Below are 55,008 nucleotides of genomic sequence, written 5' to 3' on the forward strand. Positions count from 1 at the left end.
GTCTGCGGCGATTTCCAGGCCAGGCGCATGGACGCTCGCTACAAGGACAAGGACGGCAAGGGCAACCGCTTCGTCCATACGCTGAACGGCTCGGGCACCGCTGTCGGGCGCGCACTTATCGCCGTCATCGAAAACTACCAGAACGAGGATGGCAGCGTAACCATTCCTGAAGTGCTGCGGCCTTACATGGGCGGGCTGGAAAAGATCGAATCGAAATAATGCGTATTCTCCTGACCAATGACGACGGCATTCATGCCGAGGGCCTGGCGTCGCTCGAGCGCGTCGCGCGCACATTGTCCGACGATGTCTGGGTGGTGGCGCCGGAGCAGGACCAGTCCGGCTATGCGCACTCGCTGTCGATCTCGGAGCCGCTGCGGCTGAGGAAAATCGGCGAGAAGCACTTTGCCGTGCGCGGCACGCCGACCGACTGCGTCATCATGGGCGTGAAGAAGATCCTGCCCGGCGCGCCCGACCTGATCCTGTCGGGCATCAATTCCGGCGCCAACATCGCTGACGACGTCACCTATTCGGGAACCGTCGCCGGCGCGATGGAGGGCGCGTTGCTCGGCATACGCTCGATCGCGCTCAGCCAGGGCTACAGCACTGTCGGCGAGGACCGCGTCGTTCCCTACGAGACCACCGAGGCGCTGGCGCCGGCGCTGCTCAAGAAACTCGTCGCGACGCCGCTGCCGGACGGCGTGCTGCTCAACGTCAATTTTCCGAACTGCCTGCCTGAAGAGGTCGCCGGCACGGTGGTCACCTCGCAGGGCAAGCTCGTACACAGCCTGTGGGTCGAGGAACGCCGCGACGGGCGCGGGCTGCCGTACTACTGGCTGCGCTTCGGCCGCGAACCCGTCGAGGGCAAGCAGGGCACCGACCTTTTTGCGCTGCGCAATCGCCTGGTGTCGGTGACGCCGTTGCAGCTCGACCTCACAGCGCATGAGATTCGTGACCAGCTGAGCAAGGCCCTTGCATGAACCTGCCGATCGATGACCGAGAAGGATTTGCCGCCTTCCTGCTGCGCCTGCGCGGCAGGGGGACCGTGCCGAAGGCGCTGATCGCGGCCTTCGAGGCGACACCGCGGCGCGGCTTCCTGGCCGCCCAATTCCATTCCATCGCCTGGTCGGACCGCATGCTGCCGATCGAATGCGGCGAAGCGATCGAGGGCGCGGACATGCAGGCGGCGGTGATCGCCGCACTCGCCATCGAAGTCGGGAATCGCGTGCTCGAGATCGGTACCGGCTCCGGTTATACGGCAGCGGTGATGTCGCGCCTGTCAGGCCGGGTTGTCACCATCGACCGCTACAAGACGCTGGTCGAACAGGCGCGGCAGCGCTTCGAGGCGCTCGGCATCGGCAACGTCATCGCGCGCCAGGTGGATGGTTCCTCCGGTTTGGCCGCAGAAGGCCCGTTCGACCGGATCGTCGCCTGGGCCGCCTTCGACAGCCTGCCGCGTTTCCTGCTCGACCAGTTGTCGAGCGGCGGCATCGTGATCGCGCCGATCGGACCGGAGGAGGGCGAGCAGGTGCTGGCCAAGCTCACCAAGGTCGGCAGCCGTTTCGAGCGCGAGGATATCGGCCTCGTGCGCCTGCAGCCGGTATTGCGCAGCCTGGCGGCCGTTATCTAGGGATTGTCCATGTCAGCCGGCCTGCAACGGCGGCTGCGCGTGCCTCTATATGGGCAGTCTGGGCGGCCTCAAATATTTTAAGAAATTTTGCGTCTGATTCTAAGGGGTTAACCGACCAGTAACATTAACGCGCTTTAATCCTGTCCAGTTGGTGCAGAGTTTGTGCGGGTTAGTGCGATGCAACTCAGTGTTTTGAAGGCAAACAATCGCAATTTGGCGCGGGGCTGCGCTGTTCTCATGATCGCGGGTGCCGCGGCTGGGTGCAGCTCGCAAGTGTCGCGGTTCAACGGCGTCGACGACGTCTTCACCTCCTCGACAAACAATCAGCGCGCCATCATCAACAAGCAGGATGCCGTGCAGCAGCCCTATCCGGGGGATGTCGCGGCCGCGCCGCTCGATGGCAGCCACACGCAGTCGGTCAGCCGCTCCAGCCTCGAGCCGGTGTCGACGCGGCCGCTGCCGCCACCGGTCGCCCAGGCGCAGCCCGCTCCCGCGCTGGCACCCGCCGCCAATCCGGTGCGTGTTGCATCGGCGCCCGCTCTGGTGCGCCCGGCACCGCATGTCGACCGGACGGCGACCGGCACGGTTGCTCCCGCGGCCAAGCCCTTCAAGGATGCCCAGCCCGACGCCAAGGCAGCCGGCACGGCGCATGCCACCGAAATCGTCGTCAGGGACGGTGAAACGATCTCCGGGCTGGCGCAGCACTACAAGGTGCCGGCCGACGTGATCATGAAGGTCAACGGGCTGAGCGCGACCAAGGGGCTGAAGACCGGCCAGAAGATCATCATTCCGGCCTACGCCTATTCCAGCAAGGCCGAGCCCAAGATGGCCGATGCCAAGCCCGCTAATGGCAAGCGCGACGTGCCGGCCACCGCGCCGGAAAAGGTTGCCGTGCTGCCGCAGCAGCCGAAGCTCAAGGAGGGCAAGTCAGCCGCGCAGGTCGATGCTTCGGCCGCGGCGAACAAGCCCAAAGACAGCAAGCCCGCGCCGCAAACGGCCGCCGCCGCGCCCAAGGCCGGCGCCGGCGCCTATACGGTGCAGTCGGGCGATACGCTTTCCTCGATCGCCAGGAAGACTGGCGTCGGGGTTGTCGCCATCAAGCAGGCGAACGGCATGCAGGACGGCTTGCTGAAGATCGGCCAGACGCTGAAGGTGCCGGCCGGCGGAACGGCCACGGTGGCCGCCGCAAAGCCGGCGACGGTAGACCCGGTGACGACAGCCACGACGCAGCCGACGGCCAAGACGATGCCGTCGCAAACGCTGGCTTCCTACACGCCGCCGAAGAAAGACGCCAAGGTCATCCAGCAGGCCGAGGATGACGACGCTGTGGCGCCGGACGCCACCGGCATAGGCAAGATGCGCTGGCCGGTGCGCGGCCGCGTCATTTCCGGCTTCGGTTCCGGCAAGGACGGCGTCGACATCGCCGTGCCGGCAGGCACGCCGGTCAAGGCGGCCGAGAATGGCGTCGTCATCTATGCCGGCGACGGCCTCAAGGAATTCGGCAATACGGTGCTGGTGCGGCACGAGAATGGCCTGGTCACCGTCTACGGTCACGCCAGCTCGATCGAGGTCCAGCGCGGCCAGAAGGTCAAGCGCGGCCAGGAGATCGCGCTGTCGGGTATGAGCGGCACGACGGACTCGCCGAAGCTGCACTTCGAAGTGCGCAAGAACTCGGCCCCGGTCGATCCCTCCGGCTATCTCGAATAGTCGGGGCTATTTCGAATAGAATAAAAAAAGCGATTTGCGGGCCGCCTGACCTCCAGTCCGGCCCGCCGGCTCAGCCCGCCCCGCAAGGAGCGGGCTTTTTCAGTTGGTTGCTGGATGCACGTCGTTGTCTCAATGTATGTTGTCGTTCCAAAACCGGGGCCGCAGTCAGAAAAGCGGTTATCTGCATTTTAACTAATGTAGAGGAAAGTCATTCTCGACGCTCTGCAAGGAGAGTGGAATGACTGAATCTGTCGAAGAGGATGAACTTCCGTCCGCCAGCCCAACGCATCGCTGGCAATCGCATGTGCGAGCAACTGCTTTAATTGTTGCGCCGGTCATTTCGATCGCAAGTGCCGCTCTGGCCGGTTATTTCTCCTATGCGGTGATCAATACCAAGCCGCCCACAGACATGTCCCAGCTGGCCATTTCCATCCTGAAATCAGGTGATGCTTCACCAGAAATGCAGGCCTGGGCGACTGACGCACTCGGGATACAAACCGATATTCCGATGGTCCTGGGAAGCATAAAGCCTGTGCGGGAATGAACACGATATAGACAACCCGGCGTCCAGGGTCGGCCACGAAGCTTGTGACCGGCTCCTGCCCACCCGTTGTACCCCGCCTAGTCCTTCAACGGCTTGCCGAGCCGGCCAGCCAGGTCCTGCGTAAACTGCCAGGCGACGCGGCCCGATCGGCTGCCGCGTGTCGTCGCCCATTCCAGCGCCTCGGCGCGCAACTGCCCAGGGTCGATGTCGAGCCCATGATGGCTGGCGTAGCCGTTGACCATTTCGAGATATTCGTCCTGCGAACATTTGTGGAAGCCGAGCCATAAGCCGAAGCGATCGGAGAGCGAAACCTTCTCCTCGACCGCCTCGGACGGATTGATGGCGGTGGAGCGCTCATTGTCGATCATGTCTCGCGGCAGAAGATGGCGGCGGTTCGACGTGGCGTAGAAAATGACATTGGCCGGGCGGCCTTCGACGCCGCCTTCGAGTGCTGCCTTCAACGATTTGTAGGAGGTATCGTCATGGTCGAAGGAGAGGTCGTCGCAAAACAGGATGAAGCGGTAAGGCGCGGCCTTCAGCAGCGTCATCAGCTTCGGCAGCGTATCGATGTCCTCCCGATGGATCTCTATCAGCTTGAGCGGGCGGTCGAGTTTCGGCGAGGCGTTGATTGCGGCATGCACGGCCTTGACCAGCGACGATTTGCCCATGCCGCGCGCCCCCCACAAAAGCACGTTGTTGGCGGCATAGCCGGAGGCGAAGCGCTCCGTGTTGTCGACGAGGATGTCGCGCACACGGTCGACGCCGCGGATCAGGCCGATGTCGACGCGGTTCACCTTGCGCACCGGCTCCAGGCAACCCGGATCCGCCTGCCAGACGAAGCAATCGGCTCCGCCAAAGTCGGTTACGGGCACAGGCGGCGGGGCGAGGCGGCTGACCGCCTCGATCAGGCGGTCGAGTTTCTGGTTCAATGCGTCGATGCTGGTATCGGTCATCTCAGGTCTTTTGCTCTGGTTCCGCGAGGGAAGGTGTGGCCGGGTTCGATCCCGACGGTTTCGAAACTCGCTGCAACCGTTTGTTACAGCGCGATCTTTTGCGAAAACCCGCTCGCGCTTTTCGCGGTCATGCTCTAACACGGGTGAACAGGCCGGAAAAGCAGCCGATTTGCCCGGCCACGCAGTTGCATTGGCAACTTTACCGACTATATTCCGGCCAAATTTCGCGGGGCTGCCAAATCCACTGAACCGTTTGGCGGCTGTTTTCAAAATTCAGGAGTACCTCGATGTTCGTGACACCGGCATATGCCCAAGGCATTGGGGCTTCTCCCGACATGTTCATCAGCATTTTGCCGTTCGTCCTGATCTTCGTGATCATGTATTTTCTCATCATCCGGCCGCAGCGCACGCAGCTGAAGAAGCGCGGCGAGATGCTGGCGGCCGTGCGCCGCGGCGACACGGTCGTCACCGGCGGCGGCTTCGTCGGCAAGGTGACCAAGGTGATCGACGACCATGAGCTCGAGATCGACCTCGGTGGCGGCACGAAGGTGACGGCGTTGCGCTCGACGATCGCCGACGTGCGCGTCAAGGGCGAGCCGGTAGCGAACCAGAACGCCAAGAAATAACCAAATTCCAGGCGGAGCGATCCGCGGACGGGGCCCTGACAAGCGACGGCATATGTCTCATTTTTGGCGCCTGAAGATGATGCTGACGTGGCTTGCCGTAGCCACGATGACCGTCTTGGACGCGTCCAGCCTTTCCGCCGCCAGTCCGCATGCCATGCGGCCCGAACGGCCTGCCGATAGTCCGGCAGTCGTTCGAGCAGGCCAAGACGGTTCGCATCTCCTGCTCCATCTGGTGGTGGCTGATGTGATCGACGGCCGGCTGAAGATTGCGCGTGGCGATGTCCGGGCGCTTCTGATGGAGGCCAGGATCGGCTACACGGGGCTTGCTGTGTCGGGCAGGACCTTGCAGGTGCGCATCACGAATCCGGCTCAGCTTGAGGCGGCAAAGACAGCGCTCAAGAGGGTAACGGATGTTGCCCCGGACAGCCGCGTTCAGGAAATGACGCTGGATTCCGGCAAAGCCAGCTTGCTCAAATTCACGCTGACGGATGCGGGTTTGAAGTATCAGACCTCTAACGCGATTTCTCAGTCGATTAAGGTCATCAAAAATCGTCTCCAAGATCTGCGTGTCGCCGGCACGGTGGCCCAACCAGCGGACCAAGACGGCATACTTGTTCAGACGTCAGACATCGCCGATCGGCAAACGCTGGAAAAAATTCTCACCCGGCCTGGTCGCCTGAGCTTCCATTTGGTTGACCTTTCGATGCCGGTGAACGATGCGATCAGCGGTTCCCCGCCTGTTGGCTCGCTGGTGGTGTATACGCAGGACGATCCGCCGGTTCCTTACCTGGTCGAGAATCGGGTCATCCTCTCGGATAAGGACGTGCTCGACGCCCGCCCAACTTACAGTGGGCAGCAAAATGACGAACCGGTTGTCGTGTTCCGGTTTGGCGCCAAAGGCGCGGCACGGTTCAAACAGGTTACAACGCAAAATGTGGGCAAGCCATTGGCTGTGATCCTGGATGACCACGTGATTTCAGCACCTGTCATTCGCGAGCCCATCGATGGTGGTTACGGTCAAGTCTCGGGCAATTTCACTGTCCGGGAAGCCAACACCATCGCCATGCTGTTGCGAACCGGCCCATTGCCGGCAAGATTGACAATCGCTGAAGAAGCACGATAGGGCCGGCCGTGCTCAGAATGAGAAACGGGCCCGCGAACCGAACCGATGGCGGAATGCTGCCGCTTGTACGCCTGAACGGATAAGAACTGATGCTTTATTTCTCGCGCTTCAAGATGATCCTGATCTGGCTGGCCGTGGCCGCCACAGTGGTCCTCGCCGCGCCCAATCTCATTCCCGCAAGCACGCTGGCGCAGCTTCCGAGCTGGGTGCCCAAGCGGCAGATGACGCTCGGCCTCGACCTGCAGGGCGGCTCGCACATCCTGCTCCAGATGGATCAGAACGATCTGGTGAAGGCGCAGCTGGAGACGACGCGTGACGAGATCCGGACACTGCTGCGCGAGGCCAAGATAGGCTATACCGGCCTGGCGGGCACGGGCAGGACCGTACAGGTCCGCATACAGGACCCGAACCAGCTCGATGCGGCCAAGACGGCACTGAAGCCGCTGACCGATCCGGTCGCCGCCAGCCTGTTCACCGGCGGCTCCGTCCAGGAGATGGCGCTGGATGATTCCGAGCCCGGCCTGCTCAAATTCACCGTCACCGACGCCGGCATAAAATATCGCACGTCGGCTGCGTTGGCACAGTCGATCGAAGTCGTCGAACGCCGCGTCAACGAACTCGGCACCACCGAACCGATCGTGCAGCGGCAGGGCGACGACCGCATTCTGGTGCAGGTGCCCGGTTTGCAGGACCCGCAAAGGCTGAAGGAAATCATCGGCCAGACCGCCAAGCTGACCTTCCAGATGGTGGACCAGTCTATGCCGGTGCAGGATGCGCTGAAGGGCCGTCCGCCGGCCGGTTCATCGATCCTCTATTCGCAGGACGATCCGCCGGTTCCCTACCTGATCGAAAACCGCGTCATCGTTTCCGGCGAAGACCTCTCCAAAGCGACCGCAACCTACAACTCGCAGACCAACGAGCCGGTGGTTTCCTTCACCTTCAACTCGCGCGGCGCGACACGGTTCGGGCAGGCGACATCGCAGAATGTCGGCAAGCTGTTCGCCATCATCCTCGACAACCAGGTGATTTCGGCGCCGCAGATCCGCGAGCCGATCCTGGGCGGCAGCGGCCAGATCTCAGGCAATTTCACGGCCGAGAGCGCCAATGACCTCGCGGTCCTGCTGCGCGCAGGCGCGCTGCCGGCAAAGCTGACCGTGATCGAGGAGCGCACGGTGGGTCCGGGCCTCGGCCAAGATTCGATCCATGCCGGCAAGGTCGCCGGCATCATCGGCTCTATCCTTGTCGTCGCCTTCATGTTCGTCGCCTACGGCTTCCTCGGCTTCCTCGCCAACATCGCGCTGGCGGTGCACGTGGCGATGATCGTCGGACTGCTATCGCTGCTTGGCGCGACACTGACCTTGCCAGGCATTGCCGGTATCGTGCTGACCATCGGCATGGCCGTCGATTCCAACGTGCTGATTTATGAGCGCATCCGCGAGGAGCGGCGCGCCGGACGCTCGGTGATCCAGGCGATCGACACCGGCTTCTCGAAGGCGCTGGCGACGATCGTCGATTCCAACGTCACCTCGCTGATCGCGACCGTGGTGCTGTTCTATCTCGGAACGGGGCCGGTGAAGGGCTTTGCCATCACCTACGCCATCGGCATCCTGACCACGGTGTTCACCGCCTTCACCTTTACCCGGCTGCTGGTGTCCATCTGGCTGCGCCGCGCGCGTCCGAAGGAATTGCCGCGGGCGCCGGTAACCTTCATTCCGCCCGGCACGAAGATCCCGTTCATGGGCATCCGCCGCTGGACCTTCGCGCTGTCGAGCCTGCTGTCGGTCCTGTCGGTGGTGCTGTTCATGACCGTCGACATCAATTACGGCATCGATTTCAAGGGCGGATCGCTGATCGAGGTGAAGTCCAAGAGCGGCAATGCCGATCTTGCCGACATCAGAGCCAGGCTCTCGGAACTGAATATCGGCGAAGTGCAGGTGCAGCAGTTCGGCGAGCCGAATGACGTGCTGATCCGTGTCGGCACGCAGGACGGCGGCGAGAATGCCGAGCAGACCGTCATCGACAAGGTTCGTGGCGAGTTGCAGGACAATTACGATTTCCGCCGCGTCGAGGTGGTGGGACCGACCGTGTCAGGAGAACTGGCCAAGCAAGGCACGATCGCCATGCTGGTCGCGCTGGTGGGTATCCTGATCTATGTCTGGTTCCGCTTCGAATGGCAGTTCGCGGTCGGCGCCATCGTGGCGACGGTCCATGACGTGGTCATGACCATAGGCTTCTTCGTTATAACCGGGCTGGAGTTCAACCAATCGTCGCTGGCGGCGATCCTGACCATCATCGGCTACTCGCTGAACGACACGATCGTGGTCTATGACCGCGTTCGCGAGGATCTCAGGAAATACAAGAAGATGCCGCTGCCGCAGCTCCTCAACAACGCCATCAACGAGACGCTGTCGCGAACGACGCTGACCTCGGTGACGACGATCCTGGCGCTCCTGGCACTGGTGCTGTTCGGCGGCGAGGTGATCCGCTCGTTCACGATGGCAATGCTGTTCGGCGTCATCTTCGGCACCTATTCGTCGATCTTCATCGCCGCGCCGCTGCTGATCCTATTCAAGCTGCGGCCGCAGGCCACGAGTTCGGACGAGGAAAAGCCGGTCGGCGGCGGCAAGGCGGTCGCGACCTGACGCGCGACCCGAAGGGCGGATCGGCAGGGATGGCCAAAGGTATCGTCATCCGCGAGGCGCATTTCCCCGGCCGCGCCCCTATCGAGGCGTATGGCAATGGCGGCTTCCGCTTCGCCGACATGTCGCATCGCGGTTCGCTTCTGTGCCTGCCGTCGGGTATCCATGGCTGGGAGCCGGCGGACCCATCTGCGCTGACGGTGGCGGATTTCGAACGGCTGCTGGCCCAGGCCGAGAAGATCGAAATCCTGCTGGTCGGCACGGGCAAGGATTTACGACCCTTGCCGGCGGGGCTTCGCGCCGCCTTGAAGACCGCGGGCATAGCCGCCGACCCGATGGCGACCGGTGCAGCGGTGCGGACATATAATGTCCTGCTCGCAGAGGATCGCGCGGTAGCCGCCGCGCTGATCGCCGTCGACTGACGTGGACCAAAAGGGCGAAATCGTCATGGGCGCCGTGCGCGCCGCCGACCATGACCGCTATCTCAGCGCGCTCTACGCGCCGACGGACAAGCGCGAAGCGCTGTTTTCGCTCTACGCCTTCAATGCCGAAATCGCGGGCATTCGGGATCGCATCCGCGAGGCCTTGCCGGGCGAGGTGCGGTTGCAATGGTGGCGCGATGTCATCGCAGCCGAAGGGTCCGAGACGGGCCATCCGATCGCGGATGCGCTGAAAGCGACGATTTCCAGGTACGGCCTGCCGAGACAGGCATTCGAGAATATGCTCGAGGCCCGGATATTCGACCTCTATGACGACCCGATGCCGTCGCGAACCGATCTCGAAGGCTATTGCGGCGAAACGGCAGCCGCGCTTATTCAACTGGCGGCAATGGTGCTGGATCCAGGAGTGGCGCCACGTTTCGCCGAACTGGCCGGTAGGGCCGGTTGCGCGCAGGCGATTACGGGACTGTTGCTCCTGCTGCCGCTGCACCGCAGTCGCGGACAGTGTTTTGTTCCGGCCGATATCCTGGCCGCGGCGGGTTCGTCTCCGGAGGAATTCGTCACCGACGATGGTGGACCAGGTGCGCAGCGCGCCGTCGCCGCCATGATCGCGCTGGCGCGGGAGCATCTCTCGGCCTTCGAGAAAGGCGCATCGGATTTGCCGGCTTCGCTGCGCCCGGCCTTTCTGCCACTGGTCCTGTCACGAGCCTACCTGACGAAAATGGAACGCGGTCCGCCGCTCAACGGCACGGTGCGACTCTCGACCATGCGCCGCCACTGGCTCATGCTGCGTCGCGCCATGGTGGGCTGGCCAGCAGTTTGACGTAAACGTCAATTGTGTTAAGGGATCGCTCAACCGGAACTGTTGCCAAGACAACAGGCCGGCTGGAGGAGATGCCTGTCCATGAGCCTGCCCGTGCTGGTCGTGATCGTCGTATTCGGCATCGCGTTGTCGGTCGCCGCCGTTCATTTCACCGGCGGCAGCCGCAAGGCCAGGCTGGCCGATGCAGAGCAGGCGCGAGAGCGTTTTGCCGAGGATTTTCCGGATGAACCGGCGGCCGCCATCCACCTTACATCCGATGGCCGAACCGCGTTCCTGGAACTCGGGCGAGGGCGCCTTGGCATCGTCCATGCCATCGGAGATCGTTTCTTGACGCGGATCGTCACGCCGCGCGATGTATTGGCGCGGAGTGACGATGGTGCCGGGACGATTGCGCTGCGCCTTGCCGATTTCACCTGGAAAGGCGGTCACTTCACCTTCGCTAACGCTGCCGACGCGCACGCTGTGCTAAGAGTTCTTCAGCCGCAGCATCCTAGTTCGACCAAGGAGGCCGCGTGATGGGCGATTACAATTTCCCGCAGGTTACCCAGCTCGCCATCCCGTTCTTCGTTGCCGCCATCCTGATCGAGCTGTGGCTGGTGCGCACCGGCCGGGCCAAGGGCTCGTTCGAGACGCACGACACGCTGACCAGCCTGATGATGGGCACCGGCAATGTCGTCGCCGGGCTGCTGCTCGGCGTCGTCTCCTATTGGGCGCTGCTGTGGCTCTGGCAGTTCCGTTTCTTCAACCTCGGCCTGTCGATCTGGGTGTTCCTGGCGGCCTTCCTGCTCGATGATTTGCGCTACTACATCTACCACCGCATCGCGCATCGGGTGCGCTGGGTGTGGGCCGAGCACGTCAACCACCATTCCAGCCAGCACTACAATCTGTCGACGGCACTCAGGCAGAGCTGGACGGGCCTGTTCACCTTCATGTTCGTGCTGCAGGCGCCGCTGGTGCTGCTCGGCTTCCATCCGGCGGTGATTGCCTTCACCTTCGGCTTCAACCTTATCTGGCAGTTCTGGATCCACACCGAGACGATCGGCAAGATGTGGGGCTGGTTCGAATTCGTCTTCAACACGCCCTCGCACCACCGCGTCCACCACGCCACCAATCCGCGCTACCTTGACGCCAACTACGCCGGCACGTTGATCATCTGGGACCGCATGTTCGGCACCTTCGTCGAGGAGTTGGAAGAGGACCGCCCGCGCTACGGCATCGTGAAAAATCTTGGCACCTTCAATCCGCTGAAAGTGGCTTTCCACGAATGGATCGGCATGTTCAGGGATGCCTTCGCACCTGATCTGACCCTGAGCGACCGCCTGAACTACCTGATCAAGCCGCCCGGCTGGAGCCATGACGGCTCGCGCGAAACCTCCGAGAGCCTGAAAGCAGCCTATGTCAGGCGAAATCCGGGTGAGGCCGGGAAGCCCGGGCTGCGACCGGCGCGTGCCGAGCCGGCCGAGTAGTTATTTCGTAGCCCTTTCTAGGAAAGGCCACTCGATCCGCCATCTCGCATCAATGTCTCGTAGTCGCGGCCACTGTAGAAGATGTTGACGACGCGAATGATGTCGCTCTCGATTATAGGCTATGACGGCGGAGTGCTCGAACGGAACGGTTCGCAGTCCCGGCACGATGTCGTCGCGCAGGCGACCGCCACGAGGTGCGTTGCCGATGTTTTGACAATGGTCTTCAATTCGAAGCACGAATCTCAGCGCCGCGTTGGGGCTTCCGCCCGACTCAACTATGTATCTGAAAATGTTGGTAAGATCGTCTTTGGCACTTTCGCGATACTCGACCTCAAGCCGCCGAATCATCAATGCGGCTCGAATATTGCTCAGCGAATTTCTTAAGCTGGTCGCGAACCTCTTTTCCGGAAAGGTTCGGCCTTGTGTCCTCAATCGAAGATTTTACCCGCGCCCGGATCGACGCCATGCGTTCGGCATGCTCGTCCTCTTCGCGCTGGAAAGCGCGAAGTGCTGCGCGAATGACTTCGCTCGCCGAGCCGAAGGAACCGTCCTCGACTTTTTCGCGGATCATGCGCGCCATGGCGGGCGTGACGGTGACGGACAGTTTCTCGGCTGGTTCCAAGCGATGACTCCAATGATCGAGCGAGTAGGATACTATCCTACTTTCCGCGGCAAGCCAATCTGAAAGGCTATTCCGCCGCTTGAGCTTGCGCCGGCAGCCCCAGCCATTGCCGGCAATCACCCAGCGCACGCGACGTGATCGCGTGCCTTTTGGCGACCGTCTTGTCCTTGCCGCGCAGGCGCTTGCCTTCGATCTTCACCGCCTCGACAGGCGGGAACAGGCCGAAATTGACGTTCATCGGCTGGAAAGAGCGCTTTCCCGGCTCGTCGTCTGAAACAATGTGTCCGCCGGTGATGTGGCTGAGCAGCGCTCCGAACGCCGTGGTGAGTGGCGGCAGCGACGGCGCGTGGCCGAGCCGCTCGGCAGCGGCGAAGCGGCCGGCGAGCAGGCCGATGGCGGCGCTTTCAACATAGCCTTCGCAACCGGTGATCTGGCCGGCGAAACGCAGGCCCGGGCGCGACTTCAGCTGCAGCGAGGCGTCGAGCAAGGTCGGCGAGTTGATGTAGGTGTTGCGATGCAGGCCGCCGAGGCGGGCGAATTCGGCGTTCTCCAGACCAGGAATCGTGCGGAAAATGCGCACCTGCTCGGCGTGCTTCAATTTGGTCTGAAAGCCGACCATGTTGTAGAGTGTGCCCAGCGCATTGTCCTGCCGCAGTTGCACGACGGCGTAGGCCTTGACGGTTGGATTGTGCGCATTGGTCAGGCCCATCGGCTTCATCGGCCCGTAGCGCAGCGTCTCGACGCCACGCTCGGCCATGATCTCGATCGGCAGGCAGCCGTCGAAATAGGGCGTGCCTTCCCATTGCTTGAATTCTGTTTTCTGGCCGTCCACCAGTGCCTGCACGAAGGCAAGATACTGGTCCTTGTCCATGGGGCAGTTGATGTAGTCCTTGCCGGTGCCGCCGGGCCCGACCTTGTCGTAGCGCGACTGGAACCAGCAGGTGTCCATGTCGATCGTGTCGAAATGAATGATCGGCGCGATGGCGTCGAAGAAGGCGAGCGCATCGGCGCCGGTTGCCTCGGCGATCGATTGGGCAAGCGACGGTGCGGTCAGCGGGCCGGTGGCGATGATGGCCTGGTCCCATTCGACCGGCGGCAAGCCGGGAACCTCCTCGCGCTGGATGGAGATCAGCGGATGTGCCTCGATCCTGGCCGTCACCGCGTCGGAAAATCCGTCGCGGTCCACGGCCAGCGCCCCGCCGGCCGGCACCTGGTTGGCGTCGCCGGCGCTCATGATCAGCGAGCCGGCCAGCCGCATTTCGGCATGCAAAAGACCGACGGCGTTGTTCTCGGCGTCGTCGGAGCGGAAGGAATTGGAGCAGACGAGTTCGGCCAGACCGTCGGTCTTGTGCGCCTCTGTGCCGCGAACGGGCCGCATTTCGTGCAGCACAACGGGAACGCCGGCTTGGGCTGCCTGCCATGCGGCTTCGGATCCGGCGAGGCCACCGCCGATGATGTGGATGGGGTTTTTGCTCATGAGCGCCGGAATAATCGCTTGGCGGGACGATTGCAATTGCTGCGCCTGGAACGACATGGCCGCGGCGGCGAAGGCTGCCCTGAAAACAACAACACCCGCCGGGGGAGGAGGTCCGGCGGGTGTCGTTTTGGGGGTCGACCCTCGGGAGGAGGTGAAGGCCGACCGTATTCGTCATCGCCGGGGAGGAGGTCGGCTTTGACGAAATTCCTTTCGCCGTTTGAAAAGGGGCGAAGCCTCTGGAGCAAAATTCGTTTTGCTCCGGGGAAACAACGCCCGCCGCGGGAGGAGGTGCGGCGGGCGCCGTTTGGGTGGCCAACCTTCGGGAGGAGGTGAAGGTCGGGCCTATCCGTCATCGCCGGGGAGGAGGTCGGCTTTGACGAAATTCTTTTCGCCATTTTGAAGAGGGGCGAAGCCTCTGGAGCAAAACTCGTTTTGCTCCGAGAAACAACGCCCGCCGCGGGAGGAGGTGCGGCGGGCGCCGTTTTGGTGGTCAACCCTTGGGAGGAGGTAAGGGGTGACCGTATTCGTCAGGGTCGGGGAGGAGGTCGACCCTGGCGAAATTCCGTTGTTAGATCGCCTGGCGGGCGATGATCTTGATTTCGTCGCGGACGATGCCGAGATCGTGCAGCTGGCGGTTGGAAAGGCGACCCAGCTCGGTAACCGTCTCGCGATAAACGCGCCAGTTACGATAGTTGCGGATCAGGTTCATTGTCATGCTCTTCTCGAAACTGGTTCGGACCATTCGCGGTCCGAAGGATTAGACCGCCTTGCGAGCGACGTAAGGAATGTCGCTGCGGCTGATGCCGAGGTCGGTCAGTTCACGGTTGCTCAGGCGGCTCAGCTCGGAAACTGTGTCCCGGTAGCGGCGCCAGTTGCGGTAGTTGCGGATCAGGTTCATGGTATTTCTCGTTTCGTCTTTTCTTGCGGATCATTCCGTTTGTGTACAAACCATAAATAGGCGGGCCCATATCGATTTAAAAGCGCTATGGCTGCATGGCAGCAATGCAAATTGTGCAATGCAACATTAACAAGCCTTCGCGGACCTGACACAAAGAAGCCAGAATCAGAAAGTGCCGTGACGTCAACGGTTTGGCAGCTCCAGCTGAAAAACCGACCAAGCAGCAGGGGGAAGCATGGCGGGCTACGCGACACGGGTCAGGTCGGACATTGCGCGATGGCTTGAGGCCGGACTGATCGACGCCCCGACGGCCGATGCATTGCGGCGCGACGTCGAGATCAACGCGCGCCAGTCGTTGAGCTTCGGTTCGATCCTGGCGATGATGGCGGCGCTGCTGTTCGGCGCGGCCATCCTGATCTTCGTCGCCGCCAACTGGGAAGCCATCCCGCGGCTGGCGCGCGTTGCCGCGCTCTTTGCCGTGATCCTTGGCGGCTATGTCGGCGGTGCAGTGCTGAAAACCCGCGACCACGCGGCGATCGGCGAGGCGTTGTGGATCGTGGCGGCGGCGGCTTTCGGCGGTTCGATCGCGCTGATCGGCCAGATGTACCATCTGTCGGGCGACGAGGCCTCGGCCTTGATCACCTGGGGCGCCGGCACCGCATTGGCGGCGGTGGCGCTGCGGTCCAACCCGCTGACCGTCGCCGCGGTCGGCATCGCCGACGCCTGGCTGTTCCTGAAAGGGTTCGACTATTTCAATCGCAGCGAATTTCCGCATCTCTTCCTCGTCATGGCGGCTGTGCTGTTTGCCGTCTCGTTCTGGACCCGCAGCCAGGCGGCGCGGCACCTGATCATCCTGTCGCTGCTCTTCTATCTTGTGCTGGTCGCCGTGGATCACGAGACGCTGCCTGTGGCGATCCCGCTGGTCATCGTATCGGTATTGTTGTTCGTGGCTTCCCTCTTCGCGCCGGAACCGGTAGACCGGATCGTGCAGCTTGGCGGCCGCTTGCCGCTGCATGCTCTGCTTGGCTTCCTCACCGGACTGGCCATCATCCAGTTCGAACTGGCCGGCGAAAGCAGCTACGACAGAGGCTTCGCCATTGCTTCCGTCGTCGCGCTGGCCGGCATTGTCGCCGCCATTGTGCTCGCGGGGCGCGAGAGCCGTGGCCTGCGCTGGCTTGCCTATCTCGGCTTCGCCTTCGAACTCGCCATGATCTATGTCGTGACCTTGCAGTCGATGCTCGACACCGCCGGCTTCTTCCTTGCCGCGGCGGTGCTGCTTGGCATCCTGGCGATCGTCATCATCCGCGTGGAGAAACGCATGAAGGATCCGGCCACCGGAGGAGCCACGGCATGATGACCGGAAAGAGGCTCGTCATCTCGGCGCTGGTGCTGGCGCTCGTCCAGATCGGCTTCCTGGGTTGGATCATCGCCGGCCGGGCGGCGATCCTGCGCAGCGGCAAGGAAGTGCTGCTGAAGATCGAGCCTGTCGATCCGCGCGACCTGCTGCGCGGCGACCATATCATCCTCGGCTACGACATCTCGCGCATACCGGTGAAGATGATCGCCAACATCCCGGCCGGAAAACTTTCCAGCGACGACACCTCGATCGTCGTCCGTCTGAAGAAGAACGCCGACGGCTACTGGACGCCGAGCGCCGCGTGGTTCGGCGCGGCGCCGACACCGACCGGTGCCGACGAGGCCGATATTCGCGGTCATGTCGCCGGAGGCTGGGATCTTCGCGGCGAGGGACTGACGATCGCGCCGGATTACGGCATCGAACGGTTCTACCTGCCGGAAGGCGAGGGGATGGCAATCCAGAACGACATGCGGGTACGCCCGTTCGGGATCCGTCTTGCACTGGCCAGCGACGGCACCGCCCAGATCAAGGCGCTGGTGGACGGCGACAAGACGCTGTTTCAGGAGCCTCTATATTAAGGTGTGCAGGGGTGGGCTGCCATCCATAGCTTGAACGGGGAGGGCGGTGCGGCCTCGAAGGCTCAAGCCTTGGAAGCTTACGTCTAATCGACCTCAGGGGCGTCCTTTAGGCGCTAGCGTCTCGCCACTGGATTGTGTTGCGTGGTAGGTATATTCTCGACGCTGGCGGTGGCATTCAGAAAGATGGAAAGCCCATGGCGACCGGGTACTTGGATCACCAGTTGGAGTGTCCTTTTTGCGGCACAATAAGGCTGCGGATTCCTGCCGATGCCGAACCTTCGACGGGCATCCGGTGCGACGACTGCGGTCAGTATCTTGGCACATGGGACGAATTGCAGGATGATTTCCAGCGCCAAGGCGGTAACGATGGCATCTTCCGCCTCGACAAGGGACGTATCAAGAAGCTCGCCTAGGCAGTGTCCTGATTTCCTGCCAGCGCCTGTGCGCTAGTGGACTATCCGATGCCATGCGGCAGTGGTGCGCGTGAAGGGACTCGAACCCCCAAGCCTTGCGGCGGCAGGACCTAAACCTGCTGTGTCTACCAGTTCCACCACACGCGCCTCGGGCGGGCTGTAGCAGAGCCTCGGCGGCCTTGTCGAGGTCTTGGGAGTGAGGTGGAATACCGCATCGTCCTTTGAATATCGCGGCAGCCGCCAGCCGCGACCTGAGGGTCTGGCAATTCCGTCACGCCCGCACGGTCTGGCGATCCCATTAGCCATCATTCTGTCAATGTCAGGGCCGAAATGATGGTTATTCGCCTAAACGCGAAGATGGTTGAAAATTGGCCTCGCCTGTGACAAAAGGCGTGTCGAATGTGACGGGACGCGACGATCCGCTTCTGCAAAATGTGATAAGAAGTAGGAAAAACAAAGACTTATTCACATTTTGGAACGCAGTTTGGAAGAGTTTGAGCCGTATTTCAGGTCAAATCGCCAGGTTCCGTACCAAAAGCCATTCCCGGCAAGATTATACCGGCAGGCTGTGAACGGCAGAGAGCCGTTTGGCAGCCTCATTGGTGAAAACAAAGGTTTTACGATGCAGGTCACCGAAACACTCAATTCCGGTCTCAAGCGCGAGATCAAGATCACCGTGCCGGCTGGTGACATGGAAGCCAAGCTGATGGCGCGGCTGACGGACGCCAGGAACAAGGTTCGCATCAACGGCTTCCGTCCCGGCAAGGTGCCGGTGCAGCACCTGCGCAAGGTCTATGGCAAGTCGTTCATGGCCGAAGTGGTCAACGAGATCCTCAACGATTCGACCCGGTCGATCATTTCGGGCCGCGGCGAAAAAGCCGCCATGCAGCCCGAAGTCATCATGACCGAGGACGAGAAGGAAGCCGAGAAGATCCTGGCCGGCGGCGCCGACTTCGAATTCCGCCTTAACTACGAGATCATCCCGCCCATCGAGATCAAGGATTTTTCCGACATCAAGGTGACGCGCCAGGTGTTCGACGTCCCTGACGCGGAGATTGACGAGCAGGTCAAGCGCGTCGCCGAATCGGCGCGCAGCTACGAGCCGAAGACCGGCAAGGCGGCCGAAGGCGACCGCGTCACGATCGACTATGTCGGCAAGATCGACGGCGAGGCCTTTGCCGGCGGCGCCGGCACGGATCAGCCGCTGGTGCTTGGCTCCAAGGAATTCATTCCGGGCTTCGAGGATCAGCTCATCGGCGCCAAGGCCGGCGATGAAAAGCAGGTCACCGTGACCTTCCCGGAAAACTACCAGGCGGCGCATCTGGCCGGCAAGGAAGCGACTTTCGACGTCACGGTCAAAGAAGTGTCCAAGCCGGGCGAACTCGAAATCAACGATGAGACCGCCAAGAACCTCGGCCTGGAATCGCTGGAGCGCCTGCGCGATGTGGTGCGTGGCCAGATCGAGAGCCAGTTCGGCTCGATGACGCGCCAGAAGGTCAAGCGCCAGCTGCTCGACCAGCTTGACGCGGCTTACTCGTTCGAGGCGCCTTCGAGGCTTGTCGAGGCCGAGTTCAATAACATCTGGGCGCAGGTCAACCGCGATCTGGAAGCGGCCGGCCGCACCTTCGCCGATGAAGAGACGACCGAGGAAGAAGCGCGCGCCGAATATATGCGGCTCGCCGAGCGCCGCGTGCGCCTTGGTCTTGTGCTGGCCGAGATCGGCGAGAAGGCCGGGGTCACCGTGTCGGACGAGGAATTGCAGCGCGGTCTGTTCGAGCAGGTTCGTCGCTTCCCGGCCAACCAGCAGCAGGAAGCCTTCGAGTTCTACCGCAACAATCCCGAGGCGCTGAACGCGCTGCGCGCGCCGATGTTCGAGGAGAAGGTGGTCGATCACCTGCTCGGGCAGATCTCGGTCACCGACGTCAAGGTCAGCAAGGAAGAGCTGATGGCCGACGACGAGGAAGCCGAGACCGCGACCAAGGCGAAGCCGGCGAAGAAGGCCGCGTCGAAGAAGACTGAAGACAAGAAGAGCGATGACGCGGAAGAGCCGAAGAAGAAGGCAGCGCCGAAGAAAAAGGCCGCCAAGGACGCCGAGTAAATCCCGAGTTGATGGAACTGACGAAGGCCGCCCCTCGAGGCGGCCTTTTTCGTTGCGAAACTGCAACAGCCAATCCGTTTCGCGGACGGTGACCATTGTCGATACCAAGCATTGATCACTATCTGCGCTCCTGCTGCAAACCACAGGGTTGTTGGAGGGGCGGTTGAGCCTATTCTTCGAAACGCGACGCGTCGTCGCCTTGGCGATCGTCCTGGCCCTTGCCTGCGATTTCGCCCAGGCCGATGCCGGCACCTGGCGCATCGGCACGGACGATGACGGCCTTGTCACGGCTTCGGTCCATGCCACCAACAAGCTGATCACCGGCGGTGGCGCCCTGAGCTATAGCCCGATCCTGACCATCGCCTGCCGCCCGGACAGCCAACCGCGCTGGACCGAATGGTTGCAATTGAACGACACCGTCTCGGCCAATCGCAAGATCACCATGTCGGTCACCGTCGACGACGACAACAAGTTCGACGAGAGCTGGTTGGTCGGCCCGCGCGGCCGCATGCTGGTGCGCGATGGCGCCGACGGCATAAAGCGCCTTACCGCCGCGAACCGGCTCCAGCTTTCGTGGCGCTTCGGGCTGCTGTCGGGGCGGGGCCACGCCGATTTCGACCTGACCGGATTTGATGAAGCGGTCAGCCAGCTCGCCGGCAGCTGCAACGCTGCTATGCCTTGATCCGCTGCGGACAACCTAAACCTTTGTAGGTCGACCTCTTCTACCTGCCGGCCAGATTCCGTGGTATATAGAGGCCGCAATTTCATATGGGAGAAGCGGACAATCTGTTCTGCCGTACAAGGCGCATCGCTGACGATGCTGGCTTATACCAGATCGTCTCAGGCGCATTTGACGATCAGGGAGGAAAAAGTCATGCGCTTAGCCGCATTTTTCGCCGTCGTGTTTGTTGCAACCTTCGTCGCTAATCCATCGCAGGCTCAGGATACTGCGGCTGGCGAGAAGGTCTTCACCAAATGCAAGGCCTGCCACATTGCGGACGAGGACAAGAACAAGATCGGTCCATCGCTGCACGGCGTCATCGGCCGCACTGCCGGTACGCATCCCGGTTTCAAATATTCCGACGCCATGATTGCGGCCGGCAAATCCGGCGTCAAATGGGACGAACCAACACTGATGACCTATCTTCACGATCCCAAGGCTATGGTCAAAGGCACCAAGATGGCGTTTCCCGGCCTCAAGAACGATGCAGACGTGACCAACGTCATCGCCTATTTGAAAACGTTCTCCAAGTGACTTTCTCCTCCGCCATGCGTCTATCCTCTCGTTCGCCGTGATCTCGTCCGAACCCGAAGGGGCCGCGTAAGCAAAAACCGGGTTTCAATTTCGCTCACGCGTGCCTTCGGTTCGGGATCATGGCCTAGGTTTCTTGCTTCCATCGGTCTGAGATGTCGACTAGGGAAAGCCGCCTCAAGGATATCGTCATCCGCCTTCCGGAAGCGACGGCGGGTGATTTCTTCGCGCTTTTAAAACCGCGGGTCATGGCGCTTGCCGTATTCACTGCTTTCGTGGGCCTAATGACGGCGCCTGGCCCGACGAATCCGGTCATCGCGGTGATCGCCATCAGTGCGATTGCGATGGGAGCAGGCGCGGCCGGGGCGCTCAACATGTGGTACGACGCGGACATAGATGCGTTGATGTCTCGCACGTCCAAGCGGCCAATCCCGTCGGGCCGCGTCGCGCCAGGCGAAGCCCTCGGCTTCGGTCTGGTGCTTTCCGCACTTTCGGTGACGGTGCTCGGCGTGCTGGTGGGGTGGCTTGCCGCATCGCTGCTGGCATTCACCATCTTCTTCTACGTCGTCATCTATACGATCTGGCTGAAACGCTCGACACCGCAGAACATCGTCATAGGTGGCGCGGCAGGCGCTCTTCCTCCGGTGATCGGGTGGGCTGCTGCCACCGGCGCCATCGGCATTGAAAGCATCATTCTGTTCCTGATCATTTTCCTCTGGACACCACCGCATTTCTGGGCGCTAGCCCTGTTCAAGGTCGGACAGTACGCCGCGGCGGGCGTCCCCATGATGCCGAACGTGGCTGGCCAACCCTCGACCAGAAAGCAAATCTTGGCCTATTCGCTGGTTCTGGCGCCAATCGGCGTGCTTCCCTGGGCCTTTGGATTCGCGAGCGGATATTACGGGACTGTCTCGACCGTCTTGGGTGCGGGATTCGTCTGGCGCGCCTGCAAGGTGCTCACCATCCCCGACAAGGAGATGAAGCAAGCAAAGGCGTTGTTTTCTTATTCGATTTTCTATCTGTTCGCGATCTTTGCAACGTTACTTGCCGACACTATTGTAATGCGTACGATCGCATCAGCCGGCCATTGACGCCGGCGCAAAACATTACGTCGGCAGTGCGCAAAAACCCAGCAGCATCAGAACAACGACGCCAAGGCCGAGTATGAGAACTGTCCTTCCGTCCATGACCCTTCACCTTCGACTTGAGGAGAATATCGAAGAAAGGCGTCCAGAGCTAGACAGGCGACCGGGCCTTCTTACCCAACCTTCTTACAAAGCGCGACAAGTCGCTCGCATGAGAGTATATTGATCCTGGTGCAGGTCGCGGTTTGCGTGGCCAGTCATGCAGAACGGCAGCACCGTGAAACCGCGGCCTTACCAGACCTGTCTGGAGGAATGGTCATGGCAAGCTTTCACGTCATAGCAGGCGCCAGCGAGACGCTGGAGCACACCAGAATTCGCAAGATCGGTGTCACCGACCTTTTCGATGCGCTCAGGCGCGGCGTCGACGATTTCATGGTCAAACCGTCGCACATCATTTTTCTCTGCCTGATCTACCCGCTTGCGGGGGTCGTGCTTGCAGTCTGGACATCAGGCAATAACACGCTCCCATTGTTGTTTCCGCTCGTGTCCGGATTTGCGCTAATTGGTCCATTCGCCGCAATCGGCCTCTATGAGATCAGCCGGCGACGGGAAGCCGGGCTAGACGCCTCATGGAGGGCCGCCTTCGAGGTCAGGAATTCTCCGGCGCTGCCAGCCATCGCCGCGGTTGCGATCATGCTGCTTGCAATCTTCATCGCCTGGCTTTTGACTGCGCAGGCGTTTTACCAACACCTGTTCGGCCCCGCCCCACCGCAATCCTTCTCCAGCTTCATCAATGACATATTCGCCACAGGACGCGGCTGGACGCTCATCATCCTGGGGCACGCCATCGGCTTCGTCTTCGCTGCGATCGTGCTGTGCACGACGGTCGTCGCCTTCCCGTTGTTGCTCGAGCGAGATGTCGGCGCCTATGAAGCCATCCACACCTCGGTGCGCGTGGTGCTGGCGAACCCGATCGTGATGGCGGTATGGGGCCTGATTGTCGCCGTCGCCCTGATCATCGGCACGCTGCCAGTATTCGCGGGGTTGGCGATCGTGCTGCCGATCCTCGGTCACGCTACCTGGCATGTCTACCGCAAGGTCGTGGAACCGCCGCCGACGGCCGGACCGGCGCCTCGATGAACTCCCTGCCGCGCCGGCAAGGACCGGTGCGTGCAGGTTGATCAGAGCCCTTTCCGGCTTCAGTAAGCCGGATGGCTGAAGCGGGCCTGGTGGGCGCCCATAGTCAGGTTACGGAAATCCTTGCCGCTGACACGCACCAGCGTCCTGTGATCGCCGCCCTCGAAATAGATATCGGCGGCACCGCCAAGGCTTTCGTCAAGGACTACCGGCACATCGTAGGCCGCGCCGATCGGCGGAATGGCGCCGGTATCGCAATCGCCAAAGAGCGAAACCGCTTCATCTTCGGTGGCGAGTCCAAGATTCTTGTCCATGACCTTCTGCAACGCGCCGAGCTCGATCCTATGTGTGCTGGGGACCACGGCCAGCGCATAACCCAGATCGTGGTGAACGAGCACCGATTTGGCCATTATGCTGCCGGGCACGTGCGCGGCTATGGCGGCCTGCCTGCTTGTGGCCGTGCGATGATGCGCGACAGTATCGTAGGAAATCCCTTTCCGGTCGATATAGTCCTTCAGTTTGTTTGCGATTGTCATTTTGGGCGTCCCTTGCTGAGTTCGCGACGCAGGTCAAAACGCGGCAATCATTTCGCTTCCGTCGTTTCGGTATGAATAAAGATGGCCCAACCGTCGATTGTTTCAAGGCGAGGGTGGCGGCACCGGACCGCCCGCAGCATCGTCGGAATCCCTGATCGGCCATCGACAAGGTCTGAACTCCGATTTGGCGTCAGGGCCCAGCCCCGAAAAACGCCATCCGGGTGAGAAGCGTGTAATCCGCTTCAAAGACCATCATCGCCACGAATACCAACACCAGCACGGGCGGCAGGATGATTGCGTATGTCAGCGCCAGCCGTTCCCAGGCCATGTGCATGAAAATGGCGACGATGAGCCCTGCCTTGAGGATCATGAAGATCAGGATCAGCGACCATCTGAGATAGCCGTGCAGACCGAAATAATCGATCAGATAGGAGCAGGTGCTGAGAATGAACAGCCATGCCCAGACCACCAGATAAAGCTTGATCGGGTGCTCCTGATGAACTTCTGCCGGGGGGGCGCCGGTCGTCGCCGCGTCATGAGTAGCGTGCAGCGTGTGTTGCCCGAGGCCGTTTGCGGTTGCTTCAGCCATATCTGCCTCTCACCAAAGATAGAAGAACGCGAAAATGAAGACCCAGACCAGGTCGACGAAATGCCAGTAGAGTCCCATGATCTCGACGTTCTCGTAGCGGCCCCTGCGGCTGGTAAAGAAGCCGGGCCGCCCAAAGTCAAAATCTCCACGCCACACCTTTCGCGCCACGATGATCAGGAAGATCACCCCGATTGTCACATGCGTGCCGTGGAAGCCGGTGATCATGAAAAAGGTTGACCCGAACTGGGCAGCGCCCCAGGGATTGCCCCAGGGCCGCACGCCTTCGGTGATCAGCTTGGTCCATTCGAAGGCTTGCATACCGACAAAGGTCGCACCGAGTGCTGCGGTCAGAAGCATCAGGATTGCCGTTTTGCGGCGGTCGCGGCGATAGCCGAAATTGACCGCCATGGCCATGGTTCCGCTGCTTGAGATCAGCACGAAAGTCATGATGGCAATAAGGATCAGCGGAATATCCGAGCCGCCGATACGAAGCGCAAAGACCTCGCTGGGATTGGGCCACGGCACGCGTGTCGAAATGCGCGCGGTCATATAGGAGAGCAGAAAGCAGCCGAAGATGAAGGTGTCGCTGAGCAGGAAGATCCACATCATGGCCTTGCCCCATGACACGTTCTTGAACGCCCGCTGATCCGAGGACCAGTCGGCGGCGATGCCTTGCCAGCCTGCGGGCCGCGGCTCTGTCTGAGCGATATGCGTGAGTGTCTCAGCCATCCGCCCGTTCCTCCTACGTCAGTAACCCCCGGCAAATATCGATGAAAGTCGCGGCCCAGCCGGCCAGAAGCGCGAAGATGGCAAGCCAGACGAAAAGCAGGAAATGCCAATACATGGCGCACAGCTCGACGCTGAGGCGAAGCCGCGCCGGCCTTGCCCCGTTCCAAGCGCCGACGGTTGTTCTGCCCAGGCCCACCAGTCCGCCCAGTATGTGCAGGCCATGCATTCCGGTAAGCAGGTAGAAGAAACTGTTGGCCGGATTGGAAGCCAGAAAGTAGCCATCGGCAGACAGCTCGCGCCAGGCCATAAACTGTCCAATCAGGAAGGAGAGCGCCGTAAACCCGGCGGTGGCAAGGCCGAGCTTAACCATGTCCATTTGACCCTTACGCGCCGCGAGCGAGGCGCATTGCAGCGCAATGCTGCTGAGGACCAGCATGCCGGTGTTGAACCAGAGCAGCCGCGGCAGCGGCAGCGCCTGCCAGTCCGACAGCGCCATGCGCATGAAGTAGGCGCTGGTGATCAGCGCGAACAGACAGCCGACGACCGCCAGGAAGACGCCGAGGCCGATCTTGGCGGTCGGTAGCGCCGATCCTTCCATACCAACAAAATCCCCGGCCATACCTTGCTCGAGCCATGGCTTGGTCATCAGCCGCTGGTGGGAAAGCCACCATCCGGCAAAACCGGCGATCACGAGCATGAAGACCAGAATGACGCTCATGCCGGCTCCTTGGAGGGACCGAAGGAGCCCGGTACGTTTTGCGGGATAAAGTCCTCCTTAGCGCCCGGTACGCTGTAGTCATAGGCCCAGCGATAGACGATCGGTAGGTCTTTGCCGAAATTGCCATGGGCCGGTGGTGTTTGCGGCGTCTGCCATTCGAGGGTCGTGGCCCGCCACGGGTTGCCGCCGGCCTCGCGGCCATGACGGATGCTCCAGATCAGATTGAACAGGAACACAATCTGGGCAAAGCCGACGATGAACGCCATGATGCTGATGAACGAGTTCAGATGGTGGGCCGATTCTGTCATCACCGTCATATCGGTCAGTTCATTGTAACGCCTGGGCACGCCCATCAGTCCGAGGTAGTGCATGGGAAAGAAAATCAGGTAGGCGCCGAGGAAGGTGACCCAGAAATGGAACCGGCCCAGCGCCTCGTTCAGCATCCGGCCGGTGACCTTCGGATACCAGTGGTAGATCGCACCGAAGATCACGATGATCGGCGCGACCCCCATGACCATATGGAAATGGGCAACGACGAACATCGTGTCCGACAGCGGGACGTCGACCACGACATTGCCAAGGAACAGCCCGGTCAACCCGCCATTGACGAAGGTGACGATGAAAGCCAGGGCAAATAGCATCGGTATGGTGAGGTGGATGTCGCCGCGCCACAATGTCAGCACCCAATTGTAGACCTTGATGGCGGTCGGAACCGCGATGATCAATGTCGTGGTGGCGAAGAAGAAACCGAAATAGGGATGCATGCCGCTGACATACATGTGGTGCGCCCAGACGACGAAGCTCAGCGCACCGATGCCGACGATGGCCCAGACCATCATGCGATAGCCAAAGATGTTCTTGCGCGCATGGGTGCTGATCAGGTCCGACACGATGCCGAAGGCCGGAAGGGCCACGATGTAGACTTCGGGATGGCCGAAGAACCAGAACAGATGCTGAAACAGGATCGGGCTGCCGCCATTATGCTGTAATTGCTCGCCCATTTCGACGATCGCCGGCATGAAGAAGCTGGTGCCGAGCGTCCGATCAAGCAGCATCATCACACAGGCGACGAATAGCGCCGGGAAGGCGAGCAGAGCCATGACGGTCGCGGTAAAGATGCCCCAGACAGTCAGCGGCAGACGCATCAGCGTCATGCCGCGCGTGCGGCCCTGCAACACCGTCACGACATAGTTCAGCCCGCCCATGGTGAAGCCGATGATGAACAGGATCAGTGAGACGAGCATCAGGATGATGCCCCAGTCCTGGCCCCCCGGTGTGCCGGTCATGATTGCCTGCGGCGGGTACAGCGTCCAGCCGGCCCCCGTCGGTCCGCCAGGCGCAAAGAAGCTCGACACCAATACCAGCACGGCAAGCAGGTAGATCCAGTAGCTCAGCATGTTGACATAGGGAAAGACCATGTCGCGAGCCCCCACCATCAATGGGATCAGGTAGTTGCCGAAACCGCCGAGGAACAGCGCCGTGAGCAGATAGATCACCATGATCATGCCGTGCATGGTGATGAACTGGTAGTAGGCTTCAGGCGTGATGAAGTCGAAGGTGCCGGGAAAGCCGAGTTGCAGCCGCATCAGCCAGGACAGCACCAGGGCGACCAGGCCAATTCCCGTTGCCGTCGCCGAATACTGGATGGCAATGACCTTGGCGTCCTGCGAGAAGACGTATTTCGTCCACCAACTGTGCGGATGATACAGTTCGACTTCCGCGACTTCGGCCGGCGGGATGGCATCTGCAGGGGTAATATCGACCATAGGAACACCTCCGTGTCCTTTTTAGCGAGACCCGACGGTTTCGAGCTTTGCTGCAATCCTCGAACTTGACACCGTCGTTGGACCCCACGCCTGGCTTGCCGAGCCCGTCTGCTGGGGCGCCGACAATTGCGCAAACGTCTGTTGCTGGCCAAGCCACGCCAGGTAATCCTCCTGCGTATCGACCATCACCACACCGTGCATCATCGGATGTCCTTGGCCGCAGAGTTCAGCGCACAGGACCTGGAAGGTTCCGGTTTTCGTTGGGGTGAACCAGAAGTAGGTGACCGAGCCCGGGATCATGTCCATTTTGGCGCGGAATTCCGGCACATAGAAATCATGCAGCACGTCGATCGAGCGAAGCAACATCTTGACCGGCTTGCCAACCGGCAGATGCAGATCGGCCGCTTCGACCACGACATCGTCCTGGCCATTGGAATCGCTGGTGATCACGCCCAACGGATTGTCAGCGGTGACGCCGCGGGTGTCGGACGTGCCGAGCTTGCCGTCCTTGCCGGGCAGGCGGAAACTCCATTGCCATTGCTGGCCGACAACTTCGACCACGGTGGCGTCGCTCGGAACGTTGACGAACCGGTTCCAGACGAACAGGCCGGGAACCAGCAAAGCCGTTACGCCGACCGCGGTGACAACCGTCAGCCAGGATTCGAGCCGCCTGTTCTCCGGTTCATACGCCGCCTGATTGCCTTCCCGATGACGGAAGCGGAAGACGCAATAGGCCATGAACAAAACCACGGCGGCAAAGACGACGCCGGTGATCCAGAAAGTTATGATGATGGTGTTGTCGATATAGTCCCAGTTCGAGGCAATCGGCGTCCACCACCATGGGCTCAGGAGGTGGAACAGCACCGAGCCCACAACTATCAAAACGAGTACAAGCGCGAAGGCCATGTCCCGTTCCTCCCGGCATTCCAGGGGCGCGAAGCCGTCTCCGGAAATGCCAAGTGCATCATAGCTTGATTTGGGGTCGCAATTCTAGAGCCGACTGTCTTGACGGGAAAAATCCCGCCTTGCCTGCGCCAACCCTTCGAGAGGAGCCGTCCATCACACACGGGGACGCGTTCGTCCGGCTGATGCGCCTGCGCCGGATCGTTTGGGCGAAGTCGACGGTGGGGTGTGCCAAGCCACGTCGGCAGGCCGAATTCGATCTTCGCGCCGACGAAGTTTCGTTTGTGCTATTTCAGCAGACCGACCAGAACGTCGAAGGCGGCGTCGATGTCGGCGCGGACCGCGGCCTTGACCGCTTCCGCGTCCCGGTCACGCAACGCAGCGAACATCTCCTGATGGTGCGCATTGGCGGTCGAATAGTTTCCGGAATCGTGCAGCATGTTGAAATAAGGACTGATCTGCAGCCACAAGTTCTCGATGATGTTGAGAATGTTCTCGGAGCCGGCCGCCCGGTAGATGGAGAAATGAAAGGCGTAGTTGGCGCGCAGATAGGACTTGACGTCTCCCGCCGCATTGGCCTGCTCGAGCGCGTCCAGATGCTGGCGCAGCCGGGCGATAGCTTGGTCGTCCATACGCTCGGCCGCCCATGCGGCGGCGATCGCTTCGATCTCGAAGCGGACGTTTCTCAGATCGACGAGGCGTGTGCGGCTGAGTGCGGGAATGCCGATCGAGCGGCCTGAAACCACCATCAGCGCGTTGGCGGCGGTCAGCCGCCGCAGGGCCTCCCTGACCGGCATCGGACTGACGCCGAAAGCATCGGCAAGGCTTTGCACCGTTACCATCTCGCCCGGCACGATGCTGCCGTCGAGGATCAATTCGGTGACATGGCGATAGACCCTGTCCTGCAAGGTCTCCTTGGACAGGGGCGCGATCTCGACACCCGGCTTTCTGAACGCCGCTCCAGCCATCTCCCCTCAACCTTCCCGCGCAAGCTGCGCCATAACCCCTATCCGGAATGCAGGCTTCCGGCTGCGGCGTCAAGCGCCCGGCCGTCGCTTCGCCGCGAGCATATTTCATCATTGATCTTTGATCAAATGGTGATACGGTTGCTGATATCGGATGGCAAGGTCACGTCTCGTGCCCTTGGGAGGCATCCGATCGTTCGGATCGGGAGGAGTTTCATAATGGGTATCGGATTGAAAGCCCGGCGGCTTGCGCTGCTGGCCGGCATGGCTGCCTGTGCTTTTGGCATCTCCGCGGCCGAGGCCGCTGAAAAACACAAGATTTTTCTCAGCATGAGCTTCATCGGCAATGACTGGCAGGCCGAGGCGGCGAACATGGTCAAGGCGATGGCCTCGCACAAGAGCCTGGTCGACAAGGTCGACCTGCAGGTCCAGGTGGCCGGGCCGAATGCGCAGCGCCAGATCCAGCAGATCAACGCCATGGTGCAGGCGGGAGCGGAGGCGATCGTGATTTATCCGATCTCGCCGACGGCGCTGAACCAGGTCGTCAAGAACGCTTGCGAAAAGGGGGTCAAGGTCTTCGCCTACGACGCCGAGATCACCGAGCCCTGCGCTTACAATGTCCATATCGACCAGGAGGAGGCTGGCAGGGTGACAGCCGAATGGCTGGCCAAGAAGCTCAACGGCAAGGGCAACATCATCGCCGTGACCGGCGTTCCCGGCACCTCGGTCGACGAGCTGCGCACCAAGGCCGCCAAGGCGGTGTTCGCCAAATATCCGGACATCAAAATTGTCGGCGAAGCGGTCGGCATGTGGAGCCAGGCGGTGGCACGCACCGAACTCTCCAAGATTCTCGCCACGCGCGGCTGGGACGACATTAACGGGCTGTGGATGCAGGTAGGCTGCTTCACCGCCAATTCGATGCAGCTCGAGGCGGGCAGGAAGGCCAGCCAGCTTCTGCCTTGCGCCGGTGAAGGCTCCAATGGCGGCCGCATCCAGATGCTGCCGGAAGGGACGGAGGTCGAGGGTGCTGCTTCTCCCTATGCACCGCTCGGCGCGCCGCGCATTTCGTATGCCTCGCCGCCTTATTCCGGCGCGCTCGCCTTGAAGCTCGCCATCGAGGCGATCGAGGGCAAGGATGTGCCGAAAGCGACAATCCTGCCGCTGCCGATCGTCACCAACGAGACGAGCAAGCTTTGCAACGAGGGCACCTGGGCCGAAATGAAGGCCGGATGCAACACCTTCAAACCGTCGCTGGTTTCCAACCCCGGCTGGTTCGCGTCGATCTTCTCCGACCAGACGCCCGAGATCGGCCTCAACGCGGCGCTCGTCGGCCAGCCCGAGGAGTAGGCTTCAGCAATCCGTGCGCGTGGGGCACTGTGGGCTCCACGCGCCCGCAAGCATGGCATGCCGGAACCGGGAATGATGACTTCAACAACGCATGTGCCGGCTATTGCCGTCAACGGCATACGCAAGGCGTTTGGCGCGACGGTCGCGCTTGACGACGTCTCCTTCGCGATCTCGCCTGGCAGCGTGCACGCCTTGCTGGGTGAGAACGGCGCCGGCAAGTCGACGCTGGTCAAGCTCCTATCGGGACTGGTGCGGCCCGATCAGGGCCAGATCAGCATCCTTGGCGCGCCGGCCGCGCTCGGTTCGCCGCGCGCCGCGCATGAACGCGGGGTGCAGACGGCGTTCCAGGAGATGACGCTGGTCCGCGACCTCAGCGTTCTCGACAATATGCTGCTGCCCTATGCGCCATCCGGCCCGACCGGATTGATCAGGCGGTCGGCCGCGCGCAAGGCAGTCGGCCGGCACATTGCCGATCTCGGTTTTTCGGTCGATCTCGACGCCGAGGTGGCGACGCTCGATCTCGCGGTCCGCCAGAAGGTCGAGATCGCGCGCGCCGTCTACCGCAAGCCGCGCATCCTGTTGCTGGACGAGCCGACCTCGACGCTTTCGGGCGGCGACGTCGAATGGCTGGGAACAATCATCGCGCGGCTCAAGGCCGCCGGAACGACGGTCGTGTTCATCACCCACCGCATGCGTGAGGTGCGGGCCTTCTGCGATACCTTGACCATCCTTCGGAATGGCCGCCACATCATCACCGCACCGGTGGCCGACATCTCGGATGAGGATGTGATCGAGAAGATCATCGGCCGCGCCCTCGCGCAGACCTTTCCGCCAAAGCCCGAGGGCGCGGCCGTCTTCGGTCCGCCGGTGCTCGGCGTGCGCGACCTCAAGGCGGGCAGAAAACTCGACGGCGCCAGTTTCGATTTGCGCAGGGGCGAAATCCTCGGCATCGCCGGACTTCAGGGTATGGGCCAGCTAGACCTGTTCCTCGCCTGCTTCGGCATGGCCGAGATCGAACGCGGCCACGTCATGGTCGACGGCCGCAAAGTGTGGCTCGGCTCGCCGGCCGATGCGCTGAGGCCCAACATGGCGATCGGGCTGGTGCCGGAGGATCGCAAGACCGAAGGCCTGTTCCTGAAATTGTCGGGCCGGCAGAATGCATCGCTGCCGGTGGTCGGCCGCTTCACCCGGCTCGGCTTGATCCGCGAGGAGGAGGAAGCACGCGCCGTGCAGGCGGCCTTCTCGACGGTCGAGGTGGACAAGCGTGCGCTGTGGACAAGGGCCGGCGCCTTTTCCGGCGGCAACCAGCAGAAGATCGCCATCGCCAAGTGGCTGGTCGCCGAAAGCCGCATCCTGCTGCTCTTCGACCCGACCCGCGGCATCGATGTGGGCACCAAGCATGAGCTCTACGTGATGATGCGCAACTATGTGGCGGCGGGCGGCTCGATCCTGCTGCATTCGACCGAAATTCCCGAACTCGTCCATCAATGCGACCGCGTGCTCGTTCTCTATGACGGACGGCTGGTGGCCGAGCTCGCCGGCGACGAGATCACCGAGAGCGCGATCATGCGGCCGGCGCTGGGACATGGCGGCAATATCCTGGAGGCGGCACAGTGAGCGCGGTCGGTTCGACGGCAACCGGACAGGCCGGATCCCTGGTGCGCCTCCTGGCGCGGCATCGCGGCGCCATCATCGCGGCGATCGTCTTTGCAGTGCTGCTCGTCGTCGTCGACCTGATCAGCGCCGGGCGGCTCACCTATTTCGACATCTCGTTCCTGTCGAGCGGCGGCGCCACCTCGGCGCTGGCGGCGATGGGCCAGACCATCGTCATCCTGTCCGGCGGCTTCGACCTGTCGGCGGGCGCCGTGGTTTCGCTGGTTAATGTGGTGCTGGCCACGTCGATGGATCCGATGGCGACCGGAACGAACGTCTGGCTGTGGACGCTGGCCGGCATTGGCGTCGGCATGCTCGTCGGGGCGTTCAACGGCTTCTTCATCGCGGTGCTGCGCATGCAGCCCATCGTCGTCACGCTGTCGACCATGTTCATCTTGCAAGGCATCACACTGCTGGTCATGGACAAGCCCGGCGGCTTTGTCTCGCCCGATCTCGGCGCCTTCTATCTCGGCGACGCGATCCCAGGCTGGTTGCCCATGCCGTTGGTCGTCATCGGCGTGGTCCTGCTGGCATGGTTCTGGCTGAAGGGCACGCGGTTCGGCACGGCGCTCTACGCGGTCGGCAGCGATCCGGACGCCGCTGCCGCGGTCGGCGTGCGCGTCGCTCTCGTGCGCTTCCTCGTCTATGTCATCGCCGGTGGCTGCTACGGGCTTGCCGGTGTGTTCATCAGCGCCCAGACCGGCAGCGGCGATCCGCTCGTCGGCAATCCGCTGCTGCTGTCGATGTTCGCCGCCGTCGTGGTCGGCGGCACGCGGCTCGGCGGCGGGCAGGGTGGTCCGTTCGGCACCGTCTTCGGCGCCTATATCCTGATGATGGTCGTCAACGTCCTGCTCGTGCTCAACGTTTCGGCCTATTATTCGACCATCGCCGAGGGCACCATCCTCATCCTTGCCGTGCTCGCGGGCTCGCTGTCGCATGGCTCCGTGCTTGCCTGCCAGGTCCGCGCCTTGCGCGCGCGGTTCGCCGCATGGCGCGCCGGCATGCTGCCGTCGCAACTCGACCCCACCGACCGCAGGCTGCGCATCGCCCACAAGCCCGCCGTTCCGGGACAGGCACCCGGCTTTCGCATGCGCAATGCCGAGACGCTGCGCTACGCGCTGCCGGCTTACGTCTGCCTGGCCGCCGTCATGATCGTCACTCAGATCTGGCTCGGCCGGGCCATCTTCAATCCCACCTACTGGAACTCGTTGTTCGTGCTGTCGAGTTTCCTTGCCGTGCTTGCGCTCGGGCAGGGCGGCGTCATCCTCACCGGCGGGCTCGACTTGTCGGTGCCGTGGACGATCGGCTTGTCGGGCATCCTCCTTGCCGGCATGGTCAACGGATCGGACGCGGCACTCGCCTATGCGCTGCCGGTGGTGCTGGCCATCGCCTGTCTTATCGGATTGGCGAACGGCATCGGCATCGTTTTCCTCGGCATCTCGCCGATCGTCATGACGCTCGCCACCAACGGCATCTTGCAAGGCTTCGCGCTTCTCTATTCGCAAGGCACGCCGGCCGGCTTCTCCTCGCCGATGCTGCGCTGGTTCATGACCGGCAAGATATGGGTAGTGACGCCGGTCGTGCCGTTCATGGTCGTCTTCGTGGCCCTTGCGGTGCTGCTGCTCGGCCGCACCGCCTTCGGCCGGAAGGTCTACGGCATCGGCAACAGCCCGCGCGCGGCCCAGCTTTCGGGCATCGCCGTCGGACGGACGCTGATCTTCGTCTATATGCTGTCGGCGCTGTGCGCGGCCATCGTCGGCGTCATGCTGACCGGCTTTTCCGGCCAGGCCAGCCTCGGCATGGGCGACGACTATCTCCTGCCATCCATCGCCGTTGTCGTGGTCGGCGGCGCGCTGATCACCGGCGGGCGCGGTCACTATCTCGGCATGCTCGGCGGCGTGCTGCTGTTGACGGCGCTGCAGATGCTGCTGGCCGGCACGACGCTGCCTTACGCCACACGGGCGATCCTGTTCGGGCTGGTGGTGCTCGGTGCCGTCATGGCGCTGCGCGAAAGACGCATTCAATGAAGGGAATGGAATGATGAGCACGAGCGCACCCAAATCGCCCGACGAATTCCTGGCGGGGCTCAAAGGGCAACGTGTCCTGGTCACGGCAGGCGCCGGCGGCATTGGCTTTGCCATTGCCGAAACGCTGTCGCGGCTCGGTGCGCGCATCGTCGTTTGCGATGTGTCCGACGAAGCCCTGGCAGCCGCCCCCAAGAAGATGACGCTCGCCGCGGCGATCAAGGCCGACGTGTCGCGTGACGACGATGTCGACCGGCTGTTCGAGGCGGTGAAGGAGAAGCTTGGCGGCCTCGACGCGCTGATTAACAATGCCGGCATTGCCGGGCCGACCGGTGGCGTCGACGAAATCGAGCCGGACGACTGGCGGCGCTGCATCGACATCTGTCTCACCGGCCAGTTCCTGTGCGCGCGGCGCGCCGTGCCGCTCATCAAGGCGGCCGGCGGCGGCTCGATCGTCTCGATGTCGTCGGCGGCCGGTCGCCACGGCTATGCGTTCCGCACGCCCTATTCGGCGGCCAAATTCGGCGTCATCGGCTTCACGCAGAGCCTTGCCAAGGAGCTCGGGCCGCACGGCATCAGGGTCAACGCCATCCTGCCGGGCATCATAGAGGGGCCGCGCATCGAGAGCGTTATCTCGGCACGCGCCAAACAGGTCGGCATCAGCCATCAGGAGATGACCGAACGCTATTTGCAGAACATCTCGTTGCGCCGCATGACCAGCCCGTATGACGTGGCTTCGATGGTCGCATTCCTGCTGTCCGACGCGGGCATCAACATTTCAGGCCAGTCGCTCGGCGTCGACGGCAACGTCGAAACGCTTTGAGGAGCAAGCAATGGCCAAGGTTGCAATTGTCGGAAGCGGGTTCATTGGACGGGCTTGGGCGATCAGCTTCGCGCGTGCCGGCCATGACGTGCGCATGTGGGACCAGTCGCCGGTCGCGACGGGTGGCGCGCGCGACTACATAGAAGGCGTGCTCGGCGATCTCGCTTCGAACGACCTGCTGCGTGGACAATCCGCGCACGCGGTGCTCGAGCGTATCTCCGTCGTGAGAGATATGGACGCCGCGCTGGCCGGCGCCGTGCATATCCAGGAGAACACGCCGGAAAATCTCGAAGTGAAGCGCGAGGTGTTCTCGCACATCGACGCGCTGGCCGGCCCGCAAGCGGTGATCGCCAGCTCCACCTCGGCGCTGTTGCCCTCGAAATTCACCGATCATCTGCCGGGGCGGCACCGCTGCCTGGTCGTGCATCCGATTAACCCGCCCTATCTCATTCCGGCGGCGGAGGTGGTGCCGGCGCCGTGGACGTCCTCCGAGACGCTCGAAAGGACCCGCGCCTTCCTCATCGATGCCGGCCATGCGCCGCTGGTGATGAAGCGCGAGCTCGACGGCTTCATCATGAACCGGCTGCAAGGGGCGCTGCTCGAGGAAGCGTTCCGGCTTGTCGCCGACGGCTATGCCAGCGTCGAGGACGTCGATATCGGCATCCGCGACGGGCTGGCGCTGCGCTGGTCGTTCATGGGGCCCTTCGAGACCATCGATCTCAACGCGCCGGGCGGCGTGCGCGACTATGCCGAGCGCTACCAGGGCATCTATTCCAATATTTTTCCGCAGATGCTGCGCCGCGTCGACTGGGCGGGCGAGGTGATGGAAACCGTCGAGGCCGAGCGTAGCAGGCGCTTGCCCAGGGAGAAACTGGGCGATCGGCAGGTATGGCGGGATCGCCGGCTGATGGCGCTGGCGGCGCACAAGAAGAAATCGGATCAGGAGTTCGGACAATGAAAGAAACCAGCCGCAAGCCCGGCGCCACGGCGGCCAGGGGCAAGGTCATCATAACCTGCGCGGTGACGGGGGCGATCCACACGCCGACCATGTCGCCCTATTTGCCGATCACGCCGGACCAGATCGCCTCTGAGGCGATCGCCGCCGCGGAAGCCGGCGCCGCGATCCTGCATCTGCATGCCCGCGATCCGGAGACCGGCAAGCCCGACCAGACGCCGGAGGCCTTTGCCCGTTTCCTGCCACGCGTCAAGCAAGGCACCAATGCCGCCATCAACATCACCACCGGCGGCAGCCCCTATATGAAGGTCGAGGAGCGGGTGCGCCCGGCCGCCCAGTTCAAGCCGGAGGTGGCCTCGCTCAATATGGGCTCGATCAATTTCGGGCTCTATCACCTCGCCGACAAATACGAGACCTTCAAGTTCGACTGGGAAAAGCCGCATCTGGAAGCGACGCGCGACCTCGTCTTCCGCAACTCGTTCAAGGACATCGAGTACATTCTCGCGACTTGCTACGACAACGGCACGCGGTTCGAGTTCGAGTGCTATGACATTGCGCATCTCTACAATCTCTCCCACTTCGCCGACCGTGGGCTGGTGAAACCGCCCTTCTTCGTGCAGTCGGTGTTCGGCCTGCTGGGCGGCATCGGCACGCATCCGGAGGATGTCGCGCATATGAAGCGCACGGCGGACCGGCTGTTCGGGGACCAGTTCCGGTGGTCGGTGCTCGGCGCCGGCGCCAGCCAGTTGCGTATCGCCGCGCAATCGGCGGCCCTCGGCGGCAATATTCGCGTCGGGCTGGAGGACAGCCTGTGGGCCGGCAGGGGCAAGCTTGCCAAGTCGAATGCCGAGCAGGTCGTGCTGGCGCGCAAGATCATTGAGGGGCTCGGCATGGAGGTGGCGACGCCGGACGAAGCGCGCGAGATCCTGTCGCTGAAGGGCGGCGACAAGGTCGCTTTCTGACGCAGCCAATCGCCGCGCGAGCAAAGAGGAGGACGGCATGAAGATCGAAGTCGTGGTGGACGTGAAGACCACGCTTGGCGAGGGACCGCTCTGGGACGTCGAGCAGGAGCGTCTCTACTGGATCGACAGTTTCGACGGGCGCGTCTTCCGCGCGACCGCCGACGGGCGCGAGATCCGCTCCTGGGACGTGCCGATGAAGATAGGCTCGATGGCGCTGCGCAAGGATGGCGGCGGCGCTGTCGTCTCGTTGCAGCGCGGTTTCCATCTGCTCGATTTCGCCACCGGCGAGGTGACGCCGATCCATGATCCGGAGCCGGACAAGCCAATGAACCGTCTCAACGACGGCAAGGTCGACCGGCGCGGCCGCTTCTTCGCCGGCTCGATGGACACGATGGAAGAGGGGCCGTCCGGCGGCCTTTACAGGCTCGATCCGGATTTCTCCGTCACCAGGATCGATTCCGGCATCATCTGCTCCAACGGTCCATGCTGGAGCCCCGACGACCGCACCTTCTATTTCGCCGACACCTGGACCGGCGAGATCTGGGCCTATGATTACGACATCGAGACCGGTACGGCCAGCAACCGCCGCACCTTCGTTCGCGTCGATACCAGCCGCGGTGGTGCCGCCGACGGCTCGACCGTCGATGCCGAAGGCTGTCTGTGGAATGCGCTGGTCTATGACGGCCGCCTGGTGCGCTACGCGCCGGACGGCAGCATAGACCGTATCATCGACATGCCGGTGAAGAAGATCACCAGCGCCATGTTCGGCGGACCGAAGCTCGACACGCTCTACGTCACCTCGATGGCCAAGCCGCCGCTGCCGCGTTTTCCCGGCGATGGCGTGCTGCGCGGCAGCCTGTTCGCCATCACCGGCCTTGGCGTGACCGGAGTTCCCGAGCCGAGGTTTGGTGGCTGACGGGCGGCCTCTTAGAGCAGTTCACCGTTTCATGGAAACGGCGAACCGCTCTATCTCTTTGTTTTTGCGCAATTCCATAGGGAAAGCGCTACGCGCTTTTCCCGGGAAAACCGTACACACTTTTCCTGGAATTGCTCTCGCCGCTCCTCCCGGACGTCTTCCGCAAACTTCCTGCCGCTCGCAGTCAGCTAAAAACTATCGGCACCATTTCTCCACCGCTAAGGCGATGGCCTTCGTGCAGTCGACGAGATCGCGCACCGAAACGCGCTCGTTCGGCTGATGCGCCTGCGCCGGATCGCCAGGACCGAAGTTGACGGTCGGGGTGTTGCCCAGGCCGGTCGGCAGGCCGATGTCGCTGTGTGCGCCGAAGCCGCTCAGGGCCGGCGACAGGTCGGCTGCTTTGACGGCCTCCTGGAACAGGCCGACAAAGGGGTTGTCCGACGGGATCTCGGCGCAATCGGCATCGAGGATCCATTCGACACGGGCAGGGTGCTTTCGTAGATAAGGATCCGCCTGGCAGACATTGGCGATGTGCTCTTCGATTTCGCGTTTGACATTGCCGCCCAGCCTGAACTCGTCATGCTCGCTCGGCAGATACTGTGCGTCGATGATGATCTCGCCGCGTCCTGCCATGGAGGATGGATGTTCGCCGGCATTGATCTGGGTGACGATGATCTGGTTGGGCAGGTCCATCAGCGGGTGGTTCTTCCTGGGATCGAACATCCATCGCCGGTTGAGGATGTCGATGCCGTCGAGGATCTGCCGGCAAAGCTGGACGGCGTCGACCGGGCCGCTCGAATACCAGGCGTTCGGCGTCAGTTCGGCATGGCCGCCTATGCCGTCGATGATGATCTTGCCCCACAGAATGCCGTGACAAAGCGGTGCGATCCTGTTCGCCGTCGGTTCCGTCATGATGCCGGCGTCGGCGCGAAAGCCGCGATCAACCATGGCGAGCGACCCCATGCCGCCGATTTCCTCGTCGACGACGGTGGTGAAGACGACGTCGCCGGAGAGGGAAACGTCGAGTTCCTTCAGGATTTCGACCGCCATCAGCATGCAAGCGACGCCGCCCTTCATGTCGACCGTGCCGCGACCGTGCAGGAATCCATCTTTCAGGACAGGCTGGAAGGGATCGGTCGTCCAGTGCCCGGCGGCACCCGGCGGCACGACGTCGATATGGCCGGTCAGCATGATGGACCGCCCGCCGCCGGTGCCTTTCAAAACGCCGCCGAGATTGGGCCGGCCCTCGAACGTCCTGCCCTTGTTGGCGCCGGCACGTCCCTTGTATTTTTCGTAGAGTGCCGGGCCGTCTGGATCCCAGAGATCGGTCGAGAAGCCGAGTGCCTCAAGGCGCTTTTGCAGGTAGAGCTGGCAATCCCGCTCGCCGGGGCCGGCCTCCTTCGGATTCGATTTCACGATCGAAGGGAAGGCGACGAGATCGCTCAGCGTCTTGACGATGCGCTCGGCGGCTGCCTCGACGCGCGCGGCGATGGTCTCTTCCATGGAAGGCATTGTTATCTCCAACGTTGGGAAAGTCGGTCGGCGAGAAGGACGAAAACCAGAAGGGCGCCGACAATCCCCACCTGCCAGACCGTGTTGATGTTCAATTGCAGAAGGCCGGTCTTCAGCGTGACCAGCAGCAGGACGGCCGCGAACACGCCGCCGACGCCACCGCGTCCGCCGGTGATGACGATGCCTCCCAGCATGGCCGCGGTCAGCGATTCCAGTTCGAGGTTCTGGCCGATATTGGGCCTGCCGCTGCCGAGCCAGGCGAGAGAGACGAGGCCGGCAGCACCGGCCAGTGCGCCGCTCAGCACGTAGAGAATGAAGCGTACGCGATCGACCGGAATGCCGACCAGTTTGGCCGAGCGCTCGTTGAAGCCCATGGCATAGATCCAGCGCCCCCAGGCCGTCGAGAGCAACACGAGACCGGCAAGCGCGAAGCAGGGGACGGCGAGCGTGAGGAAAGGCACGGGGATGCCCATAATCGCACCGCGCCCCCAAACGAGCAGCCAGGCGGGCACGCCGGACTGCGCCGCGCCGCCGGTGACCGCAAGCGCGAGGCCGGAATAGACGAAGAATGTTCCCAGCGTCGCGATGAAGGGGAGAAGGGCGAGCTCGTTCACCAGCCATCCGTTCAAGGCACCGAGCACAGCGCCAGCCAGGATGCAGACGACCGGCAACAGAAGGGGCGGCAACCCCAGCTTCAGGGAAAGCATGGCAACGATCGCCGAGAGCGAAACGGCGCCGCCAACGGACAGGTCGATGCCCGCGCCCCCGGCCAGGACGACCAGCGCCTGTCCAAGGCCGACCAGGGCCAGGATCGTCGAAAATTGCAAAATCGTGGTGACGGTGCCGAGATTGAAGACCGAAGGCTTGAGCGCCAGCAGGCCGACAATAACGACCAGCCAAAGGCCGCACAGCAGAGCCAAAGTGAGGGCGGGGCCCTGCAGGTTCCGGATCCTGTTCATGCGCGGGCTCGCAGGAATTGGGCAAGCGGCAGCCGGTTGGAGACGGCTTCGAAGCCGAGCACGCCGATGATGAGAACACCGGTAACCACAGGCTGCCAAAGCGAGGGAACGCCGATCAAGAGCAATCCATTCTGGAGAATTCTCAGAAGCAGTACACCGAAGACCGTGCCTATCAAGCTGCATCTGCCGCCCAATATGCTCGTGCCGCCGAGAATGACCGCGGCGATCGCATCGAGCGCCAGCGTGCTGCCGATCGTCATCTCCACATTGCGGTAGGTGGCGACGTAAAACGTGGCGGCAATGCCAGTCAGGACGCCACTGATGACGAAGGTCATGAAGCGTACCTTGACCACGGGGATTCCGGACAGCCGGGCCTTTTCCTCGGAATTGCCGATCGCCAGCAGGTGCGGCCCGTAGGGGGTTCGCCGCAACGCCAGCCAGACGACCAGATAGGCGATGGCAATGACGATGGCTGGGACTGGAATGCCGAGTACGGTGGTTGCCAGAAGATTGGTGAGGCTCGAGGGCAGGCCGGAGAGCCACTGCCCGCCGAGAAGGACAAAGACGGCGGTGCGGTAGACGCCAAGCAAGCCGAGCGTTCCCACGATTGCCGGAATGCGACCGAGGACGACGACGGTGGCCGTCACGCAGCCGAGCAGCGCACCGACCGCAGGGCCAGCGATGAGCGCCAGCAGCGGATTGCCCCCGGCGCCGAGCACACGGCCGATCGCTATTGCCGCCAGACCCATGACGATGCCGATCGAGACGTCGATGCCGCCCATGGCCAGCAGCAAGGTCATGCCAAGGCCGATCAGCAGCAGTTCGACGCTGTTGCGCAGGACGGTCGCCGCATTGCCTGGCGTCGCGTAGTGGGGCGATGCGACAGAAAAGATGACGATCGCCAGGAGACAGGCGGCAAGCAAGGACCACTCCCGCCCGTTCATGGCCAAAACGCCGTTTCCAAACTGTCGCACCGTGTTCATCCCAAGGCTCAGAAGTTGAACTTGTCGACATTGTCCTTCGTGAAGACCGCCGGCGGTCCGAGCAGCAGGATGCCCTTGGCGGCATCATAGGTGGCGGGCTTTTCGAGGCCGGCGATCTTGTTTTCCGCTTCGAAGCTCTTGCCGTCGATCAACTGCTTGCCGGCCCAGACCGTGAGATAGCCCAGCTGTTCGGGATCCCACAGCACGGTGAAGCCGAAGGCGCCGCTCTTCAGGTAGGATCGCGCCGTGTTCGGGCTGCAATAGCCCGTGCCGATGACGGAGCCGATCTTACCGGCGGTTTCGATGGCCTGGGCGACGCCCGGACAGGTCGAGGATGCGACGGCGATGATGGCCTTGATGTCGGGATTGGCGGCCATGAGATCGCCTGATATCTGCGCGGCGCGCTCGGCCGTGCCGCCAGCGAATTGCGGAGCGAGCAGTTTCAGCTTCGGATATTTGGCGGTGGCCTCTTTCTGCATGAAGCCGATCCAGGCGTTGAGATTGGACGCCGTCGCCTCGCCGGAGACGATGCCGATCGTGGCGTCCTCGCCGACGCGCTTCACCAACTCATCGATGATCGTCGTGCCGAGCCCTTCGTCGGTCGCCTGCGCCACATAGACGGCACGGCCGCTGTCGGGTGCATCGCTGTCGCTGGTGAAAAGCTTGATGCCCTTGGCCTTGGCGCTCTCGACGACGGGCGCGATGCTGGACGCATCCAGCACGCTGACCGAGATCGCCTGGACACCCTGGTCGATCAGGTTCTGCACGATCTGCAACTGATCGACCGGGTTGGTGTCGACGGGGCCGGAATAGATGAAATCGACGCCCAGGTCCTTCGCGGCGCGATTGCCGCCGGCTTCCATGGCATTGAAATAGGGTATGCCGATCAATTGCGGGACGAAGGCGACCTTGGGCTTGTCGGCGGCATGCGCCGCCGTGGCGACCACGAGTGACAGCACGGAAACGGCGAGCGCTTTTTTGAGTTGAGAAAGCATTGGTTTATCCTCTCTGGAATGGACGTGCATTTCAGTTTGATTTTTCAAGCGCCCGCACGTCGGGATGAGCGCCTGTTATGAGCGAAACGACTTCCTCGTGATTGGTCTCGGCCGCCAGCCGTTCGGCCACCTTGCGGCCGCGCCGGAACACCACGATGCGGTCGGCGACCTCGAACACTTCGGAAATGTTGTGGCTGATGAGGACGACGGCACAACCGCGCGCGGCAAGCCGCCGCGTTAGTGCGAGGACCTTGCGGGTTTCTGCAACGGCTAGGGCCGCCGTCGGCTCGTCCATGATGACCAGCCTGGCATTCAGATTGAGGGCCCGGCAGATGGCCACGGCTTGGCGCTGACCGCCGGACAGGCTGCCGACGGGTGCTTCCGGATCGGAAATATGCGCGTCGAGCTCTTTCAGCAGGCCGTCGACGCGCTGGCGCATTTCCTTGCGCTTCAGGAAGGGAATACCCAAAATGGAGCGTTTCAATTCGCGGCCGAGAAAGACGTTTTCGGCAATCGACAGGTTTTCCGAGAGCGCCAGTTCCTGAAAGATCGTCGCGATCCCCGACGACGCCGCATCCTTGGGCGAGGAGAAAGCCACCGGATTGCCCTCGATGAGAAGCTTTCCATCGCTGGGCGGATGGGCGCCCGCCAGGATCTTGATGAAGGTGGATTTGCCGGCGCCGTTGTCGCCGAGAAGCGCCAGCACCTCGCCGGAGCGGATTTCCAGGTCGACATCGGCAAGCGCAGTCAGGGCGCCGAAGCGCTTTGCGATATTTCTGGCGACAAGAAACGGTTCTGTCATGGCGGTTCCCCGGCGGTTGCTGGTCGGCTAGACGGCCTTGCTGACCCAGCGCAGCACGTTGGTCCAAAGACGCGCATAGCCCGGCCATTCCACGAAGCTGTTGGGCAGCCAATGCGGGCCGATATCCGACGTCCAGGCCAGCGTGCGGCCCTGGCCATGGCGGCCGGTGACCAGCAGCGGATGACCGCCGTGATCCTGCGGCAACCGTGCGAGGATTTCGACGTCATCGCGATCGCGAGCGACGACCTCGTTGGCGCCGAGCAGCAGCGGCCATTCGCCTTCGATGCCGGCAAAGATCGGGTGATCCTTGGGACCGGTGATTTCAGGCCGGAACCCTTCGGGAATCTCGAGCCGGTCGTCATAGGGGAGGCAGGTTACCGGCAGCGCCTCCTCGACGGCCGTGCGGTGCCAGCGCGCCTTGCCGTCGATGCCCTGGAAAGAGAAATAGCCGCCGATCATGACCATGCCACCACCGGCCTGCGTCCAGTCGCGCAGAAGCTTGAGCCGGTTGGGCACTGTCTTGCCGTGCAGCCAGACATCGGGGTGAAGCAGCAGCGAGTTCGCGCCGATGTCGGAGAGGATGATGGCCTTGTATTGCGACAGGCCCTCCGTGGTGAAAGGCAGCTTTTCGACGGCTTCATGGGCCGGCATGTAGTCGAGGTCGAATTCGCTGCTCTTCAAGGCATCGACCAGCGGCGTCGCGCCCAGGTGAAAGGTGACGCTGCCGAACTGATCGAACCCCTTGTAGTGGGTCGCCGAACTCATCCAGCTCTCGCCGACCAGAAGCACTCTTGTTTTCGCCATGACCAATACTCTCCTAGGTTCCCGTAAGTTGTTGGTTCAGCTTGCCAACATGGCGTTGTTCGCCAAAGCGGCAGCCTTCAAAGTCGCGAAATCCGCGATGTAGCCCTGTGCGCCTTCGACCGTGGTCGTCAGGCTCGCGCCGATCGCCGCATGGCGGGCGGCGTCGTCCAGCGACGCACCATGCAGCCAGAGGCTTAGGAATATGCCGGCGAAGCTGTCGCCGGCGCCCGTCGCATCGACGCGGTCGACAGGCAGTGCCGGCACCTCGATCTGCGGTCCGCCATTCGCCGGAAAGACGACCGCGCCAAACTCGCCGAGAGTGAGCACGACCGTTCCGCGCGGCTTGATGCGCGCCAGCATCAGCCGCACCTCTTCGATCATCGTCGCCATCCTGGAGCGAAAGTCGAAAATCTCCCGCATCATCACATCGTTGATGAAGGTCAGGTCGATGTGCCGGACCATCTGCGTGAAGGTTTCAGGCGTGCGTGCGCTCTTGGGCAGGCCGGCCGAATGCAGGCTCACCCTCCAGCCGGCCTGATGAAAGCGCGCGATGGAAGCGGTCATCGTTTCGTAGTGGAAGCCTTCGATGTGAAGACAGGCCGGGCGCGGTTCGGGCTGGATGTCCAGATTGGCGGTCAGATCGATCTCGCCGAGTTCGAACGGTTCACTGATGATCGTGCGGCTGCCATTGCGCTCGATGATCACGATGGCCTGCGAAAGGCGGTTGTTGGGCGTGTTGCGGATCGGCAATGCGTGGACGCCCAGTTTGGAAAGCGCGCCGAGCGCCCAGTCACTCTCCGGGTCTTCGCCGACCGCCGTCGCCAGTTCCACGTCGAGAGCGTAGGGCGCCCCAACACCGGCGGCGGCAACCGCGAGATTGGCCGCGGGCCCGCCCAGCGCCTTCTCGATATGGCTGGCTGTGATGCGGTCGTCGCGATGCGGCAGGACGTCGACGCGGCAGAGAAAGTCGACACTGACCCGGCCCGCGACCAGGAGCCTCGGCAGATGATCGAGATTCTTCGGCCTGTGGGGCGCGCGGCCCGGCAGCGAGCGCGCAAACGAACTCGGCCGGTACATCAGCGTGGCGATCGCCTTTTCGATGCGTTCGCGCGTGGCCTCCTTCAGGCCGGCGGTCCCATTGATGAAGTTCGACACCGTTCCGATGGAGACACCGGCGGCGCGTGCGACATCCGCTATGGTCGGGCGCTTGCGTTGCAATGGCAGGTTCCAATTGAAGCGTTTCAAACGGTATCAACGGAAAAGCCGCCCCTCAACGGAATTATGTTCTAAAAGGTCTGGAATCTGCGAGTGAATTTGGAAAACTATGGCGATATGGCCTCAATTTCGGGCCATTCGTTCCAGAATTGAACGATTTTCAAATTCTTGAGCCGAAAGACCGGGCCGGCGAATTGCCTGCTTTCATTCGGATAGCTTCGCCGAGCCGATGATCTAGATCAGCAGCAAGCCCTTCATGCTGGAATAGCCCTTGCGACCGATGATGATGTGGTCATGCACGGAAATGCCCAGCCGCTTGGCCGCGTCGATGATCTCCTTGGTCATCTCGATATCGGCACGCGATGGCGTCGGATCGCCCGACGGGTGGTTGTGCAACTTCCTCTCGCCGTAAGCTATCTTGTTGAAAGATATTGCATAAATCTGTACACCCGAGAACGTGAGGGGCGGCTTCTGGGGGCGGTGTTGGATGCTCCTCCGTCACAAATCACGCTCACTCACCGCCGTTCATGCTGAATCGCTTTGACGCACGGCACGCCACTGTATTCTTGTGATCCCACGTCTCCAGTTCCTCAATTGGATACAACACGGCTTTGCCAAGCTTGACGTACGCCGGTCCAATCCTCTTGGCCCGCCAATTTCGCAGCGTTCCAACAGAAATGGTGCCGCGATAGCGTTCCGAGACTTCCTCAGCTGTCAAAAACTTCCTGTCGTCCATCAAGCTCCCCAAATGTCCGACGTCGGGAACATGAGAGCAGGCTCAAGCACGCTCCCAAACCCTTGGTCATGCAGTTGCGCGGCCACGAGTAGGTATGTGCATTGGAAATAAAATCCGCTGAGTGAGGGAGTAGAAGCAGGGGATATGTCTGGATAGAAATCGGACCAACTGCCAACGGAGTGTGCAAGGTCGGTCGACCTAGGCCAACCGAAACGCTCGGTGACCACGGCACGAGTTGGGAGCCAAGGCCGCCGTCGGTCATCGCCAAGCGGCCCGATGACAGTATCAGTTGCCGCCCCGCTAGGAAAAAGGCCGGCGCCCTCGCTGGGAGGTTGCCCGAATGGCGCCGGCCAGACGGTCCTTTTCAGGTCCGCCGCTCTCCAAACATAGCTGAGTCTTTCCGTTGCGTCAGGTGGTGGCGAACTACGCTTTGGCTTTCCTCTTCCCAGGTGCCTTCTTGACTGGTGCGACGGGTTCAGCCCTTGCGGCCAAGTCCGATGGACTTCGCCAGTTGCGAGCGCTGAGCGGCGTAATTCGGAGCTGTCATAGGGTAGTCGTGCGGCAAGTTCCATTTGGCCCGATAGGCGTCCGATGTCAGGCCGAAGTTCGTGCTAAGATGCCGCTTCAGTGATTTAAACTTCTTGCCGTCTTCGAGGCAGATAATGAAGTCCGGCGTCACCGACTTCTTCGGGTTGACCGCAGGAGTTTGCGGCTCAGAGACCGGTGGGATCGGCGTGCCAAGTCCGGACAGCGAAGCATGAACCGATGCTATCACGTCCGGCAAGCCAGACACCGGCAATGGATTGTTGCTGACATATGCTGAGACAATTTCGGCTGTTAACTCAGCTAGTTCGGCAGAGCGGGTATCGGATTCGTTGATCATCGGTGGTTCCTTTTGCCTGATTTATCCCGTCTCTATGGGCTGATGATCAACGACGCAACCGTCGTCCTAAGCCTGATCTATCGAACTGCAGTGGAGCCAACGCAGAATTTGTAAGGTCTTCGGACAACCATTTGATGTTATTTCCGAAGTAGTTCCTGCCGTCGAGCGAATGAAGCTCGTGGAGCGGAGCTACCTGCCCAGCCTCCGGTTTGGCTGGGGTTCTTGGAAGCTTTTCGAACTTTCTGCCATGCTGCACCGGCTGAATTGCGCGTGCTCGCGAGCGCGGCCGGAACATGAAAACTGCCTTTTGGGGATGTGATCACGCCCTCACTGCGGGTCTAAGTCGGAGGAGTCTGACGTGGTGCTTTGAGGTTCCACGTCGTGCTCGAAATTTCAGTAAAACACATGCGCTTTGGTCCTTCCAAGCGACAAGAATCGCGTATGTGCGTGCACTCCTCCCACCGACGCTGACGAACCCCATCGCTTGCCCGCATGACTGAAACTTCGCATACCAGACTGCTTTCCCGCAAAATCTCTGATTTCTGCCGTATCCGTCTCGACCCCCTGCTTCCCCCCCAAGAAAGTGCCCGCATTAGAGCGTTTCTGCTCAACCTGATCTCCTGTGCTAAAACACCGCCGCGAAAACTGCGCGGCTATGATTGGCAAGAAATCGGTATTTGTTGCGACCTCGACGGTGAAACGCTTCGATCTGCCCGGACCGCAATCGAACCAGCATTGGACGCGATCGCTCGAAATACGAAAGCTGCGCCGAAGCGGGCGACCATCGCGGGCCGTCGCAACACTAAACCGCAGCGTCATGAGGGAGAACGTCCGCAACCGCCGGCAGAGAAGGCGCCAACTCCAAGTCGTCAAAAAAAGCTCGAGCGGTCAGAGCAGGAGCCTGCAGTAGCGGTCGACCGGCAAAAGTCCGGCATGAAACCGCGCGCTATCGAGGAGTTCCCACCACCACTTTTCGAGGAAGCGTCTGATCATCCCAGCTTCCAGGCGGCGCTGGATTTCCAGATGCGCCGCCATGGCGACAGCTATTGGCATCTTCATCAGGCTGTTGTCCGAGACGACGAGAGTCTCGACCGCTCGACAATTCGTCACTGGCTCCAGGGATCAAAATCGCCGCGCGGCGTGGCGAGCATTGAAGTGCTAGCGCGGATCGAGCGTCGTTATCGTCTTCCAGCAGGGTATTTTAAAGCGAGACTCCCACTTCAGACGCGCTCCGCCTCCGGCCACATTCTCGATGATATCGGCCCGGCTGAACGCCGTCGGCTTGCGTGGCACCTGCCTGACGACTTCAACACGCGACGTCCCGAGGAGCAGGAAGAGATTCTGGAATGGGTTCGGCGCGTAATTATCAGCGGGTCAACTGATTATCGGAAATTCCAGGCGGCCGCGTTGAAACAGCGTTACGCCATCCGTTTCCCGGGTATCACCTATGGTCAGTCGGATGCTGCAAATGACGGCTGTCGAGTTCAGCGCGAGCAACAGGACGATGATGGGTCACAGTTCACTGACCCCGACTTGATGTCCGGCGTCATAGACGCGCCACCTAGCCTTAGCATGGAAATGGCGGATTTGATCCGCTTCAAGACTGCGACGCTCACTGCGTTCGGTTTGCAGCGCAACGGTGTTTGGGGCGAGGAGACGGCATCGCAGAAAGTTGAGCATCTCGGTTTGATGTTCGGTGCGTTGGCCGCGCATCCGCGCGGACCGGTGCGTGGCTATGGCGTTCCGGCGCAGCATGTGACTTTTGGCCTGCTCGTCTTCCCCTCTGTCTGGGACTGGTATGTGCAATGGCGAGAGAGGCGGCGCGGGTTCTACACTGCATGGGAGGTGGACATGCTGCGAATTTCGCTCGCACTCACCCGCAAAGACACGGGCTGGCTGAGGCAGCATCCTAACCTGTCGTCGCGAATCCGCCCGATCAACGGGCTAGTTTCACAGACCGACATTGATCGCGCCCGCGGGGATTGGGACGACGCCTGCGATGTCTACTTCAAGCACGCCTCCTCCCGCGTGAAGGAGATTCAGCGCATCGCGCGTGTGCATCGTGATCCCTTTGAACCGATCATGCCTGTGCTTGAGGCCGATAGCCCAGTCGGCGAGTATCGAAAGATCACGGAAGAGATTCTTCGGCTTATGCCTGATGAACGCATCCATCGCCGCCCTGCCGCCGAAGCAGTGCGCTCGTTCCTGATGCTTCGGTTCGGGCTGCATCTTGGGTTGCGGCAGAAGAACCTGCGCCAGCTGATGGTCAGTGAACGTGGGAGACTACCGAGATCTGAGCGTCAGCTAGCCGACATGAAGCGCGGTGAACTCCGCTGGAGCGAACGCGAAAGCGGGTGGGAGGTGTTAATTCCTTCGGTCGCTTTCAAGAACGCGGACTCATCCTTTTTCGGGAGTAAGCCATTTAGGCTCGTCCTGCCGAACCTGGGTGGTTTATACGAGCACATCGAAGCGTATATTGATCGCCATCGCCAAGTGCTCCTTGGAGGGACGGAAGACCCCGGCACCTTCTTCATCAAAACGGTGAAAGCGACCAGCAAGGACGCCGCGTACGATCGAAACACATTCTATGAGGCATGGCGCCTGACCATCCAGCGATATGGCATCTACAACCCGCATACTCAGCGCGGCGCGATCCCCGGTCTCCTCCCGCATGGGCCGCACAATGTTCGTGACGTGCTGGCGACGCACATACTGAAGCAGACTGGCTCATATGAGCAGGCAAGCTACGCGATCCAGGACACACCCGACATGGTGGCCCATCACTACGGTCGTTTCTTGCCGCAAGACAAAGCTGCACTTGCTGCACGGATATTGAATCAAGTCTGGCAGGCAGCTTAAAAAGCGTTAGGCGAAAGACGGCACCGTCATCTCCAGCGTGACCAAATCGCCCCGCTCTTCCTCAGAGACCTTCTTGAAGGTTTTTGGGTCGTACTTGACCGACTTGAGCTTCACCTCCTTTTGCTGGAAGTAGTGAGCGCCAGTGGCACGGTCCATAGGCTTCTCCGCCACGCGCCGGTCGGTAGTAGCCTTGCGGCGCTTTATGGCGGGCGGCCTAAAGAGATATTCACCCTTTACCCTACCGGCATAAGAATGAGCCCGCCAACAAATACGTTTGACACCAACAAGTAATAGCGAGACGCTAAAACACTTAATCAATCGAAAGATGTTACTATAATTTTCATTCTGTTCATTGGCGCTGCAATCTTTGGCGCCGCTAACATGGGCTACAACGAAGCCAAGGCCAATCCGCGCGCTGAGCACCTCTTGAACGCGAAGTCCAACGTCCCAGCACGCTAGACTGAAGTTGTGTAATGGCAGTCCTACGGGGCTGCCTTTTCTATTGGTCTGAGGTAAGGGAAGGGGTGGGGAGGACACTATGCTTACACGCCGTCAGCGCGATATGGTTGCAGCTATCCTAAGGAGCGTAATAGACGAAGTGGTGTCCGAGCACTTTGAAGCGGCCACGCAAGAGCATCAGGTCACATCGCGCATCGCAGCTCTCCTCGAAAAGGAGTTGCGGAATAAAGCTGTCCTGAATCGCCGCGTGCGAGTTGTGACGCAAGAACTCCCCGACAAGGGGCGTGGTTCGCTCGAAAAGCCGACGGGCATAGATCTGTACATCGGGATCATGGATTTTGCAGAAGATGGCTTTTCGAAAGGTATCTTTGTGCAGGCCAAGTGGCGTGAGGTCTACAGGTCTCCACGGGAGATGGTGGGCCTGCATAGACAGTGCCGTCGGATGTTGAGGCATTCCGATGATTCGTACGTCTGGCTCTATGGGCCGGAGGGAGTGGACGCAGTGAGGGCCACGGAGGTGGTCCAGCAACCGAATACCAGGCCTGAACAATTGCTGTCCCGGAAGACGGACGACATCTTTCGACGGATGATGGAATGCACTGAGGGCGATCCCGACTGGGGGCTGGACCGAGTAATGGTGCTGGGCGATCAGCAGCGCCGTGCAATGGGCAAGATATTAGAAGAGCTCCGAATCAGGACCGCGATCGGAGTAATCATCGACGGCAGGTACGAGATGGAAATGCGGGAGCTGGAATGAGCAGGCTGCGGGCTGCCTTCTATTGCCGCCAACCGATAGTTGCAGTGCTATCCAAGGTGTCATCATTCGCCATCTTCGACAAATTGTCGTGGCGGGCCGAGGGGTTGTAAAAGGCCTCATGCGAGGGGTCAAAAACAAGTTCATACGGAAGGTTGTCGAACAGGGAGTAGTTCTCGACGAACTGTTTGAAATTGTGCCCTTTAGGGGTAAGGCAATTGTAAAACAGTATAAGCAGCTCGTAGTCAGACAGCTGTGCCCGAAGCAGTTTCATATACCGTAGGTGCCCAACGTTGCTCTCGTGGATGAAACGAATGACGTTGTAGAGGTATCTAAAATAGTGGCCGAGATCCTGCTGCCACTCTGACCAGAATTCCTGGTACGCGGCTTGGATGCGGTCAATTTCGGGGATGTTGATGCGAAGGTCGTAGTGTTCGCGAAGCTCCTTGCTAAAAAGCTCGAAGCAGTCGCGGCCCTTTATGTCACTGGGCGTCGACCCGTCCTCTCGTTGGAAGCGGCGAATGTCCATCGAACTGACGATGGTGTTGTGCAGGTTGAGCATCTGGAAAAATGTGGATTCGAAACTCTGCCTTTTTTGGGATTTGAGCTGCTCGGTAAGTGTGGCTTCAGTTTTTTGGGCCGCCAGGTCGGCGCTCGAAGCCGCCTTCTGCTGAAGAACAATCGTAATGAGTAGGCCGACGAAGGTGAAGAACGTCAGGATAGGATTGATGACGCCACCGACGAAGTCGCCGAACGTGCCCATATCCTTAGTGTCGCCGAGGTTAATCACCGCCATCGCGAACACGACAACGATAACAACTATTCCCCCCACCATCAGCTTGTAAAAGCTGGAAGCCGAATCTCCTGATTTTGGAGAAATCAGGTCGTGAAACCGTGTGTTCCCCGGCCAACCCTTTTCCGTCTTCAGGGCATAGTTTAGCCCGAAGTAGATGATGGCTGTGACGGTGAAGAAAATCCATGCGCTCATAGTGAATCCCCCGTAGGAAGAACTATCAGCCGGGACCGCAGGCTGCAATCTCGTTGAGGTGAGGAGTGTAATGGCTGCAAGACCGACAATTACCGGGCGCGGAACTTCTCTTGCCCACGCTTTCGTCCACGCAATCATACCCCGCGAGGTCGATCCCGAGATGCAGGCCAGGCTGTATCAAGCCGCTGGCATTAATGAGAGGGAATGTGTGTATTGCGGCGCATTGGCAACCGACAAGGATCACCTGCGCGGCCTGGTGAAGGCGGGGCGACCCTCGGGGCACTTCCACACTACAGGCAACCTTGTGCCATCCTGCGGCCCTTGCAACCAATCCAAAGGGGCCGCTGACTGGAAGCGTTGGATGTTGAGCCAGGCCAAAGGCTCGCCAACTCGCAAGGGCACTCTGGATGTGGCCGAACGGGTCAAACGGCTGGAGGCCTTCGAAAGAGAGGCCGGTGCGGCTGAGGCTATGCCGATCGACAAGCTGCGCGAGACGGTAGGCGCGGAACTCTGGGACCAATATTGGCAGCGGCTCGATGATATAAAGCGCATGCTGGTAGAGGCGCAGGTCGCGTCGCAGCAAATCGAACGGCGGCTGGCTGTGGCCGCGAAGGCGGCCTAGGACTCAGGAACAGGACGTTTCAGGAAGAAATGCCTGTAGCCGCTCTGTCAGATCATTGTCGGCAACCTCGCATTCCCAGATCGTGAGCACATCCCAACCGGCATCACGAAGGGCGCATAGGGCCTTCTCGTCGCGTTCCCTGTTCCTCGCGATCTTTGGTCCCCAGTAGCCGGTGTTGCTTTTCGCCCCCTGTCCGCCTCGCTTGCACCCATGGCCATGCCAGTAACAGCCATGCACCAGAATCGCCTTCTTCCGCTGCCGGAACACGATGTCAGGTTTTCCCGGAAGGTCTTTGGCGTGAAGCCGATAGCGGTAGCCTAGCCGATGCAAAATCCTGCGTACAACCATCTCTGGCGCGGTATTTTTGCTCGTGATCGCCCGCATATTTGCGCTACGTTGCGCACTCGGAATTCTGTCCATGTCAAAGCCTTAGGGGAAAAATCCCCCGTTAACCACTTTTGCCACATCATCGACTCGTTTATGGTTCGTTCTAAGGCATGGAAACACCTCTGATATGACCTCCCTGACAGCAATTGATCTGTTCTGTGGTGCTGGCGGCCTATCCGAAGGGTTTCGCCAGGCGGGCTTCCATGTGCTGGCAGGTAGCGACTTTGATGACCGTGCCGGGGAGACGTTTGCGGCAACGCATAGCGAAGCCGTTTTCCTGCCCGGCCCGATCCAGAACCACTCCGCCGCCGACTTCCTGAAAGCTGCGAAGCTCAAGGCCGGTGAGCTGGACGTGTTGGTCGGCGGACCTCCGTGCCAAGGGTACTCGGTCTACAACCATCAACGCGGCCTGCATGATCCCCGGGCGTCCCTTTATCTGGAATACCTGCGTATCGTGAAAGGCGTTAAGCCAAAATGGGTTGTGCTGGAGAATGTCACCGGCATGACCTCGGCAGGCGGCGGCGGTGCAGTCGATGCGGTCGTGGACGGTCTCCGGAAGCTCGGCTACCACGTCGAGAGCAAAATCCTCAAAGCCGAGGAATATGGCGTTCCCCAAGAGCGGCGCCGTATCGTCTTTATCGGAAATCGCCTTGGCCTTCCTATTGTCTGGCCGGAACGTACTCATGGACCTGGCCTGCTGCCGTTCGTGACGGTCAAGGACGCAATCTCTGACCTCCCCGCGCTTGGGAATGGCGAGGGCTCTGAGCTTTCCAAATACCGCACAAAGGCGGCGTCGGCTTTTCAGAGAGAGATCCGTGGCAACGCGGCTATTTTGACCAATCACTGGGCCGCAAAGCTGTCCTCGGTCAACCTGACCCGTATGAAGCACATTCCCGAAGGCGGATCGTGGCGCGACATTCCATTCGAACTTCTTCCCGAAGGCATGAAGCGCGCAAAGCGTTCTGATCATACCAAGCGTTACGGGCGCCTCAGGTGGGGCGGGCTCGCATCCACTATCCTCACAAAGTGTGACCCCCATTGGGGGGCTTTTTTTCACCCTGCACAGGACCGCGCATTAACGGTCCGCGAAGCGGCTCGCCTTCAATCCTTCCCAGATTTCTTCGATTTCAAGGGAAGTAGGACGGAGCAGTACATCCAGGTGGGGAATGCCGTTCCTCCGCTGCTCGGGCGGCGTATAGGAGAGACGATCCGGTCCGTAATCGAGGAACGGCCTAGGCTGGTTGCGGCGGAATAGCTTTCTTTTTACCAGGCACCCTCGGAATCAAAGCCTTCACGATAGCTTTCTCGTAGACGCCCATCTCGGGAAGGTTCACGGGCGATACGAAGGCGTAGGCGACCTGTTCTACGGTGGTCGTGAACGTTTCACCCTTCACGAGCGAGCGGGTTTGCCCGAGCGGAACAGGATCTCCGATATCGTAGGCTTGGAACGTGATCGTGCCCGCGGCGATCGGGTATTCCAGCATTTTCGTCCCAAGACGCGCGCGGATGCGCTTCAGGACCGCGGTCGGGCAAACGAAGAACAGGCCCTTACCGCAGTACTTCTCGCGACGAAGGACGTAGCCCTTGTAAATCAGCTGGGGGAGGATGCGCTTGGAGACGTTGGCCCAATTCAGGCCCGCGTTCGTCCAACCGGGGCTTCGGCCCTTGTCATCGACGAACTGCTCGCCCTTCAAAAGAGCCGCGACCTGTTCGCGGTAGCTGTTAGTCGTATCGATGGTCTGGATCTCACAAGCGGTGAACTCCGCCATTGCGCCGGTGGTATCGAGGCGGGCCAGCACATAGTCGATGTAAAAGCCGCCCGTGTCGTCTTCTTCGTCTGTCTTCGGCTTGGGAATGGACAGTTCAGAACCCCAGTATTTTCCGAAGACGGCGACCTCTTTGCCAGTGAGTGTGCCATCGGCCTTGGCTTTCTCGATCGCCTGGGCAGAGGTGAGGTTAACGCCGGCGCCAAACGCCTGCACGGCAACGTCGCCGAGAATGGCGTGCTCGTTCGCGTATAGCCTGTTTGGGCAGATGATAACTGGTTGCTCGTTACCAAGTTCAAGCGTGCATCCGCCGTGATTGGGCTTGATGCACTGGGCTTTGACGAACGGGCACGTCTTCGCCGCCGCGTGCTTCAACCCTTCCGGGTCAAGCGGCGCATAGCCGAAGAATTCCACAAGCCTGCCCGACATTCCGCGAATCGCCCCTTCGCCGAGCAGTATATCCGCGGAGACTAAGAATGCGTCAAAGGCAGCAGACTTCGGCTGCCGAAGGGGAACGCCGTTGTCGCTCATTC

At 61.4% G+C, this 55,008-nt stretch carries 56 protein-coding genes, 1 tRNA gene and 2 pseudogenes (1 of these 59 only partly in view); 31 read left to right on the top strand and 28 right to left on the bottom strand.

What is annotated here, in order from left to right; genetic code table 11:
* The 5 genes from serS to FJ973_RS06285 all read left to right on the top strand — a co-directional run.
* On the top strand, positions 1 to 219 hold the 3' portion of the coding sequence (serS, locus tag FJ973_RS06265) for a serine--tRNA ligase (protein WP_140517124.1). The gene continues 1,086 nt to the left of window position 1, outside the view; only the last 219 of its 1,305 coding nucleotides appear in the window; its start codon lies beyond the left edge, outside the window; it ends in the stop codon at positions 217 to 219.
* Entirely contained in the window at positions 219 to 977 is a 759-nt protein-coding gene (surE, locus tag FJ973_RS06270; RefSeq protein ID WP_140517122.1) for a 5'/3'-nucleotidase SurE, read from the top strand. Before serS ends, surE begins: the two co-directional genes overlap by 1 nt.
* Positions 974 to 1,627: a protein-L-isoaspartate(D-aspartate) O-methyltransferase gene (locus FJ973_RS06275; RefSeq protein ID WP_140495769.1), complete on the top strand. Its 654-nt coding sequence runs from the start codon at positions 974 to 976 to the stop codon at positions 1,625 to 1,627. Before surE ends, FJ973_RS06275 begins: the two co-directional genes overlap by 4 nt.
* 177 nt (positions 1,628 to 1,804) lie before the next feature.
* Positions 1,805 to 3,334 carry a LysM peptidoglycan-binding domain-containing M23 family metallopeptidase gene (locus tag FJ973_RS06280; RefSeq protein ID WP_140555282.1) on the top strand — a complete coding sequence of 510 codons (1,530 nt, stop codon included), beginning with the start codon at positions 1,805 to 1,807 and terminating at the stop codon, positions 3,332 to 3,334.
* A gap of 238 nt (positions 3,335 to 3,572) precedes the next feature.
* A complete protein-coding gene (locus FJ973_RS06285) occupies positions 3,573 to 3,878 on the top strand; it encodes a hypothetical protein (RefSeq protein ID WP_140555283.1) in 306 nt (101 codons plus the stop codon).
* Positions 3,879 to 3,955: 77 nt separating this feature from the next.
* Here the strand turns inward: FJ973_RS06285 and FJ973_RS06290 are convergent, their stop codons facing one another.
* Entirely contained in the window at positions 3,956 to 4,831 is an 876-nt protein-coding gene (locus FJ973_RS06290) for an ATP-binding protein (RefSeq protein ID WP_140555285.1), read from the bottom strand.
* Between the two features lie 287 nt (positions 4,832 to 5,118).
* On the opposite strand from FJ973_RS06290, the gene yajC reads away from it, so the two are divergent.
* The 7 genes from yajC to FJ973_RS06325 all read left to right on the top strand — a co-directional run bounded on the left by yajC (position 5,119) and on the right by FJ973_RS06325 (position 11,948).
* The gene (gene yajC, locus FJ973_RS06295; protein ID WP_140495773.1) at positions 5,119 to 5,457 is read left to right on the top strand and encodes a preprotein translocase subunit YajC; all 339 of its coding nucleotides are present in this window, start codon (positions 5,119 to 5,121) and stop codon (positions 5,455 to 5,457) included.
* A gap of 76 nt (positions 5,458 to 5,533) precedes the next feature.
* A complete protein-coding gene (locus FJ973_RS06300; protein ID WP_140555287.1) occupies positions 5,534 to 6,580 on the top strand; it encodes a hypothetical protein in 1,047 nt (348 codons plus the stop codon).
* 89 nt (positions 6,581 to 6,669) lie between these two features.
* Complete coding sequence (gene secDF / locus FJ973_RS06305; protein WP_140495775.1) at positions 6,670 to 9,222, top strand: protein translocase subunit SecDF; 2,553 nt, start codon at positions 6,670 to 6,672, stop codon at positions 9,220 to 9,222.
* 29 nt (positions 9,223 to 9,251) lie between these two features.
* Positions 9,252 to 9,641 carry an Mth938-like domain-containing protein gene (locus tag FJ973_RS06310; RefSeq protein ID WP_140495776.1) on the top strand — a complete coding sequence of 130 codons (390 nt, stop codon included), beginning with the start codon at positions 9,252 to 9,254 and terminating at the stop codon, positions 9,639 to 9,641.
* 25 nt (positions 9,642 to 9,666) lie between these two features.
* Positions 9,667 to 10,482 (top strand): phytoene/squalene synthase family protein, encoded by an 816-nt coding sequence (locus FJ973_RS06315; RefSeq protein WP_140555289.1) that lies wholly within the window; start codon positions 9,667 to 9,669, stop codon positions 10,480 to 10,482.
* An 81-nt stretch (positions 10,483 to 10,563) separates the two neighbouring features.
* A complete protein-coding gene (locus tag FJ973_RS06320) occupies positions 10,564 to 10,998 on the top strand; it encodes a type II secretion system protein (RefSeq protein WP_140555290.1) in 435 nt (144 codons plus the stop codon).
* On the top strand, positions 10,998 to 11,948 hold the full coding sequence (locus FJ973_RS06325; protein ID WP_181167414.1) for a sterol desaturase family protein: 951 nt from the start codon (positions 10,998 to 11,000) through the stop codon (positions 11,946 to 11,948). The genes FJ973_RS06320 and FJ973_RS06325 overlap by 1 nt, the downstream gene beginning before the upstream one ends.
* Here FJ973_RS06325 and FJ973_RS06330 read toward each other — a convergent pair whose 3' ends face one another.
* From FJ973_RS06330 to FJ973_RS06350, 5 genes are all read right to left on the bottom strand, one after another.
* Positions 11,949 to 12,296 (bottom strand): type II toxin-antitoxin system RelE/ParE family toxin, encoded by a 348-nt coding sequence (locus FJ973_RS06330; protein ID WP_318013603.1) that lies wholly within the window; start codon positions 12,294 to 12,296, stop codon positions 11,949 to 11,951.
* The gene (locus tag FJ973_RS06335) at positions 12,280 to 12,570 is read right to left on the bottom strand and encodes a type II toxin-antitoxin system ParD family antitoxin (RefSeq protein WP_140517110.1); all 291 of its coding nucleotides are present in this window, start codon (positions 12,568 to 12,570) and stop codon (positions 12,280 to 12,282) included. The genes FJ973_RS06330 and FJ973_RS06335 overlap by 17 nt, the downstream gene beginning before the upstream one ends.
* Positions 12,571 to 12,637: 67 nt before the next feature.
* A complete protein-coding gene (trmFO, locus tag FJ973_RS06340; RefSeq protein WP_140555292.1) occupies positions 12,638 to 14,047 on the bottom strand; it encodes a methylenetetrahydrofolate--tRNA-(uracil(54)-C(5))-methyltransferase (FADH(2)-oxidizing) TrmFO in 1,410 nt (469 codons plus the stop codon).
* Between the two features lie 568 nt (positions 14,048 to 14,615).
* Entirely contained in the window at positions 14,616 to 14,756 is a 141-nt protein-coding gene (locus FJ973_RS06345) for a DUF1127 domain-containing protein (RefSeq protein WP_013531314.1), read from the bottom strand.
* A 48-nt stretch (positions 14,757 to 14,804) separates the two neighbouring features.
* Positions 14,805 to 14,945, bottom strand: a complete 141-nt coding sequence (locus tag FJ973_RS06350) for a DUF1127 domain-containing protein (RefSeq protein WP_013531315.1) — start codon at positions 14,943 to 14,945, stop codon at positions 14,805 to 14,807.
* Between the two features lie 235 nt (positions 14,946 to 15,180).
* On the opposite strand from FJ973_RS06350, the gene FJ973_RS06355 reads away from it, so the two are divergent.
* From FJ973_RS06355 to FJ973_RS06365, 3 genes are all read left to right on the top strand, one after another.
* The gene (locus FJ973_RS06355; protein ID WP_140555293.1) at positions 15,181 to 16,299 is read left to right on the top strand and encodes a DUF2157 domain-containing protein; all 1,119 of its coding nucleotides are present in this window, start codon (positions 15,181 to 15,183) and stop codon (positions 16,297 to 16,299) included.
* Positions 16,296 to 16,880, top strand: coding sequence for a GDYXXLXY domain-containing protein (locus FJ973_RS06360; RefSeq protein WP_140555295.1), 585 nt, complete (start codon positions 16,296 to 16,298; stop codon positions 16,878 to 16,880). The genes FJ973_RS06355 and FJ973_RS06360 overlap by 4 nt, the downstream gene beginning before the upstream one ends.
* A 194-nt stretch (positions 16,881 to 17,074) precedes the next feature.
* A complete protein-coding gene (locus tag FJ973_RS06365) occupies positions 17,075 to 17,293 on the top strand; it encodes a hypothetical protein (RefSeq protein WP_140495784.1) in 219 nt (72 codons plus the stop codon).
* A gap of 62 nt (positions 17,294 to 17,355) precedes the next feature.
* Here FJ973_RS06365 and FJ973_RS06370 read toward each other — a convergent pair.
* Positions 17,356 to 17,440, bottom strand: a tRNA-Leu gene (locus tag FJ973_RS06370).
* Positions 17,441 to 17,915: 475 nt separating this feature from the next.
* Between FJ973_RS06370 and tig the strand changes: the two genes are divergently transcribed.
* From tig to FJ973_RS06395, 5 genes are all read left to right on the top strand, one after another.
* Positions 17,916 to 19,391, top strand: a complete 1,476-nt coding sequence (tig, locus tag FJ973_RS06375; protein ID WP_140495785.1) for a trigger factor — start codon at positions 17,916 to 17,918, stop codon at positions 19,389 to 19,391.
* 163 nt (positions 19,392 to 19,554) lie between these two features.
* The gene (locus tag FJ973_RS06380) at positions 19,555 to 20,073 is read left to right on the top strand and encodes a hypothetical protein (protein ID WP_140555296.1); all 519 of its coding nucleotides are present in this window, start codon (positions 19,555 to 19,557) and stop codon (positions 20,071 to 20,073) included.
* Positions 20,074 to 20,265: 192 nt separating this feature from the next.
* The gene (locus FJ973_RS06385; protein WP_140495787.1) at positions 20,266 to 20,646 is read left to right on the top strand and encodes a cytochrome c family protein; all 381 of its coding nucleotides are present in this window, start codon (positions 20,266 to 20,268) and stop codon (positions 20,644 to 20,646) included.
* A 152-nt stretch (positions 20,647 to 20,798) separates the two neighbouring features.
* The gene (locus FJ973_RS06390) at positions 20,799 to 21,734 is read left to right on the top strand and encodes a heme o synthase (protein ID WP_140555298.1); all 936 of its coding nucleotides are present in this window, start codon (positions 20,799 to 20,801) and stop codon (positions 21,732 to 21,734) included.
* Positions 21,735 to 22,046: 312 nt separating this feature from the next.
* A complete protein-coding gene (locus tag FJ973_RS06395; protein WP_140495789.1) occupies positions 22,047 to 22,868 on the top strand; it encodes a DUF2189 domain-containing protein in 822 nt (273 codons plus the stop codon).
* Positions 22,869 to 22,927: 59 nt separating this feature from the next.
* On the opposite strand, the gene FJ973_RS06400 is transcribed toward FJ973_RS06395, so the two are convergent.
* From FJ973_RS06400 to FJ973_RS06430, 7 genes are all read right to left on the bottom strand, one after another.
* Positions 22,928 to 23,401, bottom strand: a complete 474-nt coding sequence (locus tag FJ973_RS06400; protein ID WP_140495790.1) for an aminoacyl-tRNA deacylase — start codon at positions 23,399 to 23,401, stop codon at positions 22,928 to 22,930.
* Positions 23,402 to 23,591: 190 nt separating this feature from the next.
* Positions 23,592 to 23,990, bottom strand: coding sequence for a cytochrome C oxidase subunit IV family protein (locus FJ973_RS06405; protein WP_140495791.1), 399 nt, complete (start codon positions 23,988 to 23,990; stop codon positions 23,592 to 23,594).
* Between the two features lie 9 nt (positions 23,991 to 23,999).
* Complete coding sequence (locus tag FJ973_RS06410) at positions 24,000 to 24,719, bottom strand: heme-copper oxidase subunit III family protein (RefSeq protein WP_140495792.1); 720 nt, start codon at positions 24,717 to 24,719, stop codon at positions 24,000 to 24,002.
* Positions 24,720 to 24,732: 13 nt separating this feature from the next.
* The gene (locus tag FJ973_RS06415) at positions 24,733 to 25,437 is read right to left on the bottom strand and encodes a cytochrome c oxidase subunit 3 (RefSeq protein ID WP_140495793.1); all 705 of its coding nucleotides are present in this window, start codon (positions 25,435 to 25,437) and stop codon (positions 24,733 to 24,735) included.
* Positions 25,434 to 27,203, bottom strand: coding sequence for a cytochrome c oxidase subunit I (ctaD, locus tag FJ973_RS06420; protein ID WP_140495794.1), 1,770 nt, complete (start codon positions 27,201 to 27,203; stop codon positions 25,434 to 25,436). The genes FJ973_RS06415 and ctaD overlap by 4 nt, the downstream gene beginning before the upstream one ends.
* A gap of 21 nt (positions 27,204 to 27,224) precedes the next feature.
* On the bottom strand, positions 27,225 to 28,109 hold the full coding sequence (gene coxB / locus FJ973_RS06425; protein WP_140555299.1) for a cytochrome c oxidase subunit II: 885 nt from the start codon (positions 28,107 to 28,109) through the stop codon (positions 27,225 to 27,227).
* Positions 28,110 to 28,393: 284 nt separating this feature from the next.
* Entirely contained in the window at positions 28,394 to 29,074 is a 681-nt protein-coding gene (locus tag FJ973_RS06430) for a GntR family transcriptional regulator (RefSeq protein WP_140495796.1), read from the bottom strand.
* Positions 29,075 to 29,290: 216 nt separating this feature from the next.
* Between FJ973_RS06430 and FJ973_RS06435 the strand changes: the two genes are divergently transcribed.
* From FJ973_RS06435 to FJ973_RS06465, 7 genes are all read left to right on the top strand, one after another.
* Positions 29,291 to 30,418 (top strand): sugar ABC transporter substrate-binding protein, encoded by a 1,128-nt coding sequence (locus FJ973_RS06435; RefSeq protein WP_140555301.1) that lies wholly within the window; start codon positions 29,291 to 29,293, stop codon positions 30,416 to 30,418.
* 75 nt (positions 30,419 to 30,493) lie between these two features.
* Positions 30,494 to 32,035, top strand: a complete 1,542-nt coding sequence (locus FJ973_RS06440; protein WP_140555396.1) for a sugar ABC transporter ATP-binding protein — start codon at positions 30,494 to 30,496, stop codon at positions 32,033 to 32,035.
* Positions 32,032 to 34,098, top strand: coding sequence for an ABC transporter permease (locus FJ973_RS06445; protein ID WP_140555303.1), 2,067 nt, complete (start codon positions 32,032 to 32,034; stop codon positions 34,096 to 34,098). Before FJ973_RS06440 ends, FJ973_RS06445 begins: the two co-directional genes overlap by 4 nt.
* 13 nt (positions 34,099 to 34,111) lie before the next feature.
* The gene (locus tag FJ973_RS06450) at positions 34,112 to 34,918 is read left to right on the top strand and encodes an SDR family oxidoreductase (protein ID WP_140555304.1); all 807 of its coding nucleotides are present in this window, start codon (positions 34,112 to 34,114) and stop codon (positions 34,916 to 34,918) included.
* 10 nt (positions 34,919 to 34,928) lie between these two features.
* Positions 34,929 to 35,876, top strand: a complete 948-nt coding sequence (locus FJ973_RS06455) for a 3-hydroxyacyl-CoA dehydrogenase (RefSeq protein WP_140555306.1) — start codon at positions 34,929 to 34,931, stop codon at positions 35,874 to 35,876.
* Positions 35,873 to 36,835, top strand: a complete 963-nt coding sequence (locus FJ973_RS06460; RefSeq protein WP_140517090.1) for a 3-keto-5-aminohexanoate cleavage protein — start codon at positions 35,873 to 35,875, stop codon at positions 36,833 to 36,835. The genes FJ973_RS06455 and FJ973_RS06460 overlap by 4 nt, the downstream gene beginning before the upstream one ends.
* Before the next feature lie 37 nt (positions 36,836 to 36,872).
* Positions 36,873 to 37,751, top strand: coding sequence for an SMP-30/gluconolactonase/LRE family protein (locus FJ973_RS06465; protein WP_140517088.1), 879 nt, complete (start codon positions 36,873 to 36,875; stop codon positions 37,749 to 37,751).
* 195 nt (positions 37,752 to 37,946) lie between these two features.
* Here FJ973_RS06465 and FJ973_RS06470 read toward each other — a convergent pair whose 3' ends face one another.
* The 10 genes and pseudogenes from FJ973_RS06470 to FJ973_RS06515 all read right to left on the bottom strand — a co-directional run bounded on the left by FJ973_RS06470 (position 37,947) and on the right by FJ973_RS06515 (position 46,640).
* A complete protein-coding gene (locus tag FJ973_RS06470) occupies positions 37,947 to 39,263 on the bottom strand; it encodes an ArgE/DapE family deacylase (RefSeq protein WP_140521014.1) in 1,317 nt (438 codons plus the stop codon).
* A 2-nt stretch (positions 39,264 to 39,265) separates the two neighbouring features.
* Positions 39,266 to 40,222, bottom strand: a complete 957-nt coding sequence (locus FJ973_RS06475; RefSeq protein WP_140517085.1) for an ABC transporter permease — start codon at positions 40,220 to 40,222, stop codon at positions 39,266 to 39,268.
* Positions 40,219 to 41,145 (bottom strand): ABC transporter permease, encoded by a 927-nt coding sequence (locus tag FJ973_RS06480; RefSeq protein ID WP_246675550.1) that lies wholly within the window; start codon positions 41,143 to 41,145, stop codon positions 40,219 to 40,221. Before FJ973_RS06480 ends, FJ973_RS06475 begins: the two co-directional genes overlap by 4 nt.
* A gap of 68 nt (positions 41,146 to 41,213) precedes the next feature.
* Positions 41,214 to 42,200, bottom strand: a complete 987-nt coding sequence (locus FJ973_RS06485) for an autoinducer 2 ABC transporter substrate-binding protein (protein ID WP_140495805.1) — start codon at positions 42,198 to 42,200, stop codon at positions 41,214 to 41,216.
* 31 nt (positions 42,201 to 42,231) lie between these two features.
* The gene (locus FJ973_RS06490; protein WP_140495806.1) at positions 42,232 to 43,002 is read right to left on the bottom strand and encodes an ATP-binding cassette domain-containing protein; all 771 of its coding nucleotides are present in this window, start codon (positions 43,000 to 43,002) and stop codon (positions 42,232 to 42,234) included.
* 27 nt (positions 43,003 to 43,029) lie between these two features.
* Positions 43,030 to 43,806 (bottom strand): glutamine amidotransferase, encoded by a 777-nt coding sequence (locus FJ973_RS06495; RefSeq protein ID WP_140495807.1) that lies wholly within the window; start codon positions 43,804 to 43,806, stop codon positions 43,030 to 43,032.
* A 36-nt stretch (positions 43,807 to 43,842) separates the two neighbouring features.
* Positions 43,843 to 45,024 (bottom strand): PfkB family carbohydrate kinase, encoded by a 1,182-nt coding sequence (locus FJ973_RS06500; protein ID WP_140521013.1) that lies wholly within the window; start codon positions 45,022 to 45,024, stop codon positions 43,843 to 43,845.
* A gap of 231 nt (positions 45,025 to 45,255) precedes the next feature.
* Positions 45,256 to 45,417 (bottom strand): annotated as a pseudogene (locus FJ973_RS06505) (JAB domain-containing protein); the annotation flags it as partial.
* A gap of 115 nt (positions 45,418 to 45,532) precedes the next feature.
* The gene (locus FJ973_RS06510; RefSeq protein WP_095794089.1) at positions 45,533 to 45,757 is read right to left on the bottom strand and encodes a helix-turn-helix domain-containing protein; all 225 of its coding nucleotides are present in this window, start codon (positions 45,755 to 45,757) and stop codon (positions 45,533 to 45,535) included.
* Between the two features lie 423 nt (positions 45,758 to 46,180).
* Positions 46,181 to 46,640: pseudogene (locus FJ973_RS06515) on the bottom strand (MucR family transcriptional regulator).
* A 492-nt stretch (positions 46,641 to 47,132) separates the two neighbouring features.
* Here FJ973_RS06515 and FJ973_RS06520 point away from each other — a divergent pair.
* A complete protein-coding gene (locus FJ973_RS06520) occupies positions 47,133 to 49,499 on the top strand; it encodes a hypothetical protein (protein ID WP_140555309.1) in 2,367 nt (788 codons plus the stop codon).
* Between the two features lie 6 nt (positions 49,500 to 49,505).
* Here the strand turns inward: FJ973_RS06520 and FJ973_RS30770 are convergent, their stop codons facing one another.
* A complete protein-coding gene (locus tag FJ973_RS30770) occupies positions 49,506 to 49,655 on the bottom strand; it encodes a hypothetical protein (RefSeq protein ID WP_181170876.1) in 150 nt (49 codons plus the stop codon).
* A gap of 382 nt (positions 49,656 to 50,037) precedes the next feature.
* Between FJ973_RS30770 and FJ973_RS06525 the strand changes: the two genes are divergently transcribed.
* The gene (locus FJ973_RS06525; RefSeq protein ID WP_140555311.1) at positions 50,038 to 50,715 is read left to right on the top strand and encodes a hypothetical protein; all 678 of its coding nucleotides are present in this window, start codon (positions 50,038 to 50,040) and stop codon (positions 50,713 to 50,715) included.
* Between the two features lie 19 nt (positions 50,716 to 50,734).
* Here the strand turns inward: FJ973_RS06525 and FJ973_RS06530 are convergent, their stop codons facing one another.
* Positions 50,735 to 51,700, bottom strand: a complete 966-nt coding sequence (locus FJ973_RS06530) for a putative phage abortive infection protein (protein ID WP_181170877.1) — start codon at positions 51,698 to 51,700, stop codon at positions 50,735 to 50,737.
* Between the two features lie 70 nt (positions 51,701 to 51,770).
* Here FJ973_RS06530 and FJ973_RS30775 point away from each other — a divergent pair, with 70 nt between their 5' ends.
* Entirely contained in the window at positions 51,771 to 52,322 is a 552-nt protein-coding gene (locus tag FJ973_RS30775) for an HNH endonuclease (protein ID WP_181170878.1), read from the top strand.
* Between the two features lie 3 nt (positions 52,323 to 52,325).
* Here the strand turns inward: FJ973_RS30775 and FJ973_RS06540 are convergent, their stop codons facing one another.
* Positions 52,326 to 52,742, bottom strand: coding sequence for a very short patch repair endonuclease (locus tag FJ973_RS06540; protein WP_140555316.1), 417 nt, complete (start codon positions 52,740 to 52,742; stop codon positions 52,326 to 52,328).
* A gap of 94 nt (positions 52,743 to 52,836) precedes the next feature.
* Between FJ973_RS06540 and FJ973_RS06545 the strand changes: the two genes are divergently transcribed.
* Complete coding sequence (locus FJ973_RS06545; RefSeq protein ID WP_140555317.1) at positions 52,837 to 53,964, top strand: DNA cytosine methyltransferase; 1,128 nt, start codon at positions 52,837 to 52,839, stop codon at positions 53,962 to 53,964.
* Here the strand turns inward: FJ973_RS06545 and FJ973_RS06550 are convergent.
* Complete coding sequence (locus tag FJ973_RS06550) at positions 53,942 to 55,006, bottom strand: NotI family restriction endonuclease (protein ID WP_246675830.1); 1,065 nt, start codon at positions 55,004 to 55,006, stop codon at positions 53,942 to 53,944. The two genes, FJ973_RS06545 and FJ973_RS06550, sit on opposite strands and share 23 nt — an antisense overlap.
* Between the last annotated feature and the right edge of the window lie 2 nt (positions 55,007 to 55,008).

This window comes from Mesorhizobium sp. B2-1-3 (genome assembly GCF_006442495.1).
GTDB lineage: Bacteria > Pseudomonadota > Alphaproteobacteria > Rhizobiales > Rhizobiaceae > Mesorhizobium.

Coding starts and splice junctions, on each gene's coding strand:
- tig (WP_140495785.1), top strand. CDS start 17,916: ATGCAGGTCACCGAAACACTCAATTCCGGTCTCAAGCGCGAGATCAAG.
- FJ973_RS06520 (WP_140555309.1), top strand. CDS start 47,133: ATGACTGAAACTTCGCATACCAGACTGCTTTCCCGCAAAATCTCTGAT.
- FJ973_RS06540 (WP_140555316.1), bottom strand. CDS start 52,742: ATGGACAGAATTCCGAGTGCGCAACGTAGCGCAAATATGCGGGCGATC.
- coxB (WP_140555299.1), bottom strand. CDS start 28,109: ATGGCCTTCGCGCTTGTACTCGTTTTGATAGTTGTGGGCTCGGTGCTG.
- FJ973_RS06495 (WP_140495807.1), bottom strand. CDS start 43,806: ATGGCGAAAACAAGAGTGCTTCTGGTCGGCGAGAGCTGGATGAGTTCG.
- surE (WP_140517122.1), top strand. CDS start 219: ATGCGTATTCTCCTGACCAATGACGACGGCATTCATGCCGAGGGCCTG.
- FJ973_RS06435 (WP_140555301.1), top strand. CDS start 29,291: ATGGGTATCGGATTGAAAGCCCGGCGGCTTGCGCTGCTGGCCGGCATG.
- FJ973_RS06365 (WP_140495784.1), top strand. CDS start 17,075: ATGGCGACCGGGTACTTGGATCACCAGTTGGAGTGTCCTTTTTGCGGC.
- FJ973_RS06275 (WP_140495769.1), top strand. CDS start 974: ATGAACCTGCCGATCGATGACCGAGAAGGATTTGCCGCCTTCCTGCTG.
- FJ973_RS06485 (WP_140495805.1), bottom strand. CDS start 42,200: ATGCTTTCTCAACTCAAAAAAGCGCTCGCCGTTTCCGTGCTGTCACTC.
- FJ973_RS06430 (WP_140495796.1), bottom strand. CDS start 29,074: ATGGCTGGAGCGGCGTTCAGAAAGCCGGGTGTCGAGATCGCGCCCCTG.
- FJ973_RS06320 (WP_140555290.1), top strand. CDS start 10,564: ATGAGCCTGCCCGTGCTGGTCGTGATCGTCGTATTCGGCATCGCGTTG.
- FJ973_RS06330 (WP_318013603.1), bottom strand. CDS start 12,296: ATGATTCGGCGGCTTGAGGTCGAGTATCGCGAAAGTGCCAAAGACGAT.
- secDF (WP_140495775.1), top strand. CDS start 6,670: ATGCTTTATTTCTCGCGCTTCAAGATGATCCTGATCTGGCTGGCCGTG.
- FJ973_RS06300 (WP_140555287.1), top strand. CDS start 5,534: ATGATGCTGACGTGGCTTGCCGTAGCCACGATGACCGTCTTGGACGCG.
- FJ973_RS06405 (WP_140495791.1), bottom strand. CDS start 23,990: ATGGCTGAAGCAACCGCAAACGGCCTCGGGCAACACACGCTGCACGCT.
- trmFO (WP_140555292.1), bottom strand. CDS start 14,047: ATGAGCAAAAACCCCATCCACATCATCGGCGGTGGCCTCGCCGGATCC.
- FJ973_RS06290 (WP_140555285.1), bottom strand. CDS start 4,831: ATGACCGATACCAGCATCGACGCATTGAACCAGAAACTCGACCGCCTG.
- FJ973_RS06415 (WP_140495793.1), bottom strand. CDS start 25,437: ATGAGCGTCATTCTGGTCTTCATGCTCGTGATCGCCGGTTTTGCCGGA.
- FJ973_RS06360 (WP_140555295.1), top strand. CDS start 16,296: ATGATGACCGGAAAGAGGCTCGTCATCTCGGCGCTGGTGCTGGCGCTC.
- FJ973_RS06395 (WP_140495789.1), top strand. CDS start 22,047: ATGGCAAGCTTTCACGTCATAGCAGGCGCCAGCGAGACGCTGGAGCAC.
- FJ973_RS06400 (WP_140495790.1), bottom strand. CDS start 23,401: ATGACAATCGCAAACAAACTGAAGGACTATATCGACCGGAAAGGGATT.
- FJ973_RS30775 (WP_181170878.1), top strand. CDS start 51,771: ATGGCTGCAAGACCGACAATTACCGGGCGCGGAACTTCTCTTGCCCAC.
- FJ973_RS06355 (WP_140555293.1), top strand. CDS start 15,181: ATGGCGGGCTACGCGACACGGGTCAGGTCGGACATTGCGCGATGGCTT.
- FJ973_RS06440 (WP_140555396.1), top strand. CDS start 30,494: ATGACTTCAACAACGCATGTGCCGGCTATTGCCGTCAACGGCATACGC.
- FJ973_RS06280 (WP_140555282.1), top strand. CDS start 1,805: ATGCAACTCAGTGTTTTGAAGGCAAACAATCGCAATTTGGCGCGGGGC.
- FJ973_RS06545 (WP_140555317.1), top strand. CDS start 52,837: ATGACCTCCCTGACAGCAATTGATCTGTTCTGTGGTGCTGGCGGCCTA.
- FJ973_RS06550 (WP_246675830.1), bottom strand. CDS start 55,006: ATGAGCGACAACGGCGTTCCCCTTCGGCAGCCGAAGTCTGCTGCCTTT.
- FJ973_RS06465 (WP_140517088.1), top strand. CDS start 36,873: ATGAAGATCGAAGTCGTGGTGGACGTGAAGACCACGCTTGGCGAGGGA.
- FJ973_RS06385 (WP_140495787.1), top strand. CDS start 20,266: ATGCGCTTAGCCGCATTTTTCGCCGTCGTGTTTGTTGCAACCTTCGTC.
- FJ973_RS06325 (WP_181167414.1), top strand. CDS start 10,998: ATGGGCGATTACAATTTCCCGCAGGTTACCCAGCTCGCCATCCCGTTC.
- FJ973_RS06455 (WP_140555306.1), top strand. CDS start 34,929: ATGGCCAAGGTTGCAATTGTCGGAAGCGGGTTCATTGGACGGGCTTGG.
- FJ973_RS06510 (WP_095794089.1), bottom strand. CDS start 45,757: ATGGACGACAGGAAGTTTTTGACAGCTGAGGAAGTCTCGGAACGCTAT.
- FJ973_RS06475 (WP_140517085.1), bottom strand. CDS start 40,222: ATGAACAGGATCCGGAACCTGCAGGGCCCCGCCCTCACTTTGGCTCTG.
- FJ973_RS06470 (WP_140521014.1), bottom strand. CDS start 39,263: ATGCCTTCCATGGAAGAGACCATCGCCGCGCGCGTCGAGGCAGCCGCC.
- ctaD (WP_140495794.1), bottom strand. CDS start 27,203: ATGGTCGATATTACCCCTGCAGATGCCATCCCGCCGGCCGAAGTCGCG.
- yajC (WP_140495773.1), top strand. CDS start 5,119: ATGTTCGTGACACCGGCATATGCCCAAGGCATTGGGGCTTCTCCCGAC.
- FJ973_RS30770 (WP_181170876.1), bottom strand. CDS start 49,655: ATGGACCGTGCCACTGGCGCTCACTACTTCCAGCAAAAGGAGGTGAAG.
- FJ973_RS06350 (WP_013531315.1), bottom strand. CDS start 14,945: ATGAACCTGATCCGCAACTACCGCAACTGGCGCCGCTACCGGGACACA.
- FJ973_RS06310 (WP_140495776.1), top strand. CDS start 9,252: ATGGCCAAAGGTATCGTCATCCGCGAGGCGCATTTCCCCGGCCGCGCC.
- FJ973_RS06490 (WP_140495806.1), bottom strand. CDS start 43,002: ATGACAGAACCGTTTCTTGTCGCCAGAAATATCGCAAAGCGCTTCGGC.
- FJ973_RS06390 (WP_140555298.1), top strand. CDS start 20,799: ATGTCGACTAGGGAAAGCCGCCTCAAGGATATCGTCATCCGCCTTCCG.
- FJ973_RS06530 (WP_181170877.1), bottom strand. CDS start 51,700: ATGAGCGCATGGATTTTCTTCACCGTCACAGCCATCATCTACTTCGGG.
- FJ973_RS06345 (WP_013531314.1), bottom strand. CDS start 14,756: ATGAACCTGATCCGCAACTATCGTAACTGGCGCGTTTATCGCGAGACG.
- FJ973_RS06460 (WP_140517090.1), top strand. CDS start 35,873: ATGAAAGAAACCAGCCGCAAGCCCGGCGCCACGGCGGCCAGGGGCAAG.
- FJ973_RS06315 (WP_140555289.1), top strand. CDS start 9,667: ATGGGCGCCGTGCGCGCCGCCGACCATGACCGCTATCTCAGCGCGCTC.
- FJ973_RS06285 (WP_140555283.1), top strand. CDS start 3,573: ATGACTGAATCTGTCGAAGAGGATGAACTTCCGTCCGCCAGCCCAACG.
- FJ973_RS06410 (WP_140495792.1), bottom strand. CDS start 24,719: ATGGCTGAGACACTCACGCATATCGCTCAGACAGAGCCGCGGCCCGCA.
- FJ973_RS06450 (WP_140555304.1), top strand. CDS start 34,112: ATGAGCACGAGCGCACCCAAATCGCCCGACGAATTCCTGGCGGGGCTC.
- FJ973_RS06525 (WP_140555311.1), top strand. CDS start 50,038: ATGCTTACACGCCGTCAGCGCGATATGGTTGCAGCTATCCTAAGGAGC.